The sequence below is a fragment of the Pseudomonas sp. R4-39-08 genome, from assembly GCF_003852275.1.
GTDB lineage: Bacteria > Pseudomonadota > Gammaproteobacteria > Pseudomonadales > Pseudomonadaceae > Aquipseudomonas.
Map to the genome: position 1 here is coordinate 1,316,351 of NZ_CP027733.1, position 57,218 is coordinate 1,373,568.

The window sequence follows — 57,218 nt, forward strand, 5'->3', positions numbered from 1 at the left end:
GCGGCCGGCGCCATGGGCTTGCTGCTGGGCAACAAAAAGGCCCGCAAATTCGGCGGCAAGGCCCTGACCTACGGAGGCCTGGCCGCCTTGGGGGTCATCGCCTACAAAGCCTATGGCAATTGGCAGGCGCAGCAGGCCAGCGCGCCCCAGGGTGAGCCGCAGACCATCGACCGCCTGCCGCCGGCCCAGGTCGAACAGCACAGTCAGGGCATTCTCAAGGCGCTGGTTGCCGCCGCCAAGGCCGACGGCCACGTGGATGAGCGTGAACGCGCGTTGATCGAAGGCGAGTTCACCAAACTCGACAACGACCACGAGCTGCAAACCTGGCTGCACGCGGAGCTGAACAAACCCCTCGACCCGGCCGACGTCGCCCGCGCCGCCAGCACCCCGGAAATGGCCGCCGAAATGTACATCGCCAGCGTGATGCTGGTGGACGAGGAAAACTTCATGGAGAAGGCCTACCTGGACGAACTGGCACGCCAGCTGAAACTTGAGCCGGGGTTGAAGGCAGAGCTGGAGAAACAGGTACGCCTCAACACATAAGCAGCGCCGTGCATCCATTCAAGTGTGGAGAGAGCAAGCCTCTCCCACATTAAATCGAGTCTGGCTGAGTTGCCGCAATGGCGCAGCCCAGTACTGGCACTGTTGCTAAACCCCCTAAAACCATTGATTAGTAGACGCCCGCGCTCAGCTATACTCCCCTCCATTTGAATGGCCCTGCGAGGAATTACTGTGAAGAACTGGACCCTGCGCCAACGGATTTTGGCGAGCTTTGCGGTAATCATCGCGATCATGCTGCTGATGGTCGTGCTCTCGTATTCGCGGCTGCTGAAAATCGAATCCAGCGAAACCCTGGTCCGGGACGACGCCGTGCCTGGCGTGTTTTTAAGCTCGATGATTCGCAGCGCCTGGGTCGACAGCTACCTGCAAACCCAGGAGTTGGTGGGGATCCACAAGAACCAGGGCGTTTCCGAGGTCGAAAAGCAAGGCTACAAGTCTTTCGAAACGCGCCTTGAAAAGTACATGGCCGATTACACGAAAACCATCAGCTCCACTCAGGACCGCAACGAGTTCGATGCCTTCGAAAAGCTGCATCAGAGCTACAACCAGACCCTCGCCAAGGTGCTCGAGGCGCAGCAGAACAACAACGCCGCCGAGGCACTCAAGCTGTTCAACGAACAACTGACGCCCGCCTGGGTCGCCGGCCGCATGAAACTCAATGACATCATCCTCGCGAATAAACAGGTCGCCGACGGCGCCACCGACGCCATCGACAGTGCCGTCGAGGCCGCGAAAATCAGCATGGGCGTCTCGCTGCTGCTGGCGATTCTTGCCGCCGCGCTGTGTGGCCTGCTGCTGATGCGCGCAATCATGGCGCCGATGCAGCGCATCGTCGATATCCTCGAAACCATGCGCACCGGCGACCTGAGCAAGCGCCTGAACCTGGAGCGCAAGGACGAGTTCAACGTGGTTGAAACCGGCTTCAACGACATGATGACCGAACTGACCGCTCTGGTTTCCCAGGCACAGCGCTCGTCGGTGCAGGTCACGACCTCGGTGACCGAGATCGCCGCTACCTCCAAGCAGCAGCAGGCGACCGCCACTGAAACCGCCGCCACCACCACTGAAATCGGCGCCACCTCCCGTGAAATCGCCGCGACCTCCAAGGACCTGGTGCGCACCATGATCGAAGTGTCCACCGCTGCCGACCAGGCCTCGGTCGCCGCCGGTTCCGGCCAGCAGGGCCTGGCGCGCATGGAAGAAACCATGCACTCGGTGATGGGCGCCGCCGACCTGGTCAATGCCAAGCTGGCGATCCTCAATGAAAAGGCCGGCAACATCAACCAAGTGGTAGTGACCATCGTCAAAGTGGCGGACCAGACCAACCTGCTGTCCCTCAACGCCGCCATCGAGGCCGAGAAAGCCGGTGAGTACGGGCGCGGTTTTGCGGTGGTCGCCACCGAAGTGCGCCGCCTCGCCGACCAGACCGCCGTTGCGACGTACGACATCGAGCAGATGGTGCGTGAGATCCAGTCGGCGGTGTCGGCCGGCGTGATGGGCATGGACAAGTTCTCCGAAGAGGTGCGCCGAGGCATGTTCGAAGTGCAACAGGTGGGTGAGCAATTGTCGCAAATCATCCATCAGGTGCAGGCCCTCGCGCCGCGGGTGCTGATGGTCAATGAAGGCATGCAGGCCCAGGCCACCGGCGCCGAGCAGATCAACCACGCGCTGGTGCAACTGGGCGATGCCAGCAGCCAGACCGTCGAGTCCCTGCGCCAGGCCAGTTTTGCCATCGATGAACTGAGCCAGGTTGCGGTCGGTCTGCGCAGCGGCGTGTCGCGTTTCAAAGTCTGATGAGCGACCTCGCGGCTAAACGCGGCGCCGTCCCGGCAGCGAAAAAGGCGTTGTTCCTGGTGTTCCACATCGGCAGTGAACGCTTTGCCCTCAAGGCGACGGAGGTGGTCGAGGTGCTGCCGCGCCTGCCGCTCAAACCCATCGCCCATGCACCGGTGTGGGTGGCGGGCATCTTTGCCCATCGCGGCGCGCTGGTGCCGGTCATCGACCTGAGCGCCTTGACGTTCGGCGTTGCGGCCCAAGCGCGTACCAGCACGCGGCTGGTGCTGGTCAATTATCAGCCACAGCCCTGGAGCGAAGCGCGTTGGCTGGGGCTGATTCTGGAGCAGGCTACCGACACCTTGCGTTGCGACCCCGCCGAATTCCAGCCCTATGGCCTGGATAACCGCCAGGCGCCTTATCTGGGGCCGGTGCGCGAAGATGCGCTGGGCTTGATGCAATGGATTGGCGTCGCCGAGCTGTTGACCGATGACGTGCGCGCCTTGCTGTTTTCCAGCGAGTTGAGCCTATGAGCAGTGACCCGCGCTTCTGGGCCTTCCTTAAAGAACGCATCGGCCTGGATGTTGCCTCGGTGGGCGAGGCGATCATCGAGCGCGCGGTGCGCCAGCGTTGCCAGTTGTCCCAGGCGCAAACGGCAGAAGCGTACTGGCAGCTCCTGCACAGCTCCCATGATGAGCAGCAGGCGCTGATCGAAGCGGTGATCGTCCCCGAAACCTGGTTTTTCCGCTACCCCGAGTCCTTTGCCACCTTGGCTCGCCTGGCGCACGCACGGTTGGCCGAAATCAAGCAGATGCGCGCGTTGCGCATTCTCAGCCTGCCATGTTCCACCGGCGAAGAACCCTATTCGATCGCCATGGCCCTGCTCGACGCGGGCCTGGCACCGCACCAATTCAAAGTCCAGGGCATGGACGTCAGCCCGCTGTCGGTGGAGCGTGCGCGCCGCGGCGTGTACGGCAAGAACTCGTTTCGCGGCGGCGACCTTGAGTTTCGCGACCGTCACTTCACTGAAGACGGCGGTGCCTATCGCATTGCCGACCGGGTTCGCGAACAAGTACGCCTGCAAGTCGGCAACTTGCTCGACCCGGCCCTGCTGGCCAACGAGCCCACCTACGACTTTGTGTTCTGTCGCAACCTGCTGATCTACTTCGACCAGTCGACCCAGAAGCAAGTCTTCGATGTGCTCAAGGAGCTGACCCACGTGGACGGCGTGCTGTTTATCGGCCCGGCCGAAGGTGCCCTGCTGGGGCGCCATGGCATGCGCTCGATTGGCGTGCCGCAGTCCTTTGCGTTCAGTCGGCATGTGGAACCGGTCGCACCCGCCCCGGTGTTTGTACCGATGCCGGCGCCCACGTCGCAGCGCAGTCCGGCGCCGATCGCGCTCAAGCCGCGCCCGTTCAGCACGGCCGGCACCCAGGCGGCACCGGTCAAAGCGCCGCCCCCGGAGGCAGGCGAGATGCTCAACCAGATCGCCACCTTCGCCAATCAAGGCAAAAGTGCCGAGGCCCGTGCTGCCTGCGAACGTTATTTGAACAGCCATCCGCCGGCCGCCGCCGTGTTCTACTGGCTGGGCCTGCTCAGCGATGTCGCCGGCAGCGCCGTGGAGGCGCAGAGTTATTACCGCAAAGCCTTGTACCTGGAACCGCAGCATCCGCAGGCCTTGATGCACCTGGCCGCGTTGCTCGAGTCCCAGGGCGACAGTGCGGGGGCGCGCCGTTTGCAGGCGCGCGCCGCGCGTAGCGAGCGAGCAGACAGTGAGTCCAAACGATGAGTAGCCCTGACGCGCTCGGCACCGCAGGCCTGGACCTGACCCTGGCCGACACCCAAGCCATTGATGACTGCTGGAACCGCATCGGCATTCATGGCGACAAATCCTGCCCCTTGCTGGCAGAACACATCCATTGCCGCAACTGCTCGGTGTATTCCGCCGCCGCCACGCGCCTGCTCGACCGCTATGCGCTGCAGCAGGACGACCGGCCTGCGCAGGCGGCTGGCGAGCTCGACCACCAGGTGGTCACCCGCTCCTTGCTGATGTTCCGCCTCGGCGAAGAATGGCTGGGCATTGCCACCCGTTGCCTGGTGGAAGTGGCGCCGTTGCAACCGATCCACTCGTTGCCTCACCAGCGTTCCCGGGCCTTGCTGGGCGTGGCTAACGTGCGCGGGGCATTGGTGGCCTGCTTGTCGCTGGTGGAATTGCTCGGCCTGGACAGCAGCAGCACCGGCGCCACCGGCGGGCGCATCATGCCGCGCATGTTGATTATTGCCGCGCAGGATGGCCCGGTGGTCGTGCCGGTGGATGAAGTGGATGGCATCCACTCCATCGATGAGCGCACCTTGAACGCCGCATCGGCCTCCGGCACCCAGGCCAGCGCGCGCTTCACTCAGGGTGTCGTGCAGTGGAAAGGTCGCAGCCTGCGCTGGCTGGACGAAGCCCAATTGCTGTCCGCCGTGACCCGGAGCCTCGCATGACCCCCGACCAGATGCGCGACGCTTCGCTGTTGGAATTGTTCAGCCTGGAAGCCGATGCGCAAACCCAAGTGCTCAGCGCAGGCCTGCTGGCCCTGGAGCGCAACCCAACCCAGGCCGACCAGCTCGAGGCCTGCATGCGCGCCGCGCATTCGCTCAAGGGCGCGGCGCGGATTGTCGGCGTGGAGGCTGGCGTCAGCGTGGCCCATGTCATGGAGGATTGCCTGGTCAGCGCACAGGAAGGCCGCTTGTACCTGCAGCCCGAACATATCGACGCGTTGCTGCAGGGCACGGATTTACTGATGCGCATCGCCACCCCGGGCAATGACGTCGGGCCTGCGGATATTGCAGCCTATGTGGCGCTGATGGAGCGCTTGCTGGACCCGTCGCAATCCAGCGCCCTGGTCGCGCCGAAACCCGAGCCGGCTGCCGCGCCGGTGATCGAAGCGCCGGAACCGGAACTTGCGCCTGCCGTACTGAGCGAGCCGCCGCGTCAGAGCAAACCTATGACCGAAGGCGGCGAGCGCGTGCTGCGGGTCACGGCCGAGCGCTTGAACAGCCTGCTGGACCTGTCCAGCAAGTCGCTGGTGGAAACCCAGCGACTCAAGCCTTACCTGGCCAGCCTGCAGCGCCTCAAACGCATTCAAAGCAACAGCCTGCGGGCCCTGGATGTCCTGGACGGTCACCTCAAGGTCGTCGATTTGAACCTCGAGGCCCAGGAAGCCCTGGCCGATACCCGCCGCTTGTTGAGCGAAGCCCAGGCGCTGCTGGCGGAAAAAAATGCCGAACTGGACGAGTACGCCTGGCAGGCCGGCCAGCGGGCCCAGGTGCTCTACGACACCGCACTGGCCTGTCGCATGCGCCCGTTTGCCGATGTGCTGGCCGGGCAGGCGCGCATGGTGCGCGACCTCGGTCGCAGCCTGGGCAAGCAAGTGCGCCTCGAGATCGAAGGGGAAAAAACCCAGGTCGACCGCGACGTGCTGGAAAAGCTTGAGGCGCCCCTGACGCATTTATTGCGCAATGCTGTCGATCACGGCATCGAAATGCCCGAGCAGCGGCTGCTGGCGGGCAAGCCGGCGGAAGGCTTGATTCGCCTGCGCGCGTCACATCAAGCCGGGCTGCTGGTGCTGGAGTTGAGCGATGACGGTAACGGCGTCGACCTTGAGCGCCTGCGCGGCACCATTGTCGACCGGCACCTGTCCCCCGTGGAAACCGCGCTGCGCCTGAGCGAGGAGGAACTGCTGACGTTCCTGTTCCTGCCGGGGTTCAGCTTGCGCGACAAGGTCACCGAAGTCTCCGGTCGCGGCGTGGGCCTGGATGCGGTGCAGCATATGGTGCGTCAATTGCGCGGCGCGGTGGTGCTGGAGCAGGCGGCAGGGCAGGGCAGCCGTTTTCATCTGGAGGTGCCGTTGACCTTGTCGGTGGTGCGCAGCCTGGTGGTGGAAGTCGGCGAAGAGGCGTATGCCTTCCCGCTGGCGCACATCGAACGCATGTGCGACCTGGCCCCGAGGACATTGTGCAACTGGAAGGTCGCCAGCATTTCTGGCACGAGGGCCGGCATGTCGGCCTGGTCGCCGCCACTCAGCTGTTGCAGCGTCCACCGGGGCAGACCCCTTCGGAAACCTTGAAAGTGGTGGTGATCCGCGAGCGCGATGCCGTGTATGGGATTGCCGTGGAACGTTTCATCGGCGAGCGCACCCTGGTGGTGTTGCCGCTGGATGCTCGCCTGGGCAAGGTCCAGGATATTTCCGCAGGCGCGTTGCTCGACGATGGCTCGGTGGCCTTGATCGTCGACGTGGAAGACATGCTGCGTTCGGTGGACAAGTTGCTCAACACCGGCCGCCTGGAGCGCATCGCAAGGCGCAGCCAGCAGGCCACCGAAGCGCCGCGCAAGCGCGTGCTGGTGGTGGACGACTCGCTGACTGTGCGTGAGCTGCAACGCAAGTTATTACTCAATCGCGGTTATGAAGTGGCCGTTGCGGTCGATGGCATGGATGGCTGGAACGCATTGCGCTCCGAGGATTTCGACCTGCTTATCACAGATATTGATATGCCACGCATGGACGGTATTGAATTGGTCACACTCTTGCGCCGTGACAGTCGCCTGCAATCGTTGCCGGTGATGGTGGTTTCCTACAAGGACCGCGAAGAAGACCGACGCCGTGGCCTCGACGCCGGCGCCGACTATTATTTAGCCAAAGCCAGCTTCCACGACGACGCCCTGCTCGACGCCGTGGTTGAATTGATTGGAGGCGCCCGGGCATGAGGATTGCAATCGTCAATGACATGCCGTTGGCCGTCGAGGCGTTGCGTCGCGCCTTGAGTTTCGAGCCTGCCCATGAAGTGGTATGGGTCGCCAGCAATGGCCTGGAAGCGGTGCAGCGTTGCGCTGAGGTGATCCCGGATCTGATCCTGATGGACTTGATCATGCCGGTGATGGACGGCGTGGAAGCGACCCGCCAGATCATGGCCGACACGCCATGCCCGATCGTGATCGTCACCGTGGACCGCCAGGCCAATGTCAGCCGGGTCTTTGAAGCCATGGGCCACGGCGCGTTGGATGTGGTGGACACGCCAGCGCTGGGGGTGGGCAACCCCAAGGATGCGGCGGCGCCGTTGTTGCGCAAGATCCTCAATATTGGCTGGCTGATCGGCCAGCGCGGCAGCCGCGTGCGCGCTGAAACCGCGCCGCAGCGCAGCACCGGCAAGCGCCAAAGCCTGGTGGCCATTGGTTCGTCGGCGGGTGGCCCGGCGGCCCTGGAAGTGCTGCTCAAGGGGTTGCCGCGTGACTTTTCTGCCGCGATCGTACTGGTGCAGCATGTGGACCAGGTGTTCGCCGCTGGCATGGCTGAGTGGCTGAGCAGTGCGTCCGGCCTGCCGGTGCGCCTGGCCCGTGAAGGGGAGCCGCCCCAAAGCGGGGTGGTCTTGCTGGCCGGTACCAACCACCATATTCGCTTGTTGAAAAATGGCACGCTAGCCTATACCGCAGAGCCGGTGAACGAAATTTACCGGCCTTCCATCGATGTGTTTTTTGAAAGTGTCGCCAGCCATTGGAACGGTGACGCCGTCGGCGTACTGCTGACCGGCATGGGGCGCGACGGGGCCCAGGGCCTCAAGTTGATGCGAGAACAAGGCTATTTGACCATCGCCCAGGACCAGAACAGTTCGGCGGTGTATGGCATGCCCAAAGCGGCAGCGGCGATTGACGCCGCTGTTGAAATTCGCCCACTGGACAGAATTGCGCCGCGACTGCTGGAGGTCTTTGCAAAATGATAGAACATCTCCCGCTGTGCTGGTTTGCAGGCAGTAATTCAGGTGACTGCACATGATTGATTTACAACTCGACGGCTTCAAGACCGACGAAAACGCCGCCATGGTGCTGCTGGTCGACGACCAGGCCATGATCGGCGAAGCCGTGCGGCGCGGCCTGGCCCATGAAGAAAACATCGACTTCCACTTTTGCGCCGACCCGCACCAGGCGATCTCCCAGGCGATTCGCATCAAGCCGACGGTGATTCTGCAAGACTTGGTCATGCCCGGCCTCGACGGCCTGACCCTGGTGCGCGAATACCGCAATCACCCGGCCACGGCGAATATCCCGATCATTGTGCTCTCCACCAAAGAGGACCCGCTTATCAAGAGCGCAGCGTTTGCGGCCGGCGCCAACGATTACCTGGTCAAGCTGCCGGACAATATCGAACTGGTGGCGCGCATCCGTTATCACTCGCGCTCCTACATGACCCTGTTGCAGCGGGACGCGGCTTACCGCGCGCTGCGGGTCAGCCAGCAACAGTTGCTGGACACCAACCTGGTGCTGCAACGGCTGATGAATTCCGATGGCCTGACCGGGCTGTCCAATCGCCGTCACTTCGACGAATACCTGGAACTGGAATGGCGCCGTGCCATGCGCGACCAGACCCAGCTCTCCTTGTTGATGATCGACGTGGACTTCTTCAAGACCTTCAACGATAGCTTCGGTCACGTCGAAGGCGACGAAGCCCTGCGCAAAGTCGCCGCCACCATCCGCGAAGCCAGCAGCCGCCCCTCGGACCTGCCGGCGCGCTACGGCGGTGAAGAATTCGCCCTGGTGCTGCCCAACACCTCACCGGGCGGTGCGCGGCTGGTCGCGGAAAAACTGCGCATGGCGGTGGCCGCGCTGAACATCCCGCATATCGCACCGGCTGAGGGCGCGAGCCTGACCATCAGCATTGGCCTGTCGACGTTGACACCCGTTCAGGGCACCGATTGCCGCCAGTTGATCATGGCGGCGGACAAGGGGTTGTATATGGCAAAGCACAATGGGCGCAATCAGGTCGGCATCGAGTAACTCAAGGCCGGCTCAAAGCCAAATGTGGGAGGGGGTTTGCTCCCGATGGCGGTGTGTCAGCTCAGGATAAACTGACTGCCAGACTGCCATCGGGGGCAAGCCCCCTCCCACATTTAGATCTTCATTGGCCTTGGGATTGTGTACCAATTCGTGCCTTTTCGGCCAGGCGGGCTGCCGTTTCCGGGTGTTTGCCGTTATACTCGCCGGCTTTCAAAAGTTCGCCAACGAGTGCTGCCCGCCATGGAAATCAACCCGATCCTGAACACCATCAAGGACCTGTCCGAGCGCTCCGAAACTATTCGGGGGTATCTTTGACTACGATCAAAAGCATGAGCGCCTGACCGAAGTCAATCGCGAGCTTGAAGATCCGAGTGTCTGGAACAAACCTGAATATGCCCAGGAACTGGGCCGCGAGCGCGCTGCGCTGGCGCAGATCGTCGACACGCTCGACGAACTGAACACCGGCCTGGCCGACTGCCGCGACTTGCTGGACATGGCCGTCGAAGAAGATGACGAAGGCGCAGTGGGCGATGTCGTCGCCGAGCTGGCCCGTCTCGAGGAAAACCTCGCCAAGCTTGAATTCCGCCGCATGTTCAGCCACGAAATGGACCCGAACAACGCCTACCTGGACATCCAGGCCGGTTCCGGCGGCACCGAGGCCCAGGACTGGGCCAACATCCTGCTGCGCATGTACCTGCGCTGGGCCGACAAGCGCGGTTTCGACGCGACCATCATGGAACTGTCGGCCGGTGAAGTGGCGGGCATCAAGGGCGCCACCGTGCACATCAAGGGTGAATACGCCTTTGGCTGGCTGCGTACCGAGATCGGCGTGCACCGCCTGGTGCGCAAGAGCCCGTTCGACTCCGGCAACCGTCGCCATACCTCGTTCTCCGCTGTTTTCGTCTCGCCAGAGATCGATGACAAGGTGGAAATCGAGATCAACCCGGCCGACCTGCGTATCGACACCTACCGCTCCTCCGGTGCCGGTGGCCAGCACGTAAACACCACCGACTCGGCCGTCCGCATCACCCACGTACCGACCAACACCGTGGTCAGTTGCCAGAACGAGCGTTCCCAGCACGCGAACAAGGACACCGCCATGAAAATGTTGCGGGCCAAGTTGTACGAGCAGGAAATGCAGAAGCGCAACGCCGCTTCTCAAGCACTGGAAGACACCAAGTCGGACATCGGTTGGGGTCACCAGATCCGCTCCTATGTGCTCGATGCGTCGCGGATCAAGGATTTGCGCACTAACATCGAACGCAGCGACTGCGACAAGGTGCTCGACGGCGATATCGACGAATACCTGGAAGCCAGCCTGAAATCGGGCCTCTAAAGAACCCTGTAGGAGTGGGGGGGACGCCTAGTCCTTGCCTCGCGATCCCCAGCCGAAGGCTGGGGAAAACGTATCTGTGATGGAATTTCAAAAGACATGAGCGACCAACAACTCGACCCGCAAGCCCTGCAACAGGAAGAAAACTCCCTGATCGCCCTGCGCAAGGAAAAGCTTGCTGCCGAGCGCGCCAAGGGTAACGCCTTCCCCAACGACTTCCGCCGCGAAAACTACTGCGATGCGTTGCAGAAGCAGTACGCGGACAAGACCAAGGAAGAGCTGGCAGAAGCGGCGATCCCGGTCAAGGTGGCGGGTCGCATCATGCTCAACCGTGGCTCGTTCATGGTGATCCAGGACATGACCGGGCGTATCCAGGTCTACGTCAACCGCAAGACCCTTTCCGAAGAAACCCTGGCCTCGGTGAAAACCTGGGACATGGGCGACATCATCGCCGCCGAAGGCACCCTGGCCCGTTCCGGCAAGGGCGACCTGTACATCGAAATGACCAGCGTCCGCCTGCTGACCAAGTCGCTGCGCCCGCTGCCGGACAAGCACCACGGCCTGACCGACACCGAGCAGCGCTACCGCCAGCGCTACGTTGACCTGATCGTCAACGAAGACGTGCGCCAGACCTTCCGCGTGCGTTCGCAAGTCATCGCCCACATCCGCAGCTTCCTGATGCAGCGTGACTTCCTCGAAGTGGAAACGCCGATGCTGCAGACCATCCCCGGTGGTGCCGCAGCCAAGCCGTTCGAAACCCACCACAATGCGCTGGACCTGCCAATGTTCCTGCGCATCGCGCCGGAGCTGTACCTCAAGCGCCTGGTGGTCGGCGGTTTCGAGAAAGTCTTCGAAATCAACCGCAACTTCCGTAACGAAGGCGTCTCGACCCGGCACAACCCTGAATTCACCATGTTGGAGTTCTACCAGGCCTACGCCGACTACGAAGACAACATGGACCTCACCGAAGAACTGTTCCGCGAGCTGGCGCAGCTGGTGCTGGGCAGTACCGACGTGCCGTACGGCGACAAGGTCTTCCACTTCGGCGAGCCGTTCGTGCGCCTGTCGGTGTTCGACTCGATCCTCAAGTACAACCCTGAGCTGACCGCCGATGATCTGAACGACATCGACAAGGCCCGTGCCATCGCCAAGAAAGCCGGCGCCAAGGTGCTGGGCTTCGAAGGCCTGGGCAAACTGCAGGTGATGATTTTCGAAGAGCTGGTGGAGCACAAGCTGGAACAGCCGCACTTCATTACCCAGTACCCGTTCGAAGTGTCGCCGCTGGCCCGTCGCAACGATGACAACCCGAGCGTCACCGACCGTTTCGAGCTGTTCATCGGTGGCCGCGAAATCGCCAACGCCTATTCCGAGCTGAACGACGCGGAAGACCAGGCCGAGCGCTTCATGGCCCAGGTGGCCGACAAGGACGCCGGCGACGACGAAGCCATGCACTACGACGCCGACTTCGTACGTGCGCTGGAATACGGCATGCCGCCAACCGCCGGTGAAGGTATCGGCATCGACCGCCTGGTGATGCTGTTGACCAACTCGCCGTCGATCCGCGATGTGATCTTGTTCCCGCACATGCGGCCACAAGCGTAACCGTAGCGAAATCCGAAGCCGCCTTTTATAAGGCGGCTTTTTTATGTGGCGTGTACTCGCGTCAAGCAAACAGCGCCAGGTTTTGTTCTATTCAAGGATGTGTGTGGTGAACCGCGTAATGGCTCAAGAAGGCGCCGCCGGCATTGCCGCTGCCGTGGCTGAAAGCGTCCAGTACCAAGGCCGCAAGGCCAGCCGCCGGGGCAGTGAACAACGTCGGCAAGACATTCTCGATGCGGCCATGCGCATCGTGGTCCGCGAGGGGGTCCGTGCCGTGCGCCACCGGGCGGTGGCGGCGGAGGCCGGCGTACCGTTGTCGGCGACCACCTACTATTTCAAAGACATCGATGACCTGCTCACCGACACCTTTGCCCAATACGTCGAGCGCAGCGCTGCCTTCATGGGCAAACTGTGGGTGCGCAACGAAGGCCTGCTGCGCGAGATGGTCGCGTATGGCGATGGCAGCCCGGCATCGCGCTCGCAGCTGGCCGATGACATTGCGCGGCTGACCGCCGACTACGTGCAGCGCCAACTGGCCAACCGCCGTGAATACCTGATGGCCGAGCAGGCCTTCCGCCAGGAAGCCTTGTTGAATCCGCGCCTGGCCGAACTGGTACGCTCCCACCAGCAGATCCTGTTGCAGGGCACCGGGCAGTTTTTCCAGGTATTGGGCTCCCGCGAGCCGCAACAGGATGCCAAGGTGTTGACGGCGATTATCAGTCGGATGGAATATCAGGGCCTGTTGGGCGGCGCAGAGCCTCTGACCGGTGACGAGATGCTGGAGATACTCAAGCGTTACATGCACCTGGTATTGGCTTCGGTCTGATACCAGCAAGGCCACGTTTAAAGAGGAAGCACCGGGTGGACGATTACCAGCAGACGATACGCACCTTGTCCGATCGCATTGTGCTGGCGCAAACGCCGATCCGCGTCCTCGACGCCGTGAAGTGGGACGAGAATATTCGCCAGGGCTTTCTCAAGGCCAAGGGCAAGGCCATGCCCGCCGTGGATCGCGATTACTACCTGAACCGCCCGTTGTCGTTCGACTCCAGTGCGGTCAAGCTGGAATTCCAGAACATCGAGCGCGACATCACCCGCCGCCTTGGCCAATTCAGCCCGGTAGGGCAGATCATGCGCCGTATGTGCCGGGAGTACCGCATGGTCGTGCGTATGCTCGAAGCCCGTGGCACCGAGGATTTCGGCCTGATTTCCCAGGAACTCTACGGCGCCGCGTCCGACGCCTTCCACGCCGGTGACCCGACCCTGGCCGATCTGGGCCTGATGCTCTCGGACTATCTGAACAATATCGACGGCCGTGGCGACCTCAAGGACGAAGCCAAGACCTTGACCGCCAAGGACGCCGTCGCCTTGCTGCAAACGCGCTTGAACAAAGTGTTCGGCGAGGCCGAAGAAACCATCCGCGTGTTCGAATCCGATGGCATCGTCGCCGACGCGGCGGCGGGCGCCGACTACATCAAGATCCGCGCCGACGCGATGTTCAACGACCGTGACGTGCGCGCCCTGGAAGTGCACGAAGGCCTGGTGCATGTGGGCACCACCCTCAACGGCCAGAACCAGCCGATCTGCACGTTCCTGTCCAAGGGCCCACCTTCATCCACCGTGACCCAGGAAGGCCTGGCGATCCTGATGGAGATCATCACGTTCGCTTCCTACCCCAGCCGGCTGCGCAAACTGACCAACCGCACCCGCGCCATTCATATGGTGGAGGAGGGCGCTGACTTCCTGCAGGTGTTCGAATTCTTCCGCGAGCAAGGCTTTGAAATGGCTGAAAGCTACGGCAACGCCAGTCGCGTGTTCCGTGGCTCGGTGCCCACTGGCTTGCCGTTTACCAAGGATCTGTCCTACCTCAAGGGCTTTATCATGGTCTACAACTACATCCAGCTGGCCGTGCGCAAGGGCAAGTTGGAGCAAGTGCCGTTGTTGTTCTGCGGTAAGACCACCCTTGAAGATATGCGCACTTTGCGCCAACTGGTCGATGAAGGCCTGGTAGTGCCGCCCAAATACCTGCCCGAACAGTTCCGCGACATGAACGCACTGGCGGCGTGGATGTGCTTCTCCAACTTCCTCAACCATTTGAGCCTGGACCGCATCGAGGCGGACTACTCCAATATCCTGTAAGGATGCTGGCTATTTTCAACTCACCCACGAGGCTTCAACGGATGAGAATCCTCGGCATTCTTTGCCTGCTACTCACCTTGAACGGCTGCAGCTCCCTGCTGTTCTACCCGGAGCCCGGCCTGCCGTTCACGCCGCAAAAAGCCCACCTTGCGTACCGCGACGTCACCCTCACCACCGCCGACGGCGTAAAACTGCACGCCTGGTGGCTACCCGCCAAGCCCGGCGTGCCACTCAGAGGCACAGTGCTGCACCTGCACGGCAATGGCGGCAACCTGGCCTGGCACCTGGGCGGGAGTTGGTGGTTGCCGGAACAGGGCTACCAAGTGCTGCTGCTCGACTATCGCGGCTATGGGCTCTCCGAAGGCAAGCCGTCATTGCCGGCGATTTATCAGGATGTGGACGCCGCGTTCAGTTGGCTCGATCAGGCGCCCGAAGTCCGCGGCCAGCCGCTGATCGTCCTTGGGCAGAGCCTGGGCGGTGCGTTGGCCGTGCATTATCTGGCGGCCCACCCCGAGCGCCAGTCCCGGCTCAAGGCCCTGGTATTGGATGGCGTGCCCGCCAGTTATCGTGACGTGGGACAATTTGCCCTGAGCACGTCCTGGTTAACATGGCCGTTGCAGGTCCCTCTGTCCTGGCTGGTGCCCGACACCGACAGCGCGATCAACGCCATGCCCCAACTGACTGGCGTGCCCAAGCTGCTGTTTCACAGCCTGGATGATCCGATCGTGCCCTTGGCCAACGGTATCCGCCTGTACCAGGCGGCACCGGCGCCCAGGGTGTTGCAACTGACGCGAGGTGGGCATGTGCAGACATTTGCCGACAAGACCTGGCAAACCGTGATGCTGCGTTACCTGGATGACCCGCTGCACTTCAACGGCCTGCGGCGTCTCGGCGAAATCCCGAATTATCCCCTACCTGAAGCTGACCCATCAGAGAGCCCGCAATGAGTGAAGAGCGCAACATGATCCCGCTGATTCTCACTGGCATCGGCACCATCATCGTTACTGTCGGTTGCCTGTGGTACTACGGCTACCTGCACTTCGCCAAGCCGGAGGATGCGCTGTTGCTCAGCGATTTCACGATGCTCAAGACCGTGCCGGGTGAGGACTACAAAATCTCGTTGACCCCTGCCGCTCAAGTGGCGCAGTGCATTGATGGCGTATTGGTGATGTTCGACACCGACCAGAAAGGCTTGAGTGGCGTGCTGGTGAATAACAAGAAGCAGGCAGTGCGTTGCATGGGGCAGGAAACCCCACAACTGCAGCGGTGACAGCCGGCTTCCCCGCCGTGGGAAAGTGCCGTTATCTCTACAGATTATGGATTTGTCACCTGTCAGTCCGCCCCGCTGGGCGGAACCATCCTGACGCTCCCACCACAGATATGGACTGATTGGCGCTGCTGATCAGTCCATTTTATTCATTGGTTGGAGTGAGCGTTTATGGCGGGAATCAACGGCGTATCGGGTGGTGCAAACATGGGTGGCCTGGGCGGTGTCGGTAATACCGGCAATCGCCAGGGGGGCTCGCAGCAGGGGCTCGACCAACAGATTCAAGATGTAAAGAATCAGATTCAGGAGCTTAAATCCAAAGGCTCTCAGGAAAACCAGGGAAATAGCGGTGCGGGTGGCGAAGATCCTCTGAAGGCATTGGAGGAACTGCTGAAGAAACTGCTCGCCCAGAAAGCTGGCGGGGCGCAGGGTGGTCAAGGCGCACAAGATGGCCAAAGCGGGGGACAAAGCGACGGTCAGGGCCAGGGCCAGATCCAGTCTCCGCCATCCCAAGGTACAGGCTCCGTCGACTACTGATGGGTGCCTCTGGAAAACCGCCTTCATTGGCGGTTTTTCAGGTTGCATCAAGCGACCGGTTTTGTTGTTGACGCGATATCTGGAACCGTATCGCGTCAGATGCCACAGACAGCGATGAAACTACACAAAGCGGGGCCTAGAATGTGGCGATAACCATTGCTGCAATACGCAACATGTTGGACATGGCCAGGGAGCATCAGAAGCTGGAGCGCAGAGACGCTGAGGACGATGAACTCAAGCAACTGATGGATAAGCTGTCGCAAAATGCTTATGGCCCCAAAATCGAAATGCCTGCCGACGATACTCACCGCACCATCCAGTTTGACGAACCCAAAAAAAACCCACCGTAAGGTGGGTTTTTTCATGCCGCTTAAACCAATCAGTTAGCGACGGAAGAACGTGGCTTGACCGGTTGGTTGTCGTTGGAGATGGTCACTTCAACGCGGCGGTTCATTGCACGGCCCGATACGCTGCCGTTGTCGGCAACCGGGTATTCCTTGCCATAGCCCTGGGTCACGATGCGCGAAATATCCACGCCTTGCTGTGCCAGTGCACGTTGCACGGAAGCCGCACGGCGCTCGGACAGGCTCTGGTTGTACGAGTCGGAACCGGTGCTGTCGGTGTAGCCTTCGACAATCACTTTACGGTCCGGGTTGTCGCGCAGGAACTGAGCCAGCTTGGTGATATTCACCAGGCCGCTGGACTTAAGGTCAGACTTGTTGGTGGCGAACAGTACGTCACCAAAGGTCACCAGGGTGCCGCGATCGGTTTGCTTGGCGTTCAAGCTGTCTTGCAGTTGCTTGATCTGCGCGTCACGGGCGTCCAGCAGGGCGCGGGCACGTTCGTCGCCAGCGTTTTTCAGCTTGGCTTCGGACTCACGCAGAGAAATGGTGTCTTTGGCCACTTCTACACGCTGGTTGGTCAGGTAAGCCAACTGGTCGACTTTCTTCTCGTCTTCCTTGTCGCGGTAGGCCTTGTCTGCCTTGTCCAGCCACTCGCTGGCGTCTTTGGTTTCCAGCGCTGCGAGCTTGGTAGCCTGCGGGTTGGTTTGCAGGGCCGTGAAATTGGTCCGTGCGTTTTCCAGATTTGCGTTCGGCGGGGTGGAGCAGGCTGCCAAGGCAACGCTCATCGCCAACAGGGCAGGGATCATCAATTGTTTACGCATAGTCGTGTCGTCCTTTCAATTCGATATCAGGTGCGATGCAGTCAAGGGGCAGCGGCTTACTTCTGCTGGATAGCAGCCGGGCGCATGCCTTCCTTACGCAACTCGTCAACTGCTTTCTGGGAATCCTTCACCGCTTGCTCAGCCTTGGCAGCCTGGGCTTTACGCTCAGCGACACGAGCGTCCCACTCGGCTTGTTCAGCCAACTGACGAGCCTTGTCGTAGTTCTTGTCGTGCATGGCGATTTCGGCTTCTTTGAGCTTGTCCTGGGCCGACTTCATTTCCACGGCTGCAAACTCGGTACCGCCGGCGCTGACCGCGCTGTTGACCGCAGATTGGGTCACTGCGTATTGCTCGGTCGGCGGGTTACCGGCACAGCCAGCCAGAACGAAGCTGGTGCCGATTGCCAGCGCGGCCAATTTGAGCCCGCGCAGGTGGTTAAACGAGGATTTGGCAGTGCTGGTCTTCATCGTCTTCAACTCCATTGGATAACTCCTGAAAAATCCATCCTGGCGTTCGTTTGCGGGCCCGGCGGTTAAGCACATGACGCCAGTTCAAACGAGCGTTCCAAGTGATGGCTTACTGGCTGTGACCGGATGCTTTTTTCAAAAGTTCAGCGGAGATGGCGATTTGCCTAAAAAAATATCTGACTGAATGGTCAGCATCAGAAAATTGGAACTTTCACCCCGCGCAGCGGTACGCCGGGCCGCTGAAAGGCCCGGAATACAGGGGTTGAATGGGTTTGAATAAGGGAAGATCAGTGCTGCGGTTCGTCAGCACTCGCTGCCAAATCATGCAGATAGCGGCGCGACAATGTCAGAAAGCGCGGTGTGGGCCCGACGTCTTCATACAGCGGATCGCCTTCTTCATCGGTGGCAATCACCTGCTGGCCCTTGACGTAGGGAAAGCTGGCTTCCAGCTCTTCGAGGGCGGCGCCGATCAGTTCGCCAAGCAGTTCTTCGGTGTGGCGCTTGGGGTACATTTCGGCAAGGGCAGCCAGCCGCGCGGCGGCTTCTACGTCCAGATGAATCGCGTATTGGGTTTGGGTCAATCGACCCTTGGCGGTTTCTTCCCAATGCTGGGGCAGGTCTCGAATTTTCATGGCAACCTCAATAATGAGTGACCAGCCACCGGTGTGGATAACCCGGCGACTTAACCTTGAGACTAGCTGCAAGCCGCAAGGTTTAAAGTGTCTTGTCAGAAAGCGCCGCCGACGGCACTCTGGAACACCTGCGCGTCCCGGATTTCTGGCTGGAGATTGGCTGATGAGTGATATCGATGCACGCTTGCGTGAGGATGTTCACCTGCTGGGTGAACTGTTGGGCAACACCATTCGAGAGCAATACGGCGATGCTTTTCTCGACAAGATCGAGCAGATCCGTAAAGGCGCCAAGGCTGACCGGCGTGGCGCGGGCGCTGAGCTCAGCGCGAGCCTGAATCAGCTGCAGGAAGATGAACTGCTGCCTGTAGCGCGGGCCTTCAACCAGTTCCTCAACCTGGCCAACATTGCCGAGCAGTACCAGTTGATTCATCGGCGTGATGAATCGCAGCCGGCGCCCTTCGAGTCCCGTGTGCTGCCGGAGTTGCTGGCCCGCCTGCAACGCGAAGGCCACAGTGACGAATCCCTGGCCCGCCAATTGGCGCGGCTGGAGATCGAGTTGGTCCTCACCGCCCACCCCACCGAAGTCGCGCGCCGCACGCTGATCCAGAAATATGACGCGATTGCCGCACAACTGGCGCTGCAGGACCACCGTGACCTCACCAGCGCCGAACGCGAGCAGATCCGTGAACGCTTGCAACGCCTGATCGCCGAGGCGTGGCACACCGAAGAAATCCGCCGCGTCCGGCCCACGCCGGTGGATGAAGCCAAATGGGGCTTTGCGGTCATCGAGCATTCGTTGTGGCAGGCCATTCCCAATTATTTGCGCAAGGCCGACCAGGCCTTGCACGCCGCCACCGGTTTGCGTCTGCCGCTTGAGGCCGCGCCGATTCGATTTGCCTCGTGGATGGGCGGCGATCGGGACGGCAACCCGAATGTCACGGCGCCGGTCACTCGCGAAGTGCTGTTGCTGGCGCGCTGGATGGCGGCGGATTTGTATCTGCGCGATATCGATCAGCTCGCTTCCGAGCTGTCCATGCAACAGGCCAGCCCGGCATTGCAGGCCCAGGTGGGGGACAGCGTCGAGCCTTACCGTGCCTTGCTCAAGCAACTGCGCGAACGCCTGCGCGCCACGCGCCAATGGGCCCATGCCGCGTTGAGTGGCGCTACACCAGCACCGGCGCAGGTGTTGCAGGACAATCGCGACCTGCTCGGCCCCTTGGAGCTGTGCTATCAGTCGCTGCATGAGTGCGGCATGGGCGTGATTGCCGATGGTCCGTTGCTCGACTGCCTGCGCCGCGCTGTCACTTTCGGCCTGTTCCTGGTCCGCCTGGATGTGCGCCAGGATTCCACGCGTCACTCGTCGGCCATGACCGAAATCACCGACTATCTCGGCCTGGGTCGGTATGAAGACTGGGACGAAGACACGCGCATCAACTTCCTGAGCAAAGAACTGACCAATCGTCGACCGCTGCTGCCGGGTTATTTCAAACCGTCGGCGGACACCGCTGAGGTGTTGAACACCTGCCGCGAAATCGCCGCTGCACCGGCCGCATCGCTGGGCTCCTATGTGATTTCCATGGCCGGCGCCGCCTCGGATGTGCTGGCGGTGCAGTTGCTGCTCAAAGAGTCGGGCGTACAGCGGCCAATGCGCGTCGTGCCGCTGTTCGAGACCCTGGCCGACCTGGATAACGCCGGGCCGGTGATGGAACGGCTGTTGCAACTGCCGGGCTATCGCGCGCGACTGCACGGCCCCCAGGAAGTGATGATCGGCTATTCGGACTCGGCCAAGGACGCCGGCACCACCGCTGCCGCCTGGGCGCAGTACCGGGCACAGGAACGGCTGGTGGATATCTGCCGCGAGCAACAGGTGGAATTGCTGTTGTTCCACGGTCGTGGGGGCACCGTCGGCCGTGGCGGTGGCCCGGCGCATGCGGCGATCCTGTCGCAGCCGCCGGGCTCGGTGGCGGGGCGGTTCCGCACCACCGAACAGGGCGAGATGATCCGCTTCAAGTTTGGCCTGCCGGATATCGCCGAACAGAACCTCAACCTCTATCTGGCGGCGGTACTCGAAGCCACGCTGTTGCCACCGCCGCCACCGGAGCCGGCCTGGCGTCATCTGATGGACGAATTGGCGGCCGACGGTGTCAGCGCCTACCGCGCGGTAGTGCGGGAAAATCCGCAATTCGTCGAGTATTTCCGCCAGTCCACGCCGGAGCAGGAGTTGGGGCGTTTGCCGCTTGGCAGTCGACCCGCGAAGCGGCGCGCCGGCGGCATTGAAAGCCTGCGCGCGATTCCGTGGATCTTCGGCTGGACCCAGACCCGCCTGATGCTGCCCGCCTGGCTCGGCTGGGAAGCGGCATTGAGCAAAGCCCTGGAGCGCGGCGAGGGTGAGTTGCTGGGGCAGATGCGCGAGCAGTGGCCGTTCTTCCGCACGCGCATTGATATGCTGGAAATGGTGCTGGCCAAGGCCGACGCCGATATCGCCCGCCTCTATGATGAGCGCCTGGTGCAGCCCGACTTGCTGCCATTGGGCGCGCACTTGCGCGACCTATTGTCGCAGGCGTGTGACGTGGTGCTTGGCCTGACTGGTCAGTCGCAGCTGTTGGCCCACAGTCCGGACACCCTGGAGTTCATCCGCCTGCGCAACACCTACCTCGACCCCTTGCACCTGCTGCAGGCCGAATTGCTTGCTCGCTCGCGCCAACGCGAAGCGGCGCAAGACAGCCCTCTGGAACAGGCGCTGCTGGTGTCCGTCGCCGGTATTGCCGCCGGTTTGCGCAACACCGGTTGAGGTTTTTCGCCTGTTCTCAATAGCTTGCGAATCAACCGCGACGACCGCCCTGAAACGGGCGGTCGTTGTTTGAGGGAGTAGGTTGCGCCCAGGCAAACCCTTTGGCTGACGCATGCCTGGCGCGGGTTTCTCCTACTTTTGGCGGCTTGTGTGGTAAGGGCCTGCTGTGTATCTTGATCAGCCTTTGGCCGTTTGATCGGCCTGGAACCACATTTTTACGAGATTGGCCCCACGCGGCGAATCCGAGCGTCATCTCTATAAAAAATTGAGGAGCACATCGATGCGCGTCATTCTGCTGGGAGCTCCCGGGGCCGGTAAAGGTACTCAGGCAAAGTTCATCACTGAAAAATTCGGCATTCCACAAATCTCCACCGGCGACATGCTGCGCGCGGCCGTCAAGGCCGGCACCGAGCTGGGCCTGATCGCCAAGAGCGTGATGGACAGCGGCGGCCTGGTCTCCGATGACCTGATCATCAACCTGGTCAAGGAACGCATCAGCCAGGAAGACTGCAAGAACGGTTTCCTGTTCGACGGCTTCCCGCGCACCATTCCCCAGGCTGAAGCCCTGGTGAAAGCCGGTGTCGAGTTGGACGCCGTAGTCGAGATCGCGGTTGAAGACGAAGAAATCGTCCAGCGTATCGCCGGTCGACGCGTTCACGAAGGCTCGGGCCGCGTGTATCACATCGTCTACAACCCGCCGAAAGTGGCTGGCAAGGACGATGTCACCGGTGAAGACCTGGTGCAGCGTAAAGACGACACCGAAGAAACCGTACGTCATCGCCTGTCGGTCTACCATTCCCAGACCAAGCCTCTGGTGGACTTCTACCAGCAGTTGTCCGCTAAACAGGGCAAGCCGAAATACAGCCATATTCCTGGCGTCGGCTCCGTGGAGGCGATCACTGCCAAGGTGCTGCAAGCACTGAGCTGATGGGTTGATCGGCTGCATTCACGACGGCCCGCTTGCGGGCCGTTGTTGTTTATACTGGCGCACTTTTTTTCGACTTGGACACCCACACCCATGAGCACCCTGCTGGCCCTGGACACCGCGACTGAAGCTTGCTCCGTGGCCTTGCTGCACGACGGCAAGGTAACGAGCCACTACGAGGTGATCCCGCGGCTGCACGCGCAGAAGCTGCTGCCCATGATCAAGCAACTGCTGGAAGACGCCGGAACCAGCCTGGCCGCCGTGGATGCCATCGCTTTCGGCCGTGGCCCCGGCGCGTTTACCGGTGTGCGGATTGCCATTGGCGTGGTGCAGGGCTTGGCGTTTGCGTTGGAGCGTCCGGTATTGCCGGTGTCCAACCTCGCGGTACTGGCCCAACGTGCGCTGCGTGAGCATGGCGTCACGCAAGTGGCGGCGGCGATTGATGCGCGCATGGACGAAGTCTATTGGGGCTGCTACCGCGAGAGTGCCGGTGAAATGCGCCTGATCGGCGTGGAAGCCGTGCAAGCGCCGGAGTCATCGGTACTGCCCGGTGATGCCAGCGGCGACTGGTTCGGTGCCGGGACTGGCTGGGGCTATGGCGAGCGTATGGGGGTGCAGCTGGCGAATCAGGACGCTGCGATGCTTCCCCATGCCGAAGACCTGCTGACCCTCGCGCGCTTTGCTTTCGAGCGCGGCGAGGCGATTGCGGCGGATCTGGCGGCGCCGGTCTACCTGCGCGATAAAGTCGCACAGACCAAGGCAGAGCGAGGGATTATTTGACGCCAGAATTGCGGTAAATCTGCGGCAAATAGCGCCAATCGTCAGAATTTGCACCGGGTTTTAAACCTTTTTCAAATTATGTGTTCTAGTTATCACCAGAGCATTTGCGCGCTACGGATCGCGCCACTAAAATGCCATTACTGATAGCGAGTTCGCGCCTATGCGTATTGATGGCTTTTCCTCACAGTCGTACCCAATCAAACGTAAGCCGCGTAAGGCTAACGTTACTGTGGACGACTCCGTCGAGGACTCGCCAGACTTCATTGAAGTCCAATCCGACGCCCAGCCCAGCACCCAAGCCCGCATCAGCGGTCTTCCCGCCCGTCAGCAAGACATGGTCTTCCCCCGCTCCATGAGCAAAAGCGTTGCCACTGCCCTGGCCAGCTACCTGACCACCGCCGGCTTTGTCGAATGGGATATGGAAGTGCTGGGTCTCGATATCCACATCTGATGCGTCTGCCTTACTACATCGGCTGCCCGTCCTGGAGTGAAAACGCCTGGCGGGAATATCTGTATCCCGCCGATGCGCGCTCCAATGATTACCTGGCACTCTATTCCCAGGTCTTCAACGCGGTTGAAGGCAACACCACGTTTTATGCGCGCCCCTCGGTCGCCACGGTGCAGCGCTGGGCCGAGATCATGCCCGAGCACTTTCGCTTCACCGCCAAATTCCCGGGTGATATCAGCCATGCCGGTGACTTGCGCGAGCAGTTGCCGGCGGCGGAAAGCTTCGTCGGCTTGATGAGCCCCTTGGGCGAGCGCGTTTCGCCGCTGTGGCTGCAACTGTCAAAGGCTTTCACCCCGCAGCGCCTCGGTGAGCTGGCCGGATTCCTCGATGGCATCGATCGCCCGCTGGCCGTTGAAGTCCGCCACGAAGAGTTCTTCGCCCGGGGCGAGGCCGAGCGCAGGCTTAACCGCCTGCTGCGCGATCGCGGTGTCGAACGCGTCTGCCTCGATCCGCGCGCGCTGTTCAGTTGCACCTCCACCTCGGCGGCTGTCCTGCATGCCCAATCGAAAAAGCCCAGGGTGCCTCCGCGCCCGGCGGCGCTGACTCTGTTTCCCCAAGTGCGCTTTATCGGGCATCCCGAGCTTGAAGCCAACGACCCGTTCCTGGTGCCCTGGGTCGAAAAGATCGCCAGCTGGATCGAAGAGGGGCGCACCCCCTACATGTTCCTGCACACCTCGGACAACCGCCTCGCCGCGCAATTGGCCTTGCGTTTCCACGACCAGTTGATGGCGCGTTTGCCAGGGCTCGCGCCGCTGCCAACCTTGCATCGAGAACCCGTCGCGGAGCAACTGGGGTTACTCTAGGGCTTCTTTCCCGCCAGGAGTCAGTCATGGATGCCCAAACCCTTCGCGCCGAAACCTTCAAAGCCTTGCACGAGCGCGACCGTGCCTTTGTCATGCCCAATCCGTGGGATGCAGGTTCCGCCATCATGCTTGCCAGCCTGGGCTTCGAAGCGTTGGCCACCACCAGCGCGGGGTTTGCGTTCAGCCTGGGACGGCCGGATGCGGAAGGCGCGCTGTCGCTGGAAGACACCCTGGGCAATGCCGGAGCCATTGTTCGGGCGACTTCGCTGCCAGTCGCCGCTGACTTGGAAAACGGCTTCAGCGACACCCCCGAAGGCTGTGCCCAGACCATCCTGCGAGCTGCCGCCACCGGTATCGTCGGCGGCTCCATCGAAGACGCCACCGGAGTTGCCGTCGATCCGATCTACCCCTTCGACCTCGCCGTCGAGCGCGTCGAGGCTGCCGTTGCCGCCGCCCGCAGCCTGGGGTTTCCCTTCACGCTGACGGCTCGTGCAGAAAACTTTCTGCATGGTCGCCCGGACTTGCCCGACACCATTCGCCGCCTGCAAGCCTACGCCGAAGCGGGCGCCGATGTGCTGTATGCGCCGGGCCTGCGCAGTGCCGAAGAGGTGCTGGCGGTGGTCAAGGCCGTCGCGCCCAAACCGGTGAATGTGTTGATGTCCGGTGGCCTGAACCTCAGCGTCGCGCAGTTGAACGAACTGGGCGTGCGGCGCATCAGCGTGGGCTCGGCCCTGGCCCTGGCGGCCTATGGCGAGTTCTATCGGGCGGCGCAGGAAATCTACGGGTTGGGCACCTTTACCTTTACCGAGCGCAAGATGCCGTTCGACCAGGCCAATCGATTCTTCAAGGGCTAAGTGGTGCGGTCGATCAGCTGGATGGGCGCGTTGCTGGTGCTCGGCGGCGCGCTGGCCGTGGGCGTATGGCGCGGCTGGGTGCCGTTGCCGCATGAATGGAACCCATGGGCGCCGCTGGATGTGCGCGTCAGTCCGAACCTGTTGACGCGCTACAAACTGGGGCGGCTGCAGGATGATCCCGCGCTGTGCGACCAGGTGCTGAAAACCTCGGGGTTGCGGGTGAGCCATCAGGCCGACTCGCGCGCCGACGCCGCTTGCCCCCTGCGCAACACGTTGAGGGTACAGGGCGCAGAGGTAGGCTTGAGCAGCAGCTTCCTGGCCAGTTGCCCACTGGCGGTAGCGTTTGCCTTGTTCGAGCGCCACAGCCTGCAACCGGCGGCTCAGGCGATATACGGCCAGGCGGTGACGCGGGTCGATCACCTGGGCAGTTTTGCCTGTCGCAATGTCTACAACCGCGCCGAAGGCCGACTCAGCCAGCACGCGTCGGCCAATGCATTGGATATCGCCGGGTTTCGCCTGGCCGATGGACGTCGTATCAGTGTGCTCAAGGACTGGCCGGGGCAGGGCGCTGACGCACGGTTTTTGCGTCAGGTGCGTGACAGTGCGTGTCAGGCTTTCAATGGGGTGTTGAGCCCCGACTATAACGCCGCGCACCGTAACCACTTCCATCTGGATATGGGCCGCTGGTGGATGTGTCGCTAAGCGTCAGGCGGCCAGGCGCAGGTTGTTGGCGATCAGCGGGCGTGCCCAGTGGTAATCAAAATCCAGGGCCTTCTGTTGTTCTGCCAGGGCCTGTTCGGTGAACGGAGTCGCGGCCGGTGGCAACAAGTCCAGCTCGAACTCGGCAATCGGCAAGTGCAGCGGGCGGGGTTGCGGCGCCGGGCCCGGCTCAGCGACGGGTTGACCTGCACTCAGGACAATCGGGCGTACCCAGCCGCTTTCGAAATTCTGCTGGCGTTGCTGGGCGATGATGTCTTCATCAGGAAAGGGTGCCGCCGCGGGTGGCAGCAACTCGGTCTCGAGTTCGGCAATCGGCAGGAACAGCGGCTCAGGCGGGGCGATCGCGATGTCTTTCACGTCGCACTCGCGCTGGGTGAGGATCTGCGCGAGCAGGTCGGCGCCTTCGCTGGGTTCCACCGCCGGGTCTTTCGGTGCAGTCGCCATGGCGGCCAGCGCGCCCGGCGTGGCACCGAGCTGCTCGGCCAGGGCGCGGGCGAAGAAGTCCTGCCACACATGGCTCACCCCGGCCAGCGCTTGAGTATTGCGCAGGCCGTAGTGGTTGTGGGTCGGCAGTACACCGATAGTTAGGGGAAGAATGTCTGACATTTTTTTCGGTCGACGCTCAGCTCTGGCAAAATACCTGACTGTTGTTTTTATCGGCCGGTGTTTGCCGATCCTTAATATTTTTGAGCGTAGCGATTGATGAGCGAACAACCAGCGGCCAGCCGCATTCGGGTCGAGGCTTTGGCCGAAGGATTCCAGGCCCGCGCCGAGCAGTGGGCGGCGCTGCTTGGCTTGCCTGTGCAACTCGATGATGCGGATTTTTCCCTGCAAGTCGGGGAACAAGGCCTGCAGTTGCAACAGCTCGGGCCTGACGCGCCAGGGCCGGTGCGGGTCGACTTTATCGAAGGCGGCGCAGCGCACCGGCGGCTGTACGGCGGCGGCAGCGGGCAGATGATCGCCAAGGCCGTGGGCATCGCCCAAGGCGTTCGCCCGCGCGTGCTCGACGCCACGGCGGGCCTGGGCAAGGATGCCTTCGTGCTGGCCAGCCTGGGCTGCGAGATGAGCCTGGTCGAGCGCCAGCCGTTGATCGGCGCCTTGCTTGAAGATGGCCTGGCACGCGCTGCGGAGGATTTTGAAGTGGCGCCGATCGTGGCGCGGATGCAGCTGCTCAAGGGCAACTCCATCGAAGTGATGTGCAATTGGGAGGGTGAGCCGCCGCAGGTGATCTACCTAGACCCGATGTTCCCGCATCGTGAGAAAACCGCCCTGGTGAAGAAGGAAATGCGTCTGTTCCGGCCACTGGTCGGCGATGACCCGGACGCACCGGCCTTGCTCGCAGCGGCGTTGGCCCTGGCCAGCCACCGTGTGGTGGTCAAGCGCCCGCGCAAGGCACCGTGCATTGAGGGGCCCAAGCCGAGCCATGCACTGGAGGGTAAATCCAGTCGGTACGATATTTATCCCAAGAAGGCGCTGAAGCCTTAAACGTCTCTGGCCTTCAGGGCCCCATCGCGGCATAGGTATCTACACAACTGTGTAGCAGCAGCCTACGCTAACCACGATGCGAAGCGAGCCGCTCTTGATCTTGCTCTTGATCTAGGCGCCCCGTTAAACCACGCTGGCCGTAATCCGATATTGATTTGGGGGGTAAACCGGCAGGGATGCCGGTTTAGCCGCCCCGCGCCATGGATGGCGCGTGGCGGCGGCCCCCCAAATCACTGTCGGATTACGGGCACACCGAGCCTAAGCGAGGTGCCGAGTGGTGGGGCAAGAGCGTTTTGCTTACTTTTGCGCTTTTCAAAAGTGAGACGCCGTAAGGGCGGAACCCTAAGCCGCCGTTACCGCAGCAACGGATATGTACTCGCTCTGATCCAGCATCCTGGTCGGCTGTCAGGCCGCCATCGGGAGCAAGCCCCTCCCACATTTGGATCGCGGGGCGTCAGTTAGAGAGGCTTCGGCTCCCGAGCCGTCACAGGTTCAGAGCGACGGCAAAGTGTGTAGATATCCATGCTGCGATAGCGCCAGTCCAGACAGCGAAGGCTTCATAGGCGGTAAGCCCGCATAAACAACCCCACCACCTCCTGCACATGCGCCTCGGCGTCCGCCTCGCTCAACTGCCCGCCACAGCCATACAGCAGGCGGAAGTTCGCCGTGCCTTTGAGCAGGCAGAAGAAGTGCTCGGCCGCCTTGAAGGGTTTGTCGATGCTCAGGGCGCCACTCTCGTCGATCCGACTGAGCAGCCGCTCCATGCCCTGCAACATGCGCATGGGCCCTGCTTCGAAGAAGATCTGTGAGAGTTTTACGTCCTGATTGCCGGTTGTCATCATCAGGCGATGCAGGTTCACCGACTCCTGGCTGTTGATCAGCCGATGAAACCCGCGCGCGATGTTCAGCAGCACCGTTTGCACCGGCATGGCATCGGGCAGTTCGAAATACATTACCGGCAGTTGTTCCTCGCACTTGGCGACGACGGCGGCAGTGAACAAGGTTTCTTTGTCGGTGAAGTGGCTGTAGACGGTCAGTTTCGACACCCCCGCTTCAAGCGCCACAGCGTCCATGCTGGTACTGGCATAGCCATTGCCCAAAAACAGAACTTTGGCGGCTTCGAGGATTGCCTGGCGTTTTGCCATGTCCTTGGGGCGCCCGGGGCTGTTGGTGTTTATAGGATTGTCGGACATTTTCACCTTTAATACTGGACTGGTGAGTTTGGTATTAATAACATACCGGCCAGTATAATTATTCCTAGCTTCATTTGCGAAAGGTCCTACAGCATGCGCAGTACTTTCCTGCCCCTTGCGTTGCCTGTCAGCTTGGTCTTCCTGCTAGCCGCTTGCGGCCACGAAGACGCGGTCCAAACCACCATCCGCCCGGCCATGGTGGTGCAACCCCAGCCTTCGGCGCAGGCGATGGACAGTTACCCAGGTGAAGTGCGCGCCCGCTATGAACCGGATCTGGCCTTTCGCATCGCTGGCAAAGTCAGCAAACGCCTGGTGGAAGAGGGTGAGCGGGTCAAGGCCAACCAGCCCCTGGCAGAGCTCGACCCCCAGGATGTGCGTCTGCAACTGGAAGCCTCCCGTGCCCAAGTGGCTGCTGCCCAAGCCAATCTGAGCCTGGTGCGCGCCGAGCGTGACCGCTACAAGACCCTGATGGACCGTCAGATGGTTAGCCGGTCCCAGTACGATAATTCCGAAAATCTTTATCGAGCCGGTGAGGCACGTCTCAAGCAGATCAACGCTGAATTCGACGTGTCCAGCAACCAGGCCGGCTATGCGGTGCTGCGTGCGCCCCAGGACGGTGTCGTCGCCAGGCGCGCGGTTGAAGTCGGCCAGGTCGTCTCCGCTGGCCAAACCGTGTTCACCCTGGCCACCGATGGCGAGCGTGAAGTGTTGATCAGCTTGCCTGAGCAAGGCTTCGGCCGTTTCAAGATCGGCCAGCCGGTGTCGGTTGAGCTGTGGAGCCAGCCGGATCAACGGTTTGCCGGGCGCATTCGCGAGCTGTCGCCCGCCGCCGACCCGAAGTCGCGCACTTTCGCTGCGCGGGTGGCGTTCACGGGCGGTAAAGTCCCGGCGGAACTCGGCCAGAGCGCCCGCGTATTCATACAGGTCGACGGTGTGATTCCACTGTCGGTGCCGCTGTCTGCCCTGAGTGCGGAAAACGGCGCGTCGTACGTCTGGCGTGTGCAACCGGACAACACCCTCAAGCGCACACCCGTGCGCATCGGCGCGTTTGGCGAGAAGACCGTGCCGGTACTCGAAGGCCTGGCGCCCACCGACTGGGTGATTGCGGCGGGTGTGCATGTGCTCCATGAGGGGCAGCAAGTGCGCCCGGTGGATCGCGCCAACCGTGTGGTGAATCTGGCGGCCAAGGAGTAGTCCCCGATGGGTTTCAATCTTTCCGAGTGGGCGTTGCGTAATCGCCAGATCGTACTGTTCCTGATGATCCTGCTGGCGGTGGTCGGCACTTTGTCCTACACCAAGCTGGGGCAAAGCGAAGACCCTCCCTTCACCTTCAAGGCCATGGTGATCAAGACCAACTGGCCTGGGGCCACGGCCCAGGAAGTTTCACGCCAGGTCACCGAGCGCATCGAGAAAAAATTGATGGAAACTGGCGAGTACGAGCGCATTGTCTCGTTCTCGCGGCCCGGCGAATCCCAAGTCACCTTCATCGCTCGTGATTCCATGCACTCGGCGCAGATTCCCGAGCTGTGGTACCAGGTGCGCAAGAAGATCAGCGATATCCGCCAGACCCTGCCGCCGGATATCCAGGGGCCGTTTTTCAACGATGAGTTCGGCACCACGTTCGGCAATATCTACGCCTTGACCGGTGACGGTTTCGACTACGCCGTGCTCAAGGACTACGCCGACCGCATCCAGATTCAGCTGCAACGGGTGCCGGACGTGGGCAAGGTTGAGCTGCTTGGCCTGCAGGACGAAAAGGTCTGGATCGAGCTGTCCAACCTCAAGCTCGCTACCCTCGGCCTGCCAATGGCCGCTGTGCAGCAGGCGCTGCAGGAGCAGAACGCGGTCTCCACCGCAGGCTTCTTTGAAACCCCGACCGAACGGGTGCAGTTGCGGGTGTCGGGTAACTTCAAGAGCGTGGAAGAGATCCGCAACTTTCCGATTCGGGTGGGCGAGCGAACCTTCCGCATCGGCGATGTGGCCGATATTCACCGTGGTTTCAATGACCCACCGGCACCGCGCATGCGCTACATGGGCGCCGACGCCATCGGCCTGGCCGTGGCCATGCGTGACGGCGGCGACATTCTGGTGCTGGGCAAGGCCCTGGAGCGTGAATTCGCACGATTGCAGAAGAATCTTCCGGCGGGCATGGAGTTGCGCAAGGTCTCCGATCAACCGGCAGCGGTGAAAACCAGTGTCGGCGAATTCGTCCAGGTGCTGGCTGAGGCGTTGGCCATTGTGTTGCTGGTGAGCTTCTTTTCCTTGGGCGTGCGCACCGGCATGGTGGTGGCGTTGGCGATTCCGTTGGTACTGGCGATGACTTTCGCCGCCATGTACTACCTCGGCATCGGCCTGCATAAAATCTCCCTGGGTGCCCTGGTATTGGCCTTGGGTTTGCTGGTAGATGACGCAATCATTGCTGTGGAAATGATGGCGATCAAAATGGAGCAGGGCTACGACCGGCTCAAGGCCGCGAGTTTCGCCTGGACCAGCACCGCGTTCCCGATGCTCACCGGTACCTTGATCACGGCGGCGGGCTTCCTGCCGATTGCCACCGCGCAATCGAGTACTGGCGAATACACCCGCTCGATCTTTCAGGTGGTGACCATCGCTTTGCTGGCGTCCTGGGTTGCCGCCGTGGTGTTCGTACCCTATCTGGGCGAAAAGCTCCTGCCGGACCTGGCGAAGATTCATGCGGCCAAACACGGCACCAACGGTCCTGACCCTTACGGCACGCCGTTCTACCAGCGCGTAAGACGATTGGTGGAGTGGTGCGTACGTCGGCGCAAGACGGTGATCGTCCTGACGCTGCTGTTGTTTATCGGCTCGGTTGCATTGTTCCGTTTCGTGCCGCAACAGTTCTTCCCGGCCTCCGGTCGCCTGGAACTGATGGTCGACCTGAAACTGGCCGAAGGTGCCTCCCTGAGCAACACTGCCGACCAGGTCAAACGCCTCGAAACCTTGCTCAAGGAACACGCCGGCATCGACAACTACGTGGCCTACGTGGGTACCGGGTCGCCGCGTTTCTACCTGCCGCTCGACCAGCAACTGCCGGCGGCCAGCTTCGCGCAATTCGTGGTACTGGCCAACACCATCGAAGAGCGCGAAAGCCTGCGCACCTGGCTGATCGAAACCCTGAATGAACAGTTTCCTGAACTGCGTTCACGCGTCACCCGGCTGGAGAATGGCCCGCCGGTGGGCTACCCCGTGCAGTTTCGCGTGACCGGCGAGCACATCGGAGAAGTCCGCGCCCTGGCGCGCAAGGTGGCGACCAAGGTGCGCGAGAACACCCACGTGGTCAATGTGCATCTGGACTGGGAAGAACCGAGCAAAATCGTCTACCTGAATATCGACCAGGACCGCGCCCGCGCGCTGGGCGTGAGCACCGCCAACCTGTCCAGGTTCCTGCAGAGCTCCCTGACCGGCAGCACCGTCAGCCAGTACCGGGAGGATAACGAGTTGATCGAAATCCTCCTGCGCGGCACCGTTCACGAACGCACTGAGTTGTCGCTGCTGCCCAGCCTGGCCGTACCCACCGACAACGGTAAAAGTGTGGCCTTGGCCCAGATTGCAACCCTTGAGTATGGCTTTGAGGAAGGCATCATCTGGCACCGTAACCGTCTGCCTACGGTGACCGTGCGCGCCGATATCTATGGCAAGGAACAACCCGCGACGCTGGTCCAGCAGATCCTGCCGACCCTTGAAGGCGTGCGTGCCGAGTTGCCTGATGGCTATTTGCTGGAGGTCGGTGGCACCGTGGAAGACTCTGCGCGCGGACAGAACTCGGTGAAGGCCGGCGTGCCGTTGTTTATCGTGGTGGTGCTGACCTTGCTGATGCTGCAACTGCGCAGCTTCTCACGCACCGCGATGGTGTTTCTGACTGCGCCCTTGGGCCTGATCGGCGTCACCCTGTTCCTGCTGGTGTTTCGTCAACCGTTTGGTTTCGTGGCGATGCTCGGCACCATCGCCCTGTCGGGGATGATCATGCGCAACTCGGTGATATTGGTCGACCAGATCGAACAGGACATCAAGGCGGGACTGGCGCCCTGGCAGGCGATCATTGAAGCCACGGTCCGACGCTTCCGGCCGATCGTGCTGACCGCACTTGCTGCGGTACTGGCGATGATTCCACTGTCGCGCAGTGTGTTCTTCGGGCCGATGGCGGTGGCAATCATGGGCGGGTTGATCGTGGCGACGGCGTTGACGCTGCTGTTTCTACCGGCGCTTTACGCCGCGTGGTTCAGGGTCAAGCGGCAATGATTGGAATCTTCGCAAGGAACGTTTCTTAAGGTTTCGCCACTCATGGACTACCTGATTACAGGTATTCGGTCCGACGGATTTCATGCCGGCGGGCCGGATCTCACATCTGATGATTCAAGGAGTGTCCAATGGGATTATTCATCGGCAAATCGTTGAGTGTTTCTGTCAGCAGCAGCTTCGGCGGCGGTAACTGCGCAAAACCCAAGCCGCCTGCAAATGACTGTAATGACAAGTGCAAACCCAAACCCGACTGCCATGGCGGTGGTGGCTCGATCAAGTTCGGCGTAGGCGTGATGCCGCTGGGTGCGGTGATCTTTGGCGGGCTGGCCGGCAAGCTGTTTTGACGGTGCAGTGAGCGGCTCCCGAGCAGGTGATCTTCCCCGCCTGCTCGGGTGCATACATTGTCTACAGGGCGCCGAACACTTTCTTGGCAAGGCTGGTGGCGGCAGCTGCCGGATTTTTGCGAATCGTTTCTTCCTGCTGCGCGATCATCTTGAACAAGCCGTCCAGCGCCTGTTCGGTCACGTAGTTTTCGACATTGGCGCTTTTGGCGTCCACCGCGCCAAACGCGGCGGCCTTGCCGGCGAGTGCGTTGTACTGCTGGGCTACGCCGACCTTGTCGGTGGCAGCCTTGACGATGGGCAGGAACTTGGCGCGGATTTGGTCGCGACTGCTCTTGTTCAGGTACTGGGTGGCTGAGTCCTGGCCGCCGCTGAGGATGCCTTTGGCATCGGTCACACTCATGTTTTTCACGGCATTGACCAGAATCGGCTGAGCCTGGGTAACGGCGGTTTCCGCCGCTTTGTTCATGCTGGTTTCGAGCTGGGTGACCTGATCGCCCATGCCGAACATCTTCAACTTGTCAGCGACCTTGCCCAGCTTGCCCGGCAAGCCGATCTTCACGTCGGGGTTATTGCTGAAGCCACCGGGCGTGCCCAGTTGTTTCACGGCGATCTGCGCGCCTTGGGTCAAGGCGTCCTTGAGGCCGCCGCTGGCGTCGCCCTGGGACAGGCTGCCAAGGTCCAGTGCCATGGCGCTGGTGCCCAGCAGCAGGCCGGTGAGCAGGGCCGTGAGGCGAAGAGGGTTACGGAGCATGGGCGCTTCCTTGTGGTTGAATTCAGTGGGCTGCAGCATCGACGCGCACGCGCAGCGGCTGTTGATCCTGGCCGTCGAGCTGTACGGCGTGCCGTTCAGTGGTGATGAACAGTAGCTTGCCATCTACCTCGATGCGAGCGCTGACCGAGTAGCGATGGCCCGGCTTGACCTGCGCCGGGTCATAACTCAGGTGAAACGGCAGCGGCACCTGGCCTTTGATCGGGCCTTTCTGTTCGGCGAGCACCACGGCCGGGGCGTCCATCAGCGACACGTCTTGCAGGCTGACGCTCAAGGTGGCGGTAGGCGGCAGGGCGATGCGTTGCAGGTAGAACACTTCGCCGTCGAGGCTGGCCTTGGGGGTGGGAGACATGGATTGGCAGGCTCCGAGCAGGGTAGTGAGGCCCAGGAGGATGATCTTCTTCATGGTGCAGCTCCTTATCAACGGCGCCGGAAACCGCCCGGCGCCTTGTTCAATCTTGTGGGGATTGCGCCGGTTCCACCGGTTGCTCGGCCGCCCCATCGACGCGATGCAACGCTACTTGGCGGATCGACAAGCGAATGTCCGCCGGCAGTACACGCTTGGCCGCGCCTTCGGCCAGCTCGCCGAGCAGGTCGTGATAGCTCAGCTTGCCGGCTTCATCGCGGCGCAGCACATCTTGCTCCAGCAAGGTCTGGATGAAATGTCGGAAAAGGCTCTTGTCGAAGAATTCCGGGGCATTGAGGCCATGCAGGATCGACAGCCGCTGGGCCATGACCGTGCACAGGTCTTCCAGCTCCTCGGCGCTAATGCTGTTCTGGCCGCTGTTGAGCAGCAGCGAGATCGCCATGTAAAAGCGTTGCAGGGTCTGGGCGATGCTCTTGGACAGTAGCGTCAGCAGCACGAAATGCCGCGAACTCGGCGCCGGGCGCAGGTACACGTTGTTTTCGAAGCGCAGCAGGCCCTGTTCGACGAACGCATCCAGCCATTGGTCGACCACCGCATCCAGCTCCTCCAGAGACCAGCGGATGAACAGCTCCGACTGCAGGTACGGATAGAGCGCATGGGTGTAGCGCAGGATCTGTTCGCGGCTCATCCGCGAACTGCTCTGGAAGAAACTCGCCAGCAGCGCGGGCAGGGCGAAGATGTGCAGCACGTTGTTGCGGTAATAGGTCATCAGGACGGCGTTCTGCTCATCCAGATAGACGATTTTGCCCAGGGCATCGCTCTGTTCCGACAGCAGCTTCATGTCCTTGACGTGCTTGATCAGCGCCAGGCCGTCGCCTTCCGGCAGGGTGGTATGCGGTGAATAGGGCACGCGGCGCAGCAGCGCCAGGTACAGGTCCAACTGGCGGGCCATGGCCTGCTCATCCAGCGCCAGGCGAGTGGTAGACAGCAGCGCCAATGCCACCAGGTTCACCGGGTTCACCGCAGCGGCTTCGTTCAAGTGGCGGGCCACCTGCTCGCCGAGGCGGTGAGTGGTTTCATTCAGCCAGGCCGGCTTGTAGTTCGGGCCCAGTTCCTGAGAGCGCCAATCCGGTTGCTCGTGGTCGAGAAACTCCGCCAGCTTGATCGGCTCACCGAAGTTGACCGCGACCTGGCCGAAGCGCTGCTTGAGCGCGCCTGCCACTTTGAAAATATCGAAAATCGACTCTTTCTTCTTGCTCGCACCGCGCAGCTCGCCCAGGTAGGTACGGCCTTCCAGCACCCGTTCATAGCCGATATACACCGGCACGAACACGATGGGCATGCGCGAAGAGCGCAGGAAACTGCGCAGGGTGATCGCCAGCATCCCGGTTTTCGGCTGCAGCATGCGCCCGGTGCGCGAACGGCCGCCTTCGACGAAGTACTCCACCGGGAAACCCTTGGTGAACAGGGTGTGCAGGTATTCGTTGAATACCGAGGTGTACAGCGGGTTGCCCTTGAAGGTGCGGCGCATGAAAAACGCACCGCCACGACGCAGCAGGCTGCCGATCACGGGCATGTTCAGGTTGATGCCGGCGGCAATGTGCGGCGGGGTCAGGCCATTCTTGAACAGCAGGTAGGACAGCAGCAGGTAGTCGATATGGCTGCGGTGGCAAGGCACGTAGATCACTTCGTAGCCCTGGGCAACCTGTTGCACACCCTCGATGTTATTGACCTTGATGCCGTCGTAGATTTTGTTCCAGAACCAGCTCAGCACCACTTCCAGGAAGCGGATCGCCGTGTAGGTGTAGTCCGAGGCGATTTCATTGCCATAGCGCAGGGCCAGGGCCTTGGCTTTTTCCGGCGAGATTTTCTCGCGCTCGGCTTCATCGGCAATGGCCTGGCGCACCAGCGGCATATTGACCAGGCCCTTCACCAGGTTGCGACGGTGGGACAGGTCGGGGCCGATCACGGCGGTCTTCAGGTTACGAAAGTGCACGCGCAGGATGCGTTGGGCCATGCGCACGGTGCGTTCGTGCCCTTTATTGTGCTCGATCAATTCACGCAGGTTGATGGGCGCGGAGAATTGCACCCGGGTCTTGCGACCCAGGATCAGAATGCTCAACAACCGGCGCAGGCGCCCGGTGACCGCCCAGCTGTCGGCGAACAACAGTTTCCAGGGGCTGGACTCACTTTCGGGGGATTGGCCCCAGAACACGCTGACCGGAATGATTTGTGCATTCTCTTCGGCATGTTCGGTCAGGGTGTTGACCAGGCGCGTCAGGGTGGGCGGTGTGCCGCGCTTGTCCTGGCGGCCGAGCCAATCCGGGTCCGGCGTGAGGTAAAAGAACGCTGCGGGTTCCATCAACGGGCCTACCGAAACCGGCAGCACCGGGCGCGGCAGGCCGGCCTTGGTGCACTCGGTATCGACCACGGCCAATTCGGTCAGGGAGGGCGATTGCAGGACGTAGAACACCGGCCGGCTGCGGTCCAGGTTAAGGGTGAGGGACGACTGGTTGATCGTCTCCGAGCGAACCCAGAGGTACAGCAGTCGACGCAAGGTGCCAAACACCAGACGACGGAACGGGGAGCGGGTCATAGGCGAACTGCTTCAAGTGGAAAAAACCGAGCAGGCGCTCGGGCGGGTAGTGTGCCGTATTCACCGAAAATCGGCAAAAAAGCGGCGATGTAAAGTTGGGTTGATGGTTTTTGAACGTGTCTTATACTCGGCAGTTCAACGCCAGCGACTCAATAATAAAAACCAGTGGGAGTGAACAGATGACAACGCGCGAAACCGGCAGTGTGAAGTGGTTCAACGACGCCAAGGGCTATGGCTTTATCCAGCGTGAAGACGGCAAGGATGTGTTCGTGCACTACCGTGCCATTCGCGGTGACGGCCACCGCTCGCTGGCCGAGGGCCAACAGGTGGAATACGCCGTGGTGACAGGCGATAAGGGCTTGCAGGCGGAGGATGTGGTCGGCCTGTAATTTGCTACACCGCCAAACCCATGTGGGAGGGGGCTTGCTCCCGATTGCTGAGTGTCAGTCGCTGAATAAATCGACTGATCCACCGCTATCGGGAGCAAGCCCCCTCCCACATTTTTGATTGGGTTTGCAGCGTTCGGGGTCAGGCGGTTTTCCAGATGATCTGTTCTTCGCCGTCTGCGCTGATGCGAATCCAGGTGTCAGCGCTGTCTTCGCCCTCTTCCTCGACCCAAGTCCCTGGCGCGCAGCGCACTTCAACATTCAATGCGGCAAACGCGGCGCGGGCGCAGGCGATGTCGTCGTCCCACGGCGTCTGATCGCTTTCCAGGTACAGGCTGTTCCATTTGCCGACCGCTTTTGGCAGCCAGGTCACCGGCACGTTGCCGGCTTTGCACTTGTAGGTCTGGCCCTTCTGGACCCAGTCGGTGCACGGGCCCAGGGCGGCGCCCAGCCAGGCGGCGATGGCCTTGTAGTCGACGTCGGCGTCCTTCAGGTAAATCTCAATATCGGGTTGGCGCATGGATGTTCCTCGTTGCGGGATTCGAAAATCCATTCGCGGGTGCTGAAAAGTCGGTTATTGAAGCACGAAATAATCGTAGCGCATCGACACGGTGACCTGCAGCGGCTCGGCGGCTTCGATCACCTCGCTGCGGCGCTCGGCGCTCGCACGCCAGCCGTGAGGGGTCATGGCCAGCAGGTTGGCGCGGTCCCCGGGCTCGGCCAGGCGCAGTGTGAACTCAAGGGTTTCACTGTGCGCCAAGCCCATGCCATCCGGCACCAGCGCCAGGTGTTTGTCGTCGGTGTATTCGCGCACTTCGTCGTACAAGCGTTCGCGCAGCTCCATCAGGTGGCCGCGGGTGGGGCCCACCTTCATCAAGCCACCGCCAGGGCTGAGCAGGCGCTTGGCTTCCTGCCAGTCCAGCGGGCTGAACACGCTGGCGAGAAACTGGCAACTGGCGTCGGCCAATGGGACGCGGGCCATGCTGGCGATCAACCAGGTCAGCGCCGGGTTGCGCTTGCACGCGCGCTTGACTGCTTCCTTGGAAATATCCAGGGCGTAGCCGTCGGCGTCGGGCAGGGCATCGGCGATTTGCGCGGTGTAGTAGCCCTCGCCACAGCCGATGTCCACCCAGCGCTGCGGCGCGCGTTCGGCGGCCAGCTCGGCCAGTCGCTTGGCCACAGGCGCGTAGTGCCCGGCATTGAGGAAGTCGCGGCGCGCCTCGACCATCGCCAGGTTATCCCCCGGGTCGCGGCTGTTCTTGTGCTGCACCGGCAACAGGTTCAGGTAACCCTGGCGCGCGCGGTCGAAACGGTGCCCGGCGGGGCACGCCACACCGTTGTCCACCGCAGTGAGCGGGGCGCTGCAAAGGGGGCAGGCAAGCATCAGGCGAGCAACTTGATCAGGGTCTGGTAGTAAATTTCGGTCAACACATCGAGGTCGCTGGCGAGGACGCGCTCGTTGACCTGATGGATCGTCGCATTCACCGGGCCCAACTCGACCACCTGGGTGCCCAGGGTCGCAATGAAACGGCCATCGGAGGTACCGCCACTGGTGGATGCCTTGGTTTCACGCCCGGTGATCGCCTTGATGCTGGCCGATACCGCGTCGAGCAATGCGCCCGGCTCGGTGAGGAACGGTAGACCCGACAGCGCCCAGTCCACATGCCAGTCCAGGCCGTGTTTATCCAGAATCGCTGCGACCCGCTGCTGCAACCCTTCCACGGTGGATTCGGTGGAGAAACGGAAGTTGAACACCGCTGTCAGGTCGCCGGGAATGACGTTGGTGGCGCCGGTGCCGGAATTAAGGTTGGAGATCTGGAAACTGGTCGGTGGGAAGAAGGTGTTGCCGTCATCCCAATGCTCGGCGGCGAGTTCGGCCAATGCCGGTGCGGCCAGATGGATCGGGTTCTTCGCCAGGTGCGGATACGCCACGTGGCCCTGTACACCGCGTACGGTCAGGGTGGCGCCGAGGGAGCCACGACGGCCGTTCTTGACCACATCGCCCACCAGTGTCGTGCTCGATGGCTCGCCGACGATGCACCAGTCAAGGCGCTCGTTGCGTGCGGCCAGGCGCTCGACCACGGCCTTGGTGCCATGGTGCGCCGGGCCTTCTTCATCGCTGGTAATCAGGAAGGCAACCGAGCCTTTGTGGTCCGGGTAGTCGGCGACAAAACGCTCCGCCGCCACCAGCATCGCCGCCAGGCTGCCTTTCATATCCGCCGCGCCACGCCCGCACAGCATGCCGTATTCGTCGATCAGCGCGTCGAACGGGTCGTTCTGCCAGGCCTGCACCGGGCCGGTCGGCACCACGTCGGTGTGGCCGGCAAAGCACAGCACCGGGCCTTCGCGTTTGCCATGGGTGGCCCAGAAGTTATCCACCTCGAAGATGCGCATCGGCTCGAGCGCAAAACCGGCGTCGCCCAGTCGCTGCATCATCAGCTTCTGGCAATCGGCATCGATCGGCGTGACCGACGGGCGACGGATCAGGTCGATGGCGAGTTGAAGGGTCGGCGAAAGGTCGGCATGGGCCGTCATGGGAAAACTCCGGAAATCGAGACAGCGACGTTCTAATTGTAGGAGCGAGGCGGGCGGCTAGCCCTTGCTCGCGAAAAACGCAAGGGCTCCGCGTGCATTCAGGGTGCCCGCTTCATCGTTAACGATTTTCGCGAGCAAGCTCGCTCCTACAGTAATGTGTGCAAGGCGTGTAAAACGGCCGTTATCTTATAGCAAAACGGCGGCCAGAGGCCGCCGTTTAGTGCATTGCGCAAGTTTTTACACGGCGGTGACAGGCTCTGCCTTCGGCGCCGGTTTCGGCAGCGACGACAAAAACGCCATGATCAGCGCCGCCAAGTACGGCAGCGACTGCACCAGCAACATCACCACCCAGAAGCGCATGTCATTGCTCGGCAGGCCTTGCACCAGGTAAATCCCCAAGGCGGCGCCCCACAACAGCAGCATGATGAACATTTCTTCGCGGGCTTCGGAAATCGCCACCCAGAAGCCATGGTTATCCGCGTTTTTCGGTGTACGAAAGAACGGAATGCTGGTGGTGAAGAAGCCGTACAGCACCGCTTTGGCGATGGTGTGCGACAACGCCAGGCCGGCCAGGGCCGCGCAGAAGGCATCCTTGAGGTTCACCCCGACCGCACGGCGGTAGAGGAAGATGATCTTGCCCACCTTGAACACGAACAACGCCAACGGCGGGATCGCGAAGATCAGCAACGGCGGATCGACGCGGGTCGGCACGATGATCATCGCCGCCGACCACAGCAGCGCGCCCACGGTGAAGAAGATGTTCATGCCATCAGCCACCCACGGCAGCCAGCCCGCGAGGAAGTGATAGCGCTGGCCACGGGTCAGCTCGGTGCCTTTGCCGCGCAGCAGGCTGGCGGTGTGGCGCTTGATGATCTGAATCGCACCGTAGGCCCAGCGGAAACGCTGTTTCTTGAAGTCGATAAAGGTATCGGGCATCAGGCCCTTGCCGTAGCTGTCGTGGTAATACGCCGCCGACAGGCCTTTCTCGAACACGCGCAGGCCCAGTTCGGCGTCTTCACAGATGCACCAGTCGGCCCAGCCGAGTTCTTCGAGCACCGAGCGACGGGTCATGGTCATGGTGCCGTGCTGGATGATCGCGTCGCGGTCGTTGCGGGTGACCATGCCGATATGGAAGAAGCCTTTGTATTCCGCGTAGCAGAGCTTCTTGAAGGTGCTTTCGTTCTGGTCGCGGTAATCCTGGGGCGACTGCACCACGGCGATTTTCGGGTCGGCGAAGTGCGGCACCATGTGCTTGAGCCAGTTGGGCGACACGCAGTAGTCCGAGTCGATCACCGCGATCACTTCGGCGTCCTTGGCGGTGTGCGGGATCAGGTAGTTCAGCGCGCCGCCCTTGAAACCGGCCAGGGGCGCGACGTGGAAGAACTTGAAGCGCGGGCCCAGGGTTTCACAGTAGTCGCGCACCGGTTCCCATACCGCCGGGTCCTTGGTGTTGTTGTCGATGATCAGGACTTCGTAGTCCGGATAGTCGAGTGCGGCCAGGGCGTCGAGGGTCTGTTTGACCATCTCCGGCGGCTCGTTGTAGCACGGCACATGGATCGACACTTTCGGACGGTAGTCCGATTCCCCTTCGACCGGCAGGAATTCACGTCGGCGTTTGTGGGTCCACACCGCTTCCGCCAGTTCGTGGGCTTCGGTCAGCAGCACGATAAACACACCCAGGGCACCGAGGGCCAGGAGAATGCCCACGGTCACGCTGAACCAGGTGCTGTATTGCTGGCTGTAGTCGTAGCCGATCCACACCAGCACCGAACCGCACAGGAACGCGATAAACGTCAGGAAGGTACGACCGCGCTGGCGCAGAGCCGAGCCGTCGATCATCAGCAGGGTCAGGGACAGCAGCGCCAGCACCACCGAACCGATGGCCAGCACGCGCCACTGCGGAATTGCGACCACCGGGCCTTCAAAGTTGAATTTCTGCTGACGCGCGGCGTTGAATACGCCCCAATAAGCGCCCGCCGAGCCTTCGTCGCTGACTTTCCAAGGCTGATCGAACGCCTCGATGACAAAGTAGTTGTAGCCCTGGCGATTGAGTTTGTTCACCAGCGTGCGCAGGTAAACCGCCTGGTCGGCAGGTGAGGCTTCATTACCACCGCGCATGCGTCCGTTACTCGGCCAGCCAACTTCCGACAGCAGCAGCGGCTTTTTCGGGAACAGTTTCTTCAGGTCCCGCGCACGGTCGAGTACGTACTGGCCGGCCTTGTCCATCGGAATGAATTCCCAGAACGGCAGGATGTGCGCGGCGATCAGGTCGACGTGCTTGGCCAGTTCCGGGTTTTTTTCCCAAATGTGCCACTGCTCGGAAGTCGTCACCGGCACCTTGACCGCTGCACGCACGCGGTCCAGTAGCACGATCAAGTCCTGCGGGGTGATTTCTTCACGGAACAACGCTTCGTTACCGACCACCACACGCACGACGCTGCGCGAGCTGTTGGCGATTTCGATGGCGCGCTGGATTTCGCGTTCGTTGCGCTCAAGGTCCGGGCTGATCCAGATCCCCAGTGTCACCCGCAGGCCGAACTCTTCGGCCAGCTTGGGAATATCGCCCAGGGTGCCGTCGACCGAGTAGGTCCGGATGTTGTCCGTCAGCTTGCTCATGATCGCCAGGTCCTGGCGCATCTGGTCGTCAGACGGGTACTGGTTTTTCTGAGGATACTGGCCTTGCTGGAACGGCGAGTAAGAGAACCCGGAGATCTGTTCGGGCCAGTTGGGAGCGGTGACCGGGCGGTTGATCAGCGCCCAGAAGCCAGTGAACAGCGCGGCGATTGCCAGCACGATCACCAGGTTGAGTCCAAATTTACGCGATGCCATGGTTATTTCGGGTTCCAAAGGGTGTGGAACGAAAAGAGGTGTCGGCCTGCACCGAACGGCGCGCATCCTACACCGGCCTTTCCCTGAGCGTACAGCAGACAGAGAAAAGCCGGACGTTAGTCCGCGAATGTTCACCTAAGTTCTTTACTTGTAGCTGGAAGCTTCGAACTTGTCGCGGCGTAGTCCATAATGCGCGCCGGTTTTTAGGGTAATGGTCATGAGCACAGAAGATCCGCGGTTTGCAGGCGTCGCCCGCTTGTATGGCATTGAGGGCCTGGAACGCTTGAAAGCGGCCCATGTGGCTATCGTCGGCGTCGGCGGCGTGGGCTCGTGGGCGGCGGAAGCGATAGCCCGTTGCGGGGTGGGCGAGATTTCGCTGTTTGACTTGGATGACGTTTGCGTCAGCAACAGCAACCGCCAGCTGCATGCGCTGGACAGCACCGTGGGCAAACCCAAGGTCCAGGTGATGGCCGAACGCCTGCGCGGTATCAACCCGGATTGCACCGTGCATGCGGTGGCGGACTTCGTTACCCGCGACACCATGGCCGAGTACATCACCCCGAACATCGATTGCGTGATCGATTGTATCGACGCGGTCAACGCCAAGGCGGCGCTGATTGCCTGGTGCAAACGCCGCAAGATCCAGATCATCACCACCGGTGGCGCCGGCGGGCAGATCGACCCGACGCTGATCCAGGTATGCGACCTGAACCGCACCTTCAACGACCCGCTGGCCTCGAAAGTGCGCTCCACTCTTCGTCGTGACTATGGCTTCTCACGCACGGTAACCCGCCATTACAGCGTGCCCTGCGTGTTTTCCACCGAGCAGCTGCGCTATCCCAAGCCGGACGGCAGCATCTGTTTGCAGAAGAGTTTTGTCGGCGATGGCGTGAAGCTGGACTGCGCGGGAGGGTTTGGCGCGGTAATGATGGTGACCGCCACGTTCGGCATGGTGGCGGCGACCAAGGCGGTGGACAAGATTGTGGCCGGGGTGCGCCGGCCGTCGGAGCGGGTCAAGCCTGCCTGAAAATGTGGGAGGGGGCTTGCTCCCGATAGCGGTGGATCAATCAGCTTATTCAGCGACTGACACTCAGCCATCGGGGGCAAGCCCCCTCCCACATTTGGTTTTATGTATGGCTGAGTTCGCGCATGCGCTGCAAGACTGCATTGAGGCCATTGCTGCGTGACGGCGACAGTTGGCGGGAAAGCCCGAGTTGATTGAACCAGTCGGGCAAGTCCACCACCTGCAACTCAGCCGCCGACAACCCATTCACCCGCGCCAGCAATAACGCCACCAGTCCACGAATCATCCGCGCCTCGCTGCTGGCGGCAAACTGCCAATGGCCATTGTGCAAATGCCCCACCAACCACACCAGGCTCTCACAGCCCTGTACGAGGTTGGCATCGACCTTGTCCTCATCCGCCAAGGCGGGCAGGCGTTCACCCCATTGCATCAGCATTCGGGCGCGTTGTTCCCAACTGCCGACTGACTGAAAGGCTTCCAGCGCGGCCACCGCATCCATCGGCAAGCTCATCGCAGCATCTCCAGCGCCTGGTCCAGCGCTTCAAAGAAGCGCTCCAGGTCATCGGAGTCGTTGTACAGCGCGAGGGACACGCGAATCGCCCCCGGCAGCTGCAGCATCTTGAGCAACGGCATCGCACAGTGATGACCGGCACGCACGGCGACCCCCTGCTCGGTCAGCAGGTGCGCGAGGTCGGCGTTATGCACGCCCTCGACCACAAAGCTGACCAGCGCCACTTGCGGCGCGCCGAGTATGCGCACGCCATTGCGCGCTTTTAAGCCGCGCAGCAAATAATCGTGCAGTGCCGCTTCATGCCTGACCACCGCCTGTGGATCCAGCGAAGTCAGGTAATCCAGGGTCGCCCCCAGGCCGATCACGCCGGCTATCGGTGGCGTTCCCGCCTCAAGACCCAGGGGGGCAGGGCGGAAGCTGGCGCTGTGGTAGTCCGCCTGCTGCACCATTTCTCCGCCAAACTGCCAGTGGCGCAGGCGGTGCAAGGCTTCGTGGCGGCCGTAGAGCACGCCGACCCCGTCTGGGCCGTACAGTTTGTGACTGGAAAATACATAGAAGTCGCAGCCCAGAGCCTGCACGTCGTGGCGGCCATGGACAATGCCTTGGGCACCGTCGATCACCGTCAGCGCGCCGTGGCTGCGGGCCAGCCCGAGCAAGGCGTCGAGCGGCTGCCAGGTGCCGAGTACGTTGGATAACTGGCTGACCGCCAACAGCCGCGTGCGCGGGCCGATCAGCCGGGCAGCGGCGTCAAGGTCGATCACGCCGTCAGCGTCCAGGGGCAGTATCACCAGCGTCAGTGCGCGACGTCTGGCCAGTTGCTGCCAGGGCAACAGGTTGGCGTGGTGCTCCAGGGCGCTGATGGCAATCTCATCGCCCGCGTCGAATAAGTGCTCGAGGCCGTAGGCCAGGAGGTTCAGCGCAGAGGTCGCGCCGTGGGTAAACACCACCTGCCCGCTGTCACCCGCATTCAACCACTGCGCAACCTTGCTGCGACTGTCTTCAAACGCCTGGGTCGCATGGGCTCCCGGCAAATGCTGGGCACGGTGCACGTTGGCTGCGCCATTGGCGTAGTAATGGCTGATTGCATCCAGCAGGGCTTGGGGTTTTTGCGTGGTGGCGGCGTTGTCCAGGTAGGTCTGGTCTTGCCGTTGCAGGGTGGCGATGGCTGGGAAGTCGGCACGCCAGGGGGAGGGCACAAGCATGATGTTCAAGACTCGTATAAGCGGGCCGCAACCTGAAGGTGCGGCCCGCTGGGGCATCGAGTGGCTGCTTAGTTGTGAGCGTGCAGCGCTTCGTTCAGTTCGATGGCCGATTTGTGGGTTTTGCACTCCACGGCACCGGTCTCGGAGTTGCGGCGGAACAGCAGGTCCGGTTGGCCGGCCAGTTCACGCGCCTTGACCACTTTGACCAGTTGGTTCTTCTCGTCCAGCAAGGCAACTTTGGTCCCGGCGGTCACGTACAGGCCGGACTCCACGGTGTTGCGGTCGCCCAGCGGGATACCGATACCGGCATTGGCGCCGATCAGGCAGCCTTCGCCGACCTTGATCACTATGTTGCCGCCGCCCGACAGGGTACCCATGGTCGAGCAGCCGCCGCCCAGGTCGGAACCCTTGCCGACGAACACGCCAGCCGATACACGGCCTTCGATCATGCCCGGGCCTTCGGTGCCGGCGTTGAAGTTGACGAAACCTTCGTGCATGACGGTGGTGCCTTCGCCCACGTAGGCGCCCAGGCGCAGGCGGGCGGCATCAGCGATACGCACACCGCTCGGTACGACGTAGTCGGTCATTTTCGGGAATTTGTCCACCGAGAACACTTCCAGCAGTTCGCCGCGCAGGCGTGCTTCCAACTGGCGTTCGGCCAGTTCGGCGATGTCGATGGCGCCCTGGCTGGTCCAGGCCACGTTCGGCAGTTGCGGGAACACGCCGGCCAGGTTCAGGCCGTGGGGTTTGACCAGGCGGTGGGACAGCAGGTGCAGCTTGAGGTAGGCCTCAGGCGTGGAGGTCAGGGCGGCGTCTTCGGCCAGCAAGGTCGCAACCAGCGGCGTATGGCTTTCAGCCAGGCGGCTCAACAGGGCGGCCTGGGTGGCGTCGACGCCTTTGAGCGCGTCGGCCAGTTGCAGGGCCTGGGTGACGGTGAAGGTAATCGCCTGGTTGCCTTCGGTGTAGCCAAGGATCGGCGCGATGGCCGCGACGATGTCAGCCGAAGGGTTGAGCAAGGGCTGTGCGTAAAACACTTCCAGCCAAGCACCTTGGCGGTTCTGAGTGCCGACGCCGAAGCCCAGGCTGAACAGGGAATTGGACATGCTGTTACCTCTACAAAAATGGAAGGCTGGCCTACTTGAGGGCCGCCGAATAACTATCTGGCTTGAAGCCAATCAGGGTTCTGTCACCGAGATCGAGCACCGGGCGCTTGATCATCGAGGGTTGCGCGAGCATCAATTCAATGGCTTTCGACTGATCGAGATCGGCTTTGCGTTCGTCTTCGAGTTTGCGAAAGGTGGTGCCCGCACGGTTCAAAACCACCTGCCAACCGTGCTCGTCGCACCATTGGGTCAAGTGTTCGCGGTCGATACCGGCCGTTTTGTAATCATGGAACTCATAGCTCACAGCGTGCTCATCAAGCCAGGTGCGCGCCTTTTTCATGGTGTCGCAGGCTTTGATGCCGAAAAGGTGCAAGGTTTTGCTTGAAGCGGTCAAGGAATTGCCCCCTTTGGACGAATGAAAAATGAAAGATCGCGGATTATGCCACGCCCAGCGCGTTTCGGCGCCGTTCGTCAGCGCTGTGCGACGTTTGTGCAAAGGGCAGTGCGCCGCATAGCCGGTTACCATAGCTGGGTAATATGGCACTTCAACGGCCAGTTGTTGCCTCATGTGTGTCGTTGCAAGTCGATTGTCTGGGAAACCCGCGTTATGCAAACCGCCTACACCGTTCTTATCCTGCTGATGCTGGTCAGCGTGTCGCGTCTGGTCGGGCGCATCATTCCCCTGCCGCTGCCGCTGGTGCAGATTGCCGCCGGGGCCCTGCTGGCCTGGCCCACGTTGGGGCTGCATGTGGCGCTGGACCCGGAGCTGTTCCTGTTTCTGTTCTTGCCGCCGCTGCTGTTTTCCGATGGCTGGCGCATGCCCAAGCGTGAGCTGTGGCGCCCGCGCGGGCCGATCCTGACCTTGGCCGTGGGGCTGGTGCTGTTTACGGTGGTCGGCGCGGGGTACTTCATTCACTGGATTCTGCCGACGATTCCGTTGCCGGTAGCCTTTGCCCTGGCGGCCGTGTTGTCGCCGACGGATGCCGTGGCGGTGTCGGCGATTGCCCAGAATCGCCTGCCCACGCCCTTGATGCACATGCTCCAGGGTGAGGCCTTGATGAATGATGCGTCGGGCCTGGTGACCTTCAAGTTCGCCCTGGCTGCCGCGTTGACCGGGGTGTTTTCCCTGGCCGATGCCAGCCTGACCTTTGTCTTGGTCGCAGTGGGTGGGCTGGCGGTCGGTGTGGCGTTGAGCTGGCTGGTCGGTCGCCTGCGCGCCTGGATGATTGCACGAGGTTGGGATGACCCGGCCACCCACGTGGTGTTCATGTTGCTGCTGCCCTTCGCGGCCTACGTGCTGGCGGAGCGCTTGGGCGCGTCGGGCATTTTGTCGGCCGTGGCGGCGGGCATGATGCAGAGCTGGCTGGACCTGCTGCCGCGTCAAACCAGTACACGCCTGCTCAATCGCAGTGTCTGGTCGCTGCTGGAGTTTGCCTTCAACGGCCTGATCTTTCTGCTGCTGGGCCTGCAACTGCCGGACATCATCAAGGCAGTGGTGAGTCATGAGCCGACGTTGTGGCCGGCCTTGATGTACCGCTGCCTGGACGTGATTGCGATCTTCGTGGTGCTGGTGGTGTTGCGCTTTATCTGGGTACAAAGCATTTGGCGGCTGTCAGGCTTGCTGCGTCGTGTGCGTGGGAAAAGCGAGCTGACCTTGGTACCCACGGCGCGATCCTGTTGGCTGCTGACGGTGGGCGGCGTACGCGGTGCGGTGACACTGGCGGGCGTGATGTCGGTGCCATTGCTGCTGGCGCCGGGCCAGGCTTTTCCGGAGCGCGACCTGCTGATCTTTATCGCGGCCGGCGTCATTCTGTTGTCGCTGGTCGCCGCCTGTATCGCGCTGCCGTTGCTGCTTCGCGGGATCGAAAAGAGCCCCGATGAAAAGCGTCACCGGGAGGTTCGCGAGGCCTGGAAAAAAACCGCCGTGGCAGCGATCCATGCGCTGGAGGCTGAAGAACCTGATGAAACCGCAGTGTCGGATGCGGCTCAAGCGGCATTGGCCACTGAGCTCAAGGCGCGATTGATGTCGGAATATCGCCACCAGCTTGAGGTATTCAACGATTCTGCCGAAGCCCAGGCCCTGGCGCTGCAGATGGATCAACTGGAACGCAAGCTGCGGCTCAAGGGGCTGCGTGCGCAGCGGCTGGAGTTGTATCGTTTGAGTCGCCAACATCAAATTGGCGATGATGTATTGCGCGAAGTTCTGGCGGATCTGGATATGAGTGAAGCGAACTTGGGCAGCGTCAAGTAGTTTGGGCATTGATCATTGCGCGGATGCCGGTACCGAGCAGTTTGCCGAGCAGTGTTTTATCTTCAGGGTACAGTGACTGCACAAAGCTTTTATCGCCTTCAGACAGTTTGAAGTTGCGCGGGATTGGATTTCCGCTATTCAGGTGTGAGGCGCGAATCCCATAGTGCATGATGGATTTGTCATCATAGTTTGAAGTCTTTACCTCTTTGCGCGAGAAGGGGCGGAGGATATCGTTCTTGGCCTTATAGGAGGGTTCTCCTCTCGATGCATATTCGTCATAGATGTTCTGCCTGTTCAGGTCCAATGTCCGATCGGGGTGCTGATGCTCATGTTTGAGGCCGATGGCGTGGCCGAATTCATGCTGGATCGTTGCGGCGACGCTGCTTGGCGAGACTGTGAAGTTAATGCCCATGGTCGGTTCGGATAAAGGCACCTTCTTTGCGTCGGTGCCCACGTTTGACCATCCTGCTCTCGTGTCAGCGTCCGCAGTGATGCGGATATCGCCATTGGGGCTGTCGGTGAACTTGAAGTAGAGATTGGTATGGGGGGCCCACGCGTTGATGTTGTGCTTTACCAACGCTTTCTGTTCTGGGGTCATGTTCAGCAGGGAGATAGTCAGCACCGAATGCTGAGGCCAGAGCTTGTCGGGCATGGCGACGCCGCGCTTACTTCTATTGAGCGGCGCGGTGACGCAATGAGCAGAAAGCGAAGTGGGCGAAATCGTGAGCGTCATGGGGGGCACCTAAGTGTTTATATGAACTTAGGTGTAAGGTTTGCGTGTTTCTGTTCCCTCGCAATGGTTGCAAGATACAAGGCTGGAGGCCGCCCCGTTGGGAGCGGCTTGTGTCTCAACCGCGGCGCTGGATGAAATCGCGAATCCGCCCAGCCGCTTCGACACATTCGGCCAGCGGTGCAACCAATGCCAGGCGTACACGCCCGGCGCCTGGGTTGAAGCCATCCACTTCGCGGGACAGGTAAGACCCCGGTACCACCGTCACATGTTCCTCCACGAACAAATCACGGCAGAAAGCAGCATCGTCCCCGTTCACATTCGGCCACAAATAAAAGCCGCCGTCCGGGCTTTGCACATCCAGCACCGGTTTGAGGATCGCCAGCACTGCGTCGAACTTCTCGCGATACAGGTCACGGTTGGCCTGTACGTGCGCTTCGTCCTGCCAGGCGGCGATGCTGGCCAGCTGGGTTTGCACCGGCATTGCGCAGCCGTGATAGGTGCGATACAGCAGGAAAGCCTTGAGAATCTCAGCATCGCCAGCGACAAAGCCCGAACGCAGGCCCGGCAGGTTGGAGCGCTTGGACAGGCTGTGGAACACCACGCAACGCTTGAAGTCCTGGCGACCCAGTTCGACACAGGCGCTCAGCAGGCCTGGCGGCGGGGTTTGCTCATCGAAGTACAGCTCGCTGTAGCACTCGTCGGCGGCGATCACGAAATCGTGCTCATCGGCCAGGGCGATCAGCTTTTTCAGGGTGTCCACCGGAATCAGCGCGCCGGTCGGGTTGCCCGGAGAGCACAGGAACAGGATCTGGCAACGTTTCCAGATGTCTGGCGACACGGCATCGAAGTCCGGGTTGAAACCATTGGTATCCAGGCACGCCAGGTAATGCGGCTTGGCACCGGCGAGGAACGCGGCGCCTTCGTAGATCTGGTAGAACGGGTTTGGGCTCACCACCAGCGCGTCGTCACCGCGATTGACCACGGTCTGGGTAAAGGCGAACAGTGCCTCGCGTGTGCCGTTGACCGGCAGGATATTGCGCGCCGGGTCCAGCCAGCCTGCAGGTACGTTGAAGCGGCGCTCGCACCAGGCGCCAATGGCCTCGCGTAATGCGGGGATGCCCAGTGTGGTCGGGTACACCGCCATCTGGTCCAGGTTGTTGCTCAGCGCCTCAGCCACGAAACTCGGTGATTTGTGCTTGGGCTCGCCAATCGATAGGGCAATCGGGCGTTTGTCCGGGTTGGGGGTGACACTGCCGAGCAGGGCGCGCAGTTTCTCGAATGGGTAAGGCTGCAGCTGGTTCAGGGCGTTGTTCATCGCAAGTCTCGTCAATTCAGTTGTCGGCACGCGGTCTGGTTGCCGGCGAAAATTCAATAGTAGGAGGGGGCTTGCTCCCGATTGCGTTGTGTCAGTCAGCTGATCTTATCTGATCCACTGCTATCGGGAGCAAGCCCCCTCCCACATACGCCGGCGTTTCAAATCGTCAGGCGCGTCAGCGCGACGCCAGGTTCCTGGGTCACGCTCAATTGCTCCACGATCGCATCCTGCAAACGGCGGCACAGCTCAGGGTCGGACAGCGGCTGGTTATCGGCGTCGGTGATGAAGAACACGTCTTCCACGCGCTCGCCGAGGGTCGCAATCTTGGCGTTCTGCAGCGACAGGTCGAACTCCAGGAAAATCCCGCCGATGCGTGCCAGCAGGCCTGGCCGATCCGGCGCGCTCAGCTCCAGCACGGTTACCGGGCGCTGGGCGTCGTTGGAGATCGTCACCTGCGGCGCAAAGGCAAAGTGCTTGAGCTGGCGCGGTACCCGGCGCTGGATGATGGTCGGGTAATCATCCGGGTTGCGCAGGGCTTCGGTCAGGCCTTCGCGGATCTTCTTCACACGCACCGGATTGTCGCCAATCGAGTCGCCTTCGGTGTCGAGCACAATGTAGGTGTCGAGGGTGAACTGGCTGCTGGAGGTGATCACCCGGGCGTCATGAATGTTCAGGTTGAGCTGGTCCATAGCCGCCACGGTCACGGCGAAGAAGTCATGTTGGTCCGGCGCGTAGATGAAGATCTGCGTGCCGCCTTCGAATTCGCGCTGGGTGGTTTCCTTGATCAGGACCAGAGGGCCGCCATCGGCCGGCTGTTGAAGGATGGCGTCGGTGTGCCAGGCGACATCGCCGGCGGTGTGGCGCAGGAAATAATCGTCACCCAGTTGCGACCACAGTTGTTCGACATCGTCCGGGTCGTTGCCGCCGCGCACCAGGATATCCAGGGCCGCGCTTTGGGTGCGGCGAATCTGCTCTTCGCGGTCTACCGGGTTTTCCAGGCCGCGGCGCAGGGCGCGCTTGGTCTCGGTGTACAACTGGCGCAACAGGCTGGCGCGCCAGGAGTTCCATAACGTCGGGTTGGTGGCGTTGATGTCGGAGACGGTCAGCACGTAGAGGTAGTCGAGGCGGGTTTCATCGCCGACGATCTGCGCGAAGTCGTGGATCACTTGCGGGTCGGACAAGTCCTTGCGCTGGGCGGTGGTCGACATCACCAGGTGGTTCTGCACCAGCCAGACGATCAGGCGGCTGTCCCACAACGGCAACTGGTGGCGTTGGCAGAACGCTTCGGCATCCACCGCGCCGATCTCCGAGTGATCGCCATGCCGGCCCTTGCCGATGTCGTGGTACAGGCCGGCCAGGTAAATCAATTCCGGCTTGGGCAGCTTGGCCATGAGCTTGCTGGCCAGTGGGAATTTCTCTGACACCTGGGTGTACTGCAACTTACGCAAGTGCTTGATCAGGTTCAGGGTGTGGGCGTCCACGGTATAGATGTGGAACAGGTCGTGCTGCATCTGCCCGACGATAAAGCCGAACTCCGGCAGGTAGCGCCCGAGGATGCCGTAGCGGTTCATCCGCCGCAGGTTGCGGTGGATGCCGATCTTGCACTTGAACAGTTCGATAAACAGGCTGGTGTTGCGGATGTCATGACGAAACTCATCGTCGATCAGATGACGGTTTTCCCGCAGCAGGCGAATGGTATCGGCGCGCACGCCTTTGATTTCCGGCTGCTGGGCCATCAGCACGAAGATTTCCAGCATGGCGAACGGCGTGCGGCGGAATACGTTGTCGTTGCGCGCCTCGATGTAACCGTCGTGCAGCTGGAAGCGCGAATTGATCGGTTGCGGCGGCGCTTCGTCTTCGGGGGCCAGGATCACTTCTTCGAAGTGCTGGATGATCAGGTCGCTGAGCTGGGCAATGCTCATCACCACGCGGTAATACTGCTGCATGAAGCTTTCGATGCTGGTCTTGGCGTCTTCGCCTTCAAAACCCAGCAGGGTCGCGATGGAGCGCTGGTGGTCGAACAGCAGGCGGTCTTCCGAGCGCCCGGCAAGCATGTGCAGGGCGTAGCGTACTTTCCACAGGAACTCCTGGGACGAGGCCAGCAGCGCGTTTTCGCTCTCCACCAGAAAGCCCTCGCCGGCCAAGGCGCGCAGGTTCAGGGTGCCGTACTGGCGACGGGCCACCCACAAGATCGTCTGGATATCGCGCAGCCCGCCCGGCGAGCCTTTGACGTTGGGTTCCAGGTTGTATTCGGTGTCGTTGTATTTGTGGTGCCGCGCCTTTTGCTCGGCACGCTTGGCCAGGAAGAAATCCTTGCTCGGCCACATGTGCGCAGTGTTGGTGACTTCAAGCATGCGTTGGCGCAGGCGCTCGGGGCCGGCGATGGTGCGGCTTTCCATCAGGTTGGTGATGACGGTCAGGTCGGCGCGGGCCTCTTCGGCGCATTCGTCCACCGAGCGTACGCTCTGGCCGACTTCCAGGCCGATGTCCCACAGCAGCGTCAGAAACCGCTCTATGGAATCGCGAAAAATCTCATGGTCGGCGCTGTCCAGCAAAATCAGCAGGTCGATGTCGGAGTAGGGGTGCAGCTCACCACGACCGTAGCCGCCGACCGCCACCAGGGCGATATCTGCCTCGCTGCTCCAGCTGAACTGTTCCCAGGCTTTTTGCAGGATATTGTCGACGAACCAGGCGCGGTCCTCGATCAGCCGGCGTATGTCGCGGCCGCTGCGAAAGCGCGCGTCGAGCACCTCGCGGGCCTGGCGGATCGCCTTCTTGAACGCGGCGATAGGGCTTGCCTTCAGCGCCAGTTCGGCCTGGAACTGGCCACGGTCGAAGAGTTCGGGATCCACCTGGGGCATCGATCGGCTTTCCTTTCTATCTGTCAGTCATTCACAACACGCTGTGGGAAAACCTGGGCAAGCTATCAGGCCGAAACGCGTGGGATTGTGTCATCGGCGCGCAGGGTGAAAATCTCGTAGCCGGTTTCGGTGACCAGCAGGGTGTGCTCCCACTGGGCCGAGAGTTTGCGGTCCTTGGTGATGGCGGTCCAGCCGTCGCCCAGCACCTTGGTGTCGGCCTTGCCCTGGTTGATCATCGGCTCGATGGTAAAGGTCATGCCGGCCTTGAGTTCCATGCCGGTGCCGGCGCGGCCGTAGTGCAGGATCTGCGGCTCTTCATGGAATACGGTACCGATGCCATGGCCGCAGAACTCGCGCACCACCGAGAAGCCGTTCTTTTCGGCGTGCTTCTGGATCACTTCACCGATATCGCCCAGGCGGCAGCCTGGCTTGACGATCTCGATGGCCTTGTACATGCATTCCTGGGTCACCTGGGACAGGCGCTCGGCCCAGACCGGCACGTTGCCGACGTGGAACATGCGGCTGGTGTCGCCGAAGTAGCGGTCCTTGATCACGGTGACGTCGATGTTCAAGGTGTCGCCGTCCTTCAACGGCTTGTCACCCGGGATCCCGTGGCACACCACGTGGTTGACCGAGGTGCAGATCGACTTGGGAAAGCCTTTGTAGTTCAGGGGGGCCGGGATGGCCTTTTGCACATTGACAATATAGTCATGGCAGATCTGGTTCAGTTCTTCGGTAGTGACGCCGGGCTTGACGTGTTCGGCGATCATTTCCAGCACGTCGGCGGCCAGTTTGCCGGCGATGCGCATGCCGGCGATGTCTTCGGCGGTTTTCAAACTAACGGTCATACAGGCTCTCTCTAGCGCGACGCGCTGAAATCAATACGGTTCACGGGCGTGCGACACTTCGCACACGCCACAAAAAAACGCGATTCTAACAGACGCGGGCGACAAACCATGAGCCCCTGACGATCGCTTCTCTCTATAGAGTGGGGGTATATCGGCGCCACTCAAAGGGTTGGAACAGGGTAGCTTGCGGCAAATGTGATTTCGGGTTCCGTTTTCGCCCTTGCTGTGGTATAAAATGCGCCGCTTTCCGGGGATGCCCCGCAGAGCTTAAATCCACACACGTGTCGACACGATGACCTGGGTGCCGGAGGCCTTGAAGCCGCTGGTTGGTCATTGGGATACGTGGAGGCCAAACCCGACTTATTAAGGAACTATCATGTCCCAAGTCAACATGCGCGATATGCTGAAGGCCGGTGTGCACTTCGGTCACCAGACCCGTTACTGGAACCCGAAAATGGGCAAATACATTTTCGGCGCGCGTAACAAGATTCACATTATCAACCTTGAAAAAACCCTGCCAATGTTCAACGAAGCTTTGACTTTCGTAGAGCGCCTGGCCCAGGGCAAAAACAAGATCCTGTTCGTCGGCACCAAGCGTTCCGCTGGCAAGATCGTTGCTGAAGAAGCAGCACGTTGCGGTTCGCCGTACGTCGATCACCGCTGGTTGGGCGGCATGCTGACCAACTTCAAAACCATCCGTGCTTCCATCAAGCGTCTGCGTGACCTTGAAGTGCAAGCCGAAGACGGTACTTTCGCCAAGCTGACCAAGAAAGAGGCGCTGATGCGCACTCGCGACCTGGAAAAGCTCGATCGTTCCCTGGGTGGTATCAAGGACATGGGCGGTCTGCCTGACGCACTGTTCGTTATCGACGTTGATCACGAGCGCATCGCGATCACCGAAGCCAACAAGCTGGGCATCCCTGTTATCGGCGTAGTCGATACCAACAGCAGCCCGGATGGCGTTGACTACATCATCCCAGGCAACGATGACGCAATCCGCGCTATCCAGCTGTACATGGGTTCGATGGCTGACGCTGTAATCCGTGGTCGCAACCACGTTGCTGGTGGTACCGAGCAGTTCGTTGAAGAAGCTCCGGTAGCCGCAGCTGAGTAATTGACGCCCTGGCGTTGACTCAGTAAGCAAAAAGGGGGCTTGGCCCCCTTTTTGCCACCTCGAAAACCATTTGTTGGCGCCCACTTGTGGCGGCGCATCGTTGCTCTGTAACGTGCAGCAGCCTACAACGGATATTCGGGAAGAATTGATCCCCCGTTCGATCGGGTGGAATGGTTGAAAACCTATCCAAGAGGAATTTGAAAATGGCAGCAATTACTGCAGCGTTGGTTAAAGAACTGCGTGAGCGTACCGGCGAAGGCATGATGGATTGCAAGAAGGCCCTGGAAAAGGCCGACGGCGACATCGAAAAAGCCATTGACGACATGCGTGCTTCCGGCGCCATCAAGGCCGCCAAGAAAGCAGGCAACGTGGCTGCTGAAGGCGCTATCGCTCTGAAAGAAGACGGCAAGTCCGCGGTACTGCTGGAAGTGAACTCGCAGACCGACTTCCTGGCTCTGCAGGACGACTTCAAGGCATTTGTTGCCGCCAGCGTTGAAAAAGCGTTCGCCGACAAACTGACTGACGCCGCTCCGCTGATCGAAGCTCAAGAAGCTGATCGCCTGGTACTGGTCGGCAAGGTTGGCGAAAACGTCAACATCCGTCGCCTGGTGCGCGTTGAAGGTGACGTGGTAGGTGGTTACCTGCACGGCAACAAGATCGGTGTTGCAGTTGTCCTGAAAGGCGGCAACGTTGAACTGGCCAAAGACATCGCTATGCACGTAGCGGCCAGCAACCCTGAGTTCCTGTTGCCTTCGGAAGTTTCTGCCGAAGCGATCGAGCGTGAAAAAGCTGTGTTCCTGCAGCTGAACGAAGAAAAAATCAAAGGCAAGCCAGAAAACATTGTTGAGAACATGGTCAAAGGCCGTATCAGCAAGTTCCTGGCTGAAGCAAGCCTGGTTGAGCAGGCGTTCGTCAAGAACCCTGAAATCAAGGTTGGCGAACTGGCCAAGAAAGCCGGTGCTGAAATCGTTTCCTTCACCTACTTCAAAGTAGGCGACGGCATCGAGAAGCCGGTCGACAACTTCGCTGAAGAAGTTGCTGCCCAGCTGGCTGCCGCCAAGCAATAAGACAGTTTTCAACTGTCGCCCGAAAGAGGCTGCCCGCTCACGCGCGCAGCCTCTTTTCAAATGGGAAGGCGAATTTATTTGGCTTCCCCTCGGAACTGGCTTACAAAGCCGTGTTCCGATGGCGCTGTGATGGCGTCCAGCTAGAGTGAACGCAAGCCGTAAACGGCTCGCCAAGAATTTTTTAAAAAATACGCCGCAGGAGAGATTCGCAATGGCTCAGCAGGGCAGTGGTTATCAGGCTCGCTATAAACGCATTCTACTCAAGCTCAGCGGCGAGGCCCTGATGGGCTCGGAAGAGTTCGGGATCGACCCCAAGGTACTTGACCGCATGGCGCTCGAAGTCGGCCAACTGGTCGGTATCGGTGTTCAGGTGGGCCTGGTGATCGGTGGTGGCAACCTGTTCCGCGGCGCGGCACTGAGTGCTGCCGGCATGGATCGGGTCACTGGCGACCACATGGGCATGCTGGCCACTGTGATGAACGCCCTGGCCATGCGTGACGCCCTGGAGCGTGCCAATATCTCGGCCATCGTGATGTCGGCTATTTCCATGGTCGGCGTGACCGATCACTACGATCGCCGCAAAGCCATGCGCCATTTGAACGCCAAGGAAGTGGTGATCTTTGCCGCGGGCACCGGTAACCCGTTCTTCACCACCGATTCGGCCGCATGCCTGCGTGCTATCGAAATCGACGCCGACGTGGTGTTGAAGGCGACCAAGGTGGATGGCGTATACACTGCAGATCCATTCAAAGACCCGCAT

General features: G+C 61.2%; 52 protein-coding genes and 1 pseudogene (2 of these 53 running past the window's edge). 33 read left to right on the top strand and 20 right to left on the bottom strand.

Annotated elements, in window-relative coordinates; all coding sequences use genetic code 11:
* The 16 genes and pseudogenes from C4J88_RS05830 to C4J88_RS05905 all read left to right on the top strand — a co-directional run.
* A protein-coding gene (locus C4J88_RS05830) for a tellurite resistance TerB family protein (RefSeq protein ID WP_124406432.1) crosses the window boundary here: on the top strand, positions 1–543 show its 3' portion. It extends 165 nt beyond the left edge of the window; only the last 543 of its 708 coding nucleotides appear in the window; the start codon falls outside the window, past its left edge; its stop codon occupies positions 541–543.
* 189 nt (positions 544–732) lie between these two features.
* Positions 733–2,355, top strand: coding sequence for a methyl-accepting chemotaxis protein (locus tag C4J88_RS05835; RefSeq protein WP_124366077.1), 1,623 nt, complete (start codon positions 733–735; stop codon positions 2,353–2,355).
* On the top strand, positions 2,355–2,867 hold the full coding sequence (locus C4J88_RS05840; RefSeq protein WP_124361567.1) for a chemotaxis protein CheW: 513 nt from the start codon (positions 2,355–2,357) through the stop codon (positions 2,865–2,867). The genes C4J88_RS05835 and C4J88_RS05840 overlap by 1 nt, the downstream gene beginning before the upstream one ends.
* On the top strand, positions 2,864–4,123 hold the full coding sequence (locus C4J88_RS05845) for a protein-glutamate O-methyltransferase CheR (RefSeq protein WP_124406433.1): 1,260 nt from the start codon (positions 2,864–2,866) through the stop codon (positions 4,121–4,123). Before C4J88_RS05840 ends, C4J88_RS05845 begins: the two co-directional genes overlap by 4 nt.
* A complete protein-coding gene (locus tag C4J88_RS05850; protein WP_124406434.1) occupies positions 4,120–4,821 on the top strand; it encodes a chemotaxis protein CheW in 702 nt (233 codons plus the stop codon). The genes C4J88_RS05845 and C4J88_RS05850 overlap by 4 nt, the downstream gene beginning before the upstream one ends.
* Positions 4,818–7,084: pseudogene (locus tag C4J88_RS05855) on the top strand (hybrid sensor histidine kinase/response regulator). Before C4J88_RS05850 ends, C4J88_RS05855 begins: the two are co-directional and overlap by 4 nt.
* On the top strand, positions 7,081–8,091 hold the full coding sequence (locus C4J88_RS05860) for a chemotaxis response regulator protein-glutamate methylesterase (RefSeq protein WP_124406435.1): 1,011 nt from the start codon (positions 7,081–7,083) through the stop codon (positions 8,089–8,091). Before C4J88_RS05855 ends, C4J88_RS05860 begins: the two are co-directional and overlap by 4 nt.
* Positions 8,092–8,143: 52 nt before the next feature.
* Positions 8,144–9,145 (top strand): PleD family two-component system response regulator, encoded by a 1,002-nt coding sequence (locus C4J88_RS05865; protein ID WP_124366083.1) that lies wholly within the window; start codon positions 8,144–8,146, stop codon positions 9,143–9,145.
* Between the two features lie 240 nt (positions 9,146–9,385).
* Positions 9,386–10,481 (top strand): peptide chain release factor 2 gene (gene prfB / locus C4J88_RS05870; protein WP_100226016.1). Its coding sequence is split into 2 segments (ribosomal slippage): positions 9,386–9,457 and positions 9,459–10,481, totalling 1,095 coding nucleotides; the frame shifts between segments, so codons are not numbered across the junction.
* Positions 10,482–10,577: 96 nt separating this feature from the next.
* A complete protein-coding gene (gene lysS / locus C4J88_RS05875; protein ID WP_124406436.1) occupies positions 10,578–12,080 on the top strand; it encodes a lysine--tRNA ligase in 1,503 nt (500 codons plus the stop codon).
* A 106-nt stretch (positions 12,081–12,186) separates the two neighbouring features.
* Positions 12,187–12,903, top strand: a complete 717-nt coding sequence (locus C4J88_RS05880; protein ID WP_124366085.1) for a TetR/AcrR family transcriptional regulator — start codon at positions 12,187–12,189, stop codon at positions 12,901–12,903.
* A gap of 35 nt (positions 12,904–12,938) precedes the next feature.
* Positions 12,939–14,216, top strand: coding sequence for a flavohemoglobin expression-modulating QEGLA motif protein (locus C4J88_RS05885; protein ID WP_124361575.1), 1,278 nt, complete (start codon positions 12,939–12,941; stop codon positions 14,214–14,216).
* A 41-nt stretch (positions 14,217–14,257) separates the two neighbouring features.
* The gene (locus tag C4J88_RS05890) at positions 14,258–15,163 is read left to right on the top strand and encodes an alpha/beta hydrolase (protein WP_124406437.1); all 906 of its coding nucleotides are present in this window, start codon (positions 14,258–14,260) and stop codon (positions 15,161–15,163) included.
* A complete protein-coding gene (locus C4J88_RS05895; RefSeq protein WP_124406438.1) occupies positions 15,160–15,486 on the top strand; it encodes a hypothetical protein in 327 nt (108 codons plus the stop codon). The genes C4J88_RS05890 and C4J88_RS05895 overlap by 4 nt, the downstream gene beginning before the upstream one ends.
* 168 nt (positions 15,487–15,654) lie before the next feature.
* Entirely contained in the window at positions 15,655–16,020 is a 366-nt protein-coding gene (locus C4J88_RS05900; protein ID WP_124406439.1) for a type III secretion protein, read from the top strand.
* 143 nt (positions 16,021–16,163) lie between these two features.
* Positions 16,164–16,370, top strand: a complete 207-nt coding sequence (locus C4J88_RS05905; protein WP_124361578.1) for a hypothetical protein — start codon at positions 16,164–16,166, stop codon at positions 16,368–16,370.
* Positions 16,371–16,399: 29 nt separating this feature from the next.
* Here the strand turns inward: C4J88_RS05905 and C4J88_RS05910 are convergent, their stop codons facing one another.
* The 3 genes from C4J88_RS05910 to C4J88_RS05920 all read right to left on the bottom strand — a co-directional run bounded on the left by C4J88_RS05910 (position 16,400) and on the right by C4J88_RS05920 (position 18,284).
* Entirely contained in the window at positions 16,400–17,185 is a 786-nt protein-coding gene (locus C4J88_RS05910; protein WP_104501912.1) for an OmpA family protein, read from the bottom strand.
* 56 nt (positions 17,186–17,241) lie between these two features.
* Positions 17,242–17,667: a DUF4398 domain-containing protein gene (locus C4J88_RS05915; RefSeq protein ID WP_124361579.1), complete on the bottom strand. Its 426-nt coding sequence runs from the start codon at positions 17,665–17,667 to the stop codon at positions 17,242–17,244.
* Between the two features lie 272 nt (positions 17,668–17,939).
* Positions 17,940–18,284 (bottom strand): pilin assembly protein, encoded by a 345-nt coding sequence (locus C4J88_RS05920; protein WP_124406440.1) that lies wholly within the window; start codon positions 18,282–18,284, stop codon positions 17,940–17,942.
* A 163-nt stretch (positions 18,285–18,447) separates the two neighbouring features.
* Between C4J88_RS05920 and ppc the strand changes: the two genes are divergently transcribed.
* From ppc to C4J88_RS05955, 7 genes are all read left to right on the top strand, one after another.
* The gene (gene ppc, locus C4J88_RS05925) at positions 18,448–21,075 is read left to right on the top strand and encodes a phosphoenolpyruvate carboxylase (RefSeq protein WP_124406441.1); all 2,628 of its coding nucleotides are present in this window, start codon (positions 18,448–18,450) and stop codon (positions 21,073–21,075) included.
* 280 nt (positions 21,076–21,355) lie between these two features.
* Positions 21,356–22,003, top strand: coding sequence for an adenylate kinase (gene adk / locus C4J88_RS05930; protein ID WP_124361582.1), 648 nt, complete (start codon positions 21,356–21,358; stop codon positions 22,001–22,003).
* Positions 22,004–22,093: 90 nt separating this feature from the next.
* Positions 22,094–22,780: a tRNA (adenosine(37)-N6)-threonylcarbamoyltransferase complex dimerization subunit type 1 TsaB gene (gene tsaB / locus C4J88_RS05935; protein ID WP_124406442.1), complete on the top strand. Its 687-nt coding sequence runs from the start codon at positions 22,094–22,096 to the stop codon at positions 22,778–22,780.
* Between the two features lie 160 nt (positions 22,781–22,940).
* Positions 22,941–23,231 carry a hypothetical protein gene (locus tag C4J88_RS05940; RefSeq protein WP_124406443.1) on the top strand — a complete coding sequence of 97 codons (291 nt, stop codon included), beginning with the start codon at positions 22,941–22,943 and terminating at the stop codon, positions 23,229–23,231.
* Positions 23,231–24,091 (top strand): DUF72 domain-containing protein, encoded by an 861-nt coding sequence (locus tag C4J88_RS05945; RefSeq protein ID WP_124406444.1) that lies wholly within the window; start codon positions 23,231–23,233, stop codon positions 24,089–24,091. The genes C4J88_RS05940 and C4J88_RS05945 overlap by 1 nt, the downstream gene beginning before the upstream one ends.
* A 26-nt stretch (positions 24,092–24,117) precedes the next feature.
* The gene (locus tag C4J88_RS05950) at positions 24,118–24,945 is read left to right on the top strand and encodes an isocitrate lyase/phosphoenolpyruvate mutase family protein (RefSeq protein WP_124406445.1); all 828 of its coding nucleotides are present in this window, start codon (positions 24,118–24,120) and stop codon (positions 24,943–24,945) included.
* A 21-nt stretch (positions 24,946–24,966) separates the two neighbouring features.
* Positions 24,967–25,647 (top strand): extensin family protein, encoded by a 681-nt coding sequence (locus tag C4J88_RS05955; protein ID WP_372238010.1) that lies wholly within the window; start codon positions 24,967–24,969, stop codon positions 25,645–25,647.
* A 3-nt stretch (positions 25,648–25,650) separates the two neighbouring features.
* Here the strand turns inward: C4J88_RS05955 and C4J88_RS05960 are convergent, their stop codons facing one another.
* Positions 25,651–26,271 (bottom strand): energy transducer TonB, encoded by a 621-nt coding sequence (locus tag C4J88_RS05960; RefSeq protein ID WP_124406447.1) that lies wholly within the window; start codon positions 26,269–26,271, stop codon positions 25,651–25,653.
* A gap of 96 nt (positions 26,272–26,367) precedes the next feature.
* On the opposite strand from C4J88_RS05960, the gene C4J88_RS05965 reads away from it, so the two are divergent.
* Entirely contained in the window at positions 26,368–27,150 is a 783-nt protein-coding gene (locus C4J88_RS05965) for a class I SAM-dependent methyltransferase (RefSeq protein ID WP_124406448.1), read from the top strand.
* Between the two features lie 557 nt (positions 27,151–27,707).
* Here C4J88_RS05965 and C4J88_RS05970 read toward each other — a convergent pair.
* Complete coding sequence (locus C4J88_RS05970) at positions 27,708–28,343, bottom strand: TetR/AcrR family transcriptional regulator (RefSeq protein WP_124406449.1); 636 nt, start codon at positions 28,341–28,343, stop codon at positions 27,708–27,710.
* Between the two features lie 93 nt (positions 28,344–28,436).
* Here C4J88_RS05970 and C4J88_RS05975 point away from each other — a divergent pair, with 93 nt between their 5' ends.
* From C4J88_RS05975 to C4J88_RS05985, 3 genes are all read left to right on the top strand, one after another.
* A complete protein-coding gene (locus C4J88_RS05975) occupies positions 28,437–29,537 on the top strand; it encodes an efflux RND transporter periplasmic adaptor subunit (protein ID WP_124406450.1) in 1,101 nt (366 codons plus the stop codon).
* A gap of 6 nt (positions 29,538–29,543) precedes the next feature.
* Entirely contained in the window at positions 29,544–32,603 is a 3,060-nt protein-coding gene (locus C4J88_RS05980) for an efflux RND transporter permease subunit (protein WP_124406451.1), read from the top strand.
* Between the two features lie 128 nt (positions 32,604–32,731).
* Positions 32,732–32,947, top strand: a complete 216-nt coding sequence (locus tag C4J88_RS05985; RefSeq protein ID WP_124406452.1) for a hypothetical protein — start codon at positions 32,732–32,734, stop codon at positions 32,945–32,947.
* A 61-nt stretch (positions 32,948–33,008) separates the two neighbouring features.
* Here the strand turns inward: C4J88_RS05985 and C4J88_RS05990 are convergent, their stop codons facing one another.
* The 3 genes from C4J88_RS05990 to plsB are packed head-to-tail and all read right to left on the bottom strand — an operon-like array spanning position 33,009 to position 36,679.
* Positions 33,009–33,698 carry a DUF4197 domain-containing protein gene (locus C4J88_RS05990; protein ID WP_124361593.1) on the bottom strand — a complete coding sequence of 230 codons (690 nt, stop codon included), beginning with the start codon at positions 33,696–33,698 and terminating at the stop codon, positions 33,009–33,011.
* A 22-nt stretch (positions 33,699–33,720) separates the two neighbouring features.
* Entirely contained in the window at positions 33,721–34,122 is a 402-nt protein-coding gene (locus C4J88_RS05995; RefSeq protein ID WP_124366100.1) for a YbaY family lipoprotein, read from the bottom strand.
* Between the two features lie 46 nt (positions 34,123–34,168).
* Positions 34,169–36,679 (bottom strand): glycerol-3-phosphate 1-O-acyltransferase PlsB, encoded by a 2,511-nt coding sequence (plsB, locus tag C4J88_RS06000; RefSeq protein WP_124403293.1) that lies wholly within the window; start codon positions 36,677–36,679, stop codon positions 34,169–34,171.
* Positions 36,680–36,858: 179 nt separating this feature from the next.
* Here plsB and C4J88_RS06005 point away from each other — a divergent pair, with 179 nt between their 5' ends.
* Positions 36,859–37,068, top strand: a complete 210-nt coding sequence (locus tag C4J88_RS06005; protein WP_124366102.1) for a cold-shock protein — start codon at positions 36,859–36,861, stop codon at positions 37,066–37,068.
* A 139-nt stretch (positions 37,069–37,207) separates the two neighbouring features.
* Here the strand turns inward: C4J88_RS06005 and C4J88_RS06010 are convergent, their stop codons facing one another.
* The 4 genes from C4J88_RS06010 to C4J88_RS06025 all read right to left on the bottom strand — a co-directional run bounded on the left by C4J88_RS06010 (position 37,208) and on the right by C4J88_RS06025 (position 42,429).
* Positions 37,208–37,585, bottom strand: a complete 378-nt coding sequence (locus C4J88_RS06010; protein ID WP_124406453.1) for a hypothetical protein — start codon at positions 37,583–37,585, stop codon at positions 37,208–37,210.
* Positions 37,586–37,639: 54 nt separating this feature from the next.
* Positions 37,640–38,449 carry a putative RNA methyltransferase gene (locus C4J88_RS06015; protein ID WP_124406454.1) on the bottom strand — a complete coding sequence of 270 codons (810 nt, stop codon included), beginning with the start codon at positions 38,447–38,449 and terminating at the stop codon, positions 37,640–37,642.
* A complete protein-coding gene (dapE, locus tag C4J88_RS06020; RefSeq protein WP_124406455.1) occupies positions 38,449–39,600 on the bottom strand; it encodes a succinyl-diaminopimelate desuccinylase in 1,152 nt (383 codons plus the stop codon). The genes C4J88_RS06015 and dapE overlap by 1 nt, the downstream gene beginning before the upstream one ends.
* A gap of 237 nt (positions 39,601–39,837) precedes the next feature.
* Positions 39,838–42,429: a glycosyltransferase gene (locus tag C4J88_RS06025; RefSeq protein WP_124406456.1), complete on the bottom strand. Its 2,592-nt coding sequence runs from the start codon at positions 42,427–42,429 to the stop codon at positions 39,838–39,840.
* Between the two features lie 217 nt (positions 42,430–42,646).
* Here C4J88_RS06025 and tcdA point away from each other — a divergent pair, with 217 nt between their 5' ends.
* On the top strand, positions 42,647–43,456 hold the full coding sequence (gene tcdA, locus C4J88_RS06030; RefSeq protein WP_372237484.1) for a tRNA cyclic N6-threonylcarbamoyladenosine(37) synthase TcdA: 810 nt from the start codon (positions 42,647–42,649) through the stop codon (positions 43,454–43,456).
* Positions 43,457–43,556: 100 nt separating this feature from the next.
* Here tcdA and C4J88_RS06035 read toward each other — a convergent pair whose 3' ends face one another.
* From C4J88_RS06035 to C4J88_RS06050, 4 genes are all read right to left on the bottom strand, one after another.
* The gene (locus tag C4J88_RS06035) at positions 43,557–43,964 is read right to left on the bottom strand and encodes a SufE family protein (protein WP_124406457.1); all 408 of its coding nucleotides are present in this window, start codon (positions 43,962–43,964) and stop codon (positions 43,557–43,559) included.
* A complete protein-coding gene (locus tag C4J88_RS06040) occupies positions 43,961–45,166 on the bottom strand; it encodes an aminotransferase class V-fold PLP-dependent enzyme (RefSeq protein ID WP_124406458.1) in 1,206 nt (401 codons plus the stop codon). Before C4J88_RS06040 ends, C4J88_RS06035 begins: the two co-directional genes overlap by 4 nt.
* Positions 45,167–45,234: 68 nt before the next feature.
* The gene (dapD, locus tag C4J88_RS06045; protein ID WP_124366109.1) at positions 45,235–46,269 is read right to left on the bottom strand and encodes a 2,3,4,5-tetrahydropyridine-2,6-dicarboxylate N-succinyltransferase; all 1,035 of its coding nucleotides are present in this window, start codon (positions 46,267–46,269) and stop codon (positions 45,235–45,237) included.
* Positions 46,270–46,300: 31 nt separating this feature from the next.
* Complete coding sequence (locus C4J88_RS06050) at positions 46,301–46,663, bottom strand: ArsC family reductase (RefSeq protein ID WP_099583364.1); 363 nt, start codon at positions 46,661–46,663, stop codon at positions 46,301–46,303.
* 213 nt (positions 46,664–46,876) lie between these two features.
* Here C4J88_RS06050 and C4J88_RS06055 point away from each other — a divergent pair, with 213 nt between their 5' ends.
* Entirely contained in the window at positions 46,877–48,520 is a 1,644-nt protein-coding gene (locus C4J88_RS06055; protein WP_124406459.1) for a Na+/H+ antiporter, read from the top strand.
* On the opposite strand, the gene C4J88_RS06060 is transcribed toward C4J88_RS06055, so the two are convergent.
* The 4 genes from C4J88_RS06060 to map form a co-directional block, all read right to left on the bottom strand.
* A complete protein-coding gene (locus C4J88_RS06060; protein ID WP_124366111.1) occupies positions 48,513–49,253 on the bottom strand; it encodes a M12 family metallopeptidase in 741 nt (246 codons plus the stop codon). The genes C4J88_RS06055 and C4J88_RS06060 overlap by 8 nt on opposite strands.
* A gap of 115 nt (positions 49,254–49,368) precedes the next feature.
* Entirely contained in the window at positions 49,369–50,568 is a 1,200-nt protein-coding gene (gene dapC, locus C4J88_RS06065; protein WP_124366112.1) for a succinyldiaminopimelate transaminase, read from the bottom strand.
* A 158-nt stretch (positions 50,569–50,726) separates the two neighbouring features.
* Positions 50,727–53,429, bottom strand: a complete 2,703-nt coding sequence (locus C4J88_RS06070) for a [protein-PII] uridylyltransferase (protein WP_124406460.1) — start codon at positions 53,427–53,429, stop codon at positions 50,727–50,729.
* A 65-nt stretch (positions 53,430–53,494) separates the two neighbouring features.
* Positions 53,495–54,277 carry a type I methionyl aminopeptidase gene (map, locus tag C4J88_RS06075; protein ID WP_005785707.1) on the bottom strand — a complete coding sequence of 261 codons (783 nt, stop codon included), beginning with the start codon at positions 54,275–54,277 and terminating at the stop codon, positions 53,495–53,497.
* A gap of 376 nt (positions 54,278–54,653) precedes the next feature.
* Between map and rpsB the strand changes: the two genes are divergently transcribed.
* The 3 genes from rpsB to pyrH all read left to right on the top strand — a co-directional run.
* Complete coding sequence (rpsB, locus tag C4J88_RS06080; RefSeq protein ID WP_048719953.1) at positions 54,654–55,391, top strand: 30S ribosomal protein S2; 738 nt, start codon at positions 54,654–54,656, stop codon at positions 55,389–55,391.
* 203 nt (positions 55,392–55,594) lie between these two features.
* Positions 55,595–56,458 (top strand): translation elongation factor Ts, encoded by an 864-nt coding sequence (tsf, locus tag C4J88_RS06085; protein WP_124361608.1) that lies wholly within the window; start codon positions 55,595–55,597, stop codon positions 56,456–56,458.
* Between the two features lie 211 nt (positions 56,459–56,669).
* On the top strand, positions 56,670–57,218 hold the 5' portion of the coding sequence (pyrH, locus tag C4J88_RS06090) for a UMP kinase (protein WP_003172271.1). The gene runs 195 nt beyond the window's last position; 549 of the gene's 744 nt are visible here — the first part of the coding sequence; the start codon lies at positions 56,670–56,672; its stop codon lies off the right edge, out of view.

Bases quoted from the DNA above. Each gene is read 5' to 3' on its own strand.
- C4J88_RS05840 (WP_124361567.1), top strand. From the start codon at position 2,355: ATGAGCGACCTCGCGGCTAAACGCGGCGCCGTCCCGGCAGCGAAAAAG.
- C4J88_RS05845 (WP_124406433.1), top strand. From the start codon at position 2,864: ATGAGCAGTGACCCGCGCTTCTGGGCCTTCCTTAAAGAACGCATCGGC.
- C4J88_RS05850 (WP_124406434.1), top strand. From the start codon at position 4,120: ATGAGTAGCCCTGACGCGCTCGGCACCGCAGGCCTGGACCTGACCCTG.
- C4J88_RS05860 (WP_124406435.1), top strand. From the start codon at position 7,081: ATGAGGATTGCAATCGTCAATGACATGCCGTTGGCCGTCGAGGCGTTG.
- C4J88_RS05865 (WP_124366083.1), top strand. From the start codon at position 8,144: ATGATTGATTTACAACTCGACGGCTTCAAGACCGACGAAAACGCCGCC.
- lysS (WP_124406436.1), top strand. From the start codon at position 10,578: ATGAGCGACCAACAACTCGACCCGCAAGCCCTGCAACAGGAAGAAAAC.
- C4J88_RS05890 (WP_124406437.1), top strand. From the start codon at position 14,258: ATGAGAATCCTCGGCATTCTTTGCCTGCTACTCACCTTGAACGGCTGC.
- C4J88_RS05895 (WP_124406438.1), top strand. From the start codon at position 15,160: ATGAGTGAAGAGCGCAACATGATCCCGCTGATTCTCACTGGCATCGGC.
- C4J88_RS05900 (WP_124406439.1), top strand. From the start codon at position 15,655: ATGGCGGGAATCAACGGCGTATCGGGTGGTGCAAACATGGGTGGCCTG.
- C4J88_RS05910 (WP_104501912.1), bottom strand. From the start codon at position 17,185: ATGCGTAAACAATTGATGATCCCTGCCCTGTTGGCGATGAGCGTTGCC.
- C4J88_RS05915 (WP_124361579.1), bottom strand. From the start codon at position 17,667: ATGGAGTTGAAGACGATGAAGACCAGCACTGCCAAATCCTCGTTTAAC.
- C4J88_RS05920 (WP_124406440.1), bottom strand. From the start codon at position 18,284: ATGAAAATTCGAGACCTGCCCCAGCATTGGGAAGAAACCGCCAAGGGT.
- ppc (WP_124406441.1), top strand. From the start codon at position 18,448: ATGAGTGATATCGATGCACGCTTGCGTGAGGATGTTCACCTGCTGGGT.
- adk (WP_124361582.1), top strand. From the start codon at position 21,356: ATGCGCGTCATTCTGCTGGGAGCTCCCGGGGCCGGTAAAGGTACTCAG.
- tsaB (WP_124406442.1), top strand. From the start codon at position 22,094: ATGAGCACCCTGCTGGCCCTGGACACCGCGACTGAAGCTTGCTCCGTG.
- C4J88_RS05940 (WP_124406443.1), top strand. From the start codon at position 22,941: ATGCGTATTGATGGCTTTTCCTCACAGTCGTACCCAATCAAACGTAAG.
- C4J88_RS05945 (WP_124406444.1), top strand. From the start codon at position 23,231: ATGCGTCTGCCTTACTACATCGGCTGCCCGTCCTGGAGTGAAAACGCC.
- C4J88_RS05950 (WP_124406445.1), top strand. From the start codon at position 24,118: ATGGATGCCCAAACCCTTCGCGCCGAAACCTTCAAAGCCTTGCACGAG.
- C4J88_RS05955 (WP_372238010.1), top strand. From the start codon at position 24,967: ATGGGCGCGTTGCTGGTGCTCGGCGGCGCGCTGGCCGTGGGCGTATGG.
- C4J88_RS05960 (WP_124406447.1), bottom strand. From the start codon at position 26,271: ATGTCAGACATTCTTCCCCTAACTATCGGTGTACTGCCGACCCACAAC.
- C4J88_RS05965 (WP_124406448.1), top strand. From the start codon at position 26,368: ATGAGCGAACAACCAGCGGCCAGCCGCATTCGGGTCGAGGCTTTGGCC.
- C4J88_RS05970 (WP_124406449.1), bottom strand. From the start codon at position 28,343: ATGTCCGACAATCCTATAAACACCAACAGCCCCGGGCGCCCCAAGGAC.
- C4J88_RS05975 (WP_124406450.1), top strand. From the start codon at position 28,437: ATGCGCAGTACTTTCCTGCCCCTTGCGTTGCCTGTCAGCTTGGTCTTC.
- C4J88_RS05980 (WP_124406451.1), top strand. From the start codon at position 29,544: ATGGGTTTCAATCTTTCCGAGTGGGCGTTGCGTAATCGCCAGATCGTA.
- C4J88_RS05985 (WP_124406452.1), top strand. From the start codon at position 32,732: ATGGGATTATTCATCGGCAAATCGTTGAGTGTTTCTGTCAGCAGCAGC.
- C4J88_RS05990 (WP_124361593.1), bottom strand. From the start codon at position 33,698: ATGCTCCGTAACCCTCTTCGCCTCACGGCCCTGCTCACCGGCCTGCTG.
- C4J88_RS05995 (WP_124366100.1), bottom strand. From the start codon at position 34,122: ATGAAGAAGATCATCCTCCTGGGCCTCACTACCCTGCTCGGAGCCTGC.
- plsB (WP_124403293.1), bottom strand. From the start codon at position 36,679: ATGACCCGCTCCCCGTTCCGTCGTCTGGTGTTTGGCACCTTGCGTCGA.
- C4J88_RS06005 (WP_124366102.1), top strand. From the start codon at position 36,859: ATGACAACGCGCGAAACCGGCAGTGTGAAGTGGTTCAACGACGCCAAG.
- C4J88_RS06010 (WP_124406453.1), bottom strand. From the start codon at position 37,585: ATGCGCCAACCCGATATTGAGATTTACCTGAAGGACGCCGACGTCGAC.
- C4J88_RS06015 (WP_124406454.1), bottom strand. From the start codon at position 38,449: ATGCTTGCCTGCCCCCTTTGCAGCGCCCCGCTCACTGCGGTGGACAAC.
- dapE (WP_124406455.1), bottom strand. From the start codon at position 39,600: ATGACGGCCCATGCCGACCTTTCGCCGACCCTTCAACTCGCCATCGAC.
- C4J88_RS06025 (WP_124406456.1), bottom strand. From the start codon at position 42,429: ATGGCATCGCGTAAATTTGGACTCAACCTGGTGATCGTGCTGGCAATC.
- tcdA (WP_372237484.1), top strand. From the start codon at position 42,647: ATGAGCACAGAAGATCCGCGGTTTGCAGGCGTCGCCCGCTTGTATGGC.
- C4J88_RS06035 (WP_124406457.1), bottom strand. From the start codon at position 43,964: ATGAGCTTGCCGATGGATGCGGTGGCCGCGCTGGAAGCCTTTCAGTCA.
- C4J88_RS06040 (WP_124406458.1), bottom strand. From the start codon at position 45,166: ATGCTTGTGCCCTCCCCCTGGCGTGCCGACTTCCCAGCCATCGCCACC.
- dapD (WP_124366109.1), bottom strand. From the start codon at position 46,269: ATGTCCAATTCCCTGTTCAGCCTGGGCTTCGGCGTCGGCACTCAGAAC.
- C4J88_RS06055 (WP_124406459.1), top strand. From the start codon at position 46,877: ATGCAAACCGCCTACACCGTTCTTATCCTGCTGATGCTGGTCAGCGTG.
- C4J88_RS06060 (WP_124366111.1), bottom strand. From the start codon at position 49,253: ATGACGCTCACGATTTCGCCCACTTCGCTTTCTGCTCATTGCGTCACC.
- dapC (WP_124366112.1), bottom strand. From the start codon at position 50,568: ATGAACAACGCCCTGAACCAGCTGCAGCCTTACCCATTCGAGAAACTG.
- C4J88_RS06070 (WP_124406460.1), bottom strand. From the start codon at position 53,429: ATGCCCCAGGTGGATCCCGAACTCTTCGACCGTGGCCAGTTCCAGGCC.
- map (WP_005785707.1), bottom strand. From the start codon at position 54,277: ATGACCGTTAGTTTGAAAACCGCCGAAGACATCGCCGGCATGCGCATC.
- rpsB (WP_048719953.1), top strand. From the start codon at position 54,654: ATGTCCCAAGTCAACATGCGCGATATGCTGAAGGCCGGTGTGCACTTC.
- tsf (WP_124361608.1), top strand. From the start codon at position 55,595: ATGGCAGCAATTACTGCAGCGTTGGTTAAAGAACTGCGTGAGCGTACC.